Here is a 54,707-nt window from a genome sequence, read left to right as displayed (position 1 = left end):
TGACTTTTGGCACGCTGTTGAGTTCTCAAGGAACGGACGCTTCCTTTGTACTCACCCTCTCGGGCTTTCCTCCGGGCGCTTCCCTTCGGTGTTTCGTGTTTCCAACCTTACCAGATCCGTTTTCCGTTCCGTTCCCGGTTCGGATTCATTTCCAGTGGCCGTTGGAGGGCCTTTGCCTTTCGGCGTGTTCACTACGTTAGCGGATTCCCTCTGCAACTCATAATCGAGTTCCGCGAGTTCGAATTCAGGCATGCGAGCACGCCAAATTCGCCCCCGCTGAGGGGAAGTCGTAGGTAGTGGTTGGCCGCTTCCGGCTGCTGGCAGAACGCCGTACCCGGGTCAAGCGGCTCGGGCCACATTACGGTCCCCCAGGGGCCGCGTCAAGTTCGGCGGCGTCGGGGCGTATGGGCCCGATAAGGGCTCACCGTCGGGTCGTTGGGGATCCAGAAGCGCCAGGGGTGGACGGCTCCGTCACCGCCGACTCCCGTACGCGGACCGTTGCTGACCTGGTCGGGGTGGTGGGGCGTGCCCGCAAGGAGAGTGAGAGGGGCGCCCTGTGCCGCGCAGAGGTCGGCGCCGTTCAGGCTTCGGTCCACGTCAAGGGCCGTGGCCAGGCGGGCCGGGCCTTTGGCCAGTTCCCTGTCGTTGCGGGCCGAGAGCCGACGCTTGCGGGCGATCTCGGCACCGGTGGTGATCTCCCCTGCCCTGAGCAGGACTCCGCTCGCCTTGCCCTCCGGGCCGCACACCACGTTGAGGCAGTGCCACATGCCGTAGGTGAAGTAGACGTACGCGTGTCCGGGCGGACCGAACATCACGCTGTTGCGGGCGGTGGGGCCGCGATAGGCGTGTGATCCGGGGTCGGCATCGCCGGCGTACGCCTCCACCTCTGTCAGGCGCAGCTCGATCGGGCCGTCCGGTGAGCTGCGTACGAGAACGCGACCCAGCAGATCCGGGGCCACATCGAGGACAGGGCGCTCGAAGAAGTCACGTGTGAGGGGCGTACGGTCAGGGGCCTCGATCATGGCGTCCGAGCCTACTGGACACGGTCTGTACAGGCGGGTGGTCACCGGCCGGGCGGATTGCCAGGGTGAGGACGCGGAACCGGACGTGGGTCCACCGCGTTTGTATGGATCAAGGATTCAAGTCGAGTCGAACCACAGGCGGGGCCTGGGGAGGAGAGTCATGGGGTTCAAGAAGCTGCTTGCGAGCCTGGGTGCCGGTGGTGCTTCGGTGGAGACGGTGCTGACCGAGGTCAACGTCGTACCCGGTGGAGTCGTCCAGGGTGAGGTGCAGATCCAGGGCGGGTCCGTGGACCAGGAGATCGAGGGTCTGTCCGTCGGTCTGCAGGCCCGGGTCGAGGTCGAGGGTGCCGACCAGGAGACGAAGCAGGACATCGAGTTCACGAAGCTGCGGCTCGGTGGGGCCTTCACGCTCCAGGCGGGCCAGATGCACACGGTGCCGTTCGGGCTGGAGATCCCCTGGGAGACGCCGATCACCTCCATCGACGGGCAGCAGCTGCGCGGGATGAACATCGGTGTGACCACCGAGCTCGAGATCGCGCGGGCCGTGGACTCCAGTGATCTGGACCCGGTCAACGTGCACCCGCTGCCGGCGCAGCAGGCCATCCTGGATGCCTTCATCCAGCTGGGCTTCCGCTTCAAGAGCGCCGACATGGAGCGCGGTCACATCCGTGGCACGCGCCAGAAGCTGCCGTTCTACCAGGAGATCGAGTTCTTCCCGCCGCAGCAGTACCGCGGTCTGAACCAGGTCGAGTTGAGCTTCGTGGCCGACGACCGCGAGATGGACGTCATCCTGGAGATGGACAAGAAGCCGGGTCTCTTCAGTGAGGGCAGCGACTCGTTCCGGTCGTTCAAGGTCGGTCTGAACGACTTCCAGGGCACGGACTGGGCGGCGTACCTCAACGAGTGGCTGTCCCAGGTCGGCAGCAAGCGCAACTGGTTCTAGGCTCGGAACGGAAGAGCTGTAGAGCTACCGCCGATCAGGAACCAACCAGGAGGTGCCGACGTGACCGAGCTCAAGAGGCCGCCGCTTCCCCATGACTTCCACCCGCCCGTGGCGTCGTTCACGGTCGTGAGCGAGGACTTCGAGCCGGGGGCGGTCCTTAAGGACGCTCAGGTCCAAGCGGCCGGGAACACCTCGCCGCACCTGCGGTGGGAAGGCTTCCCGCCGGAGACCAAGAGTTTCGCCGTGACGTGCTTCGACCCGGACGCGCCCACGGGCAGCGGGTTCTGGCACTGGTCCGTCTTCGACATCCCGGTCTCGGTGACCGAACTGCCCACCGGTGCGGGCAGCGGGAAGTTCGAGGGACTGCCCGAGGGCGCGGTGCAGGTGCGCAACGACTACGGGACGAAGGAATTCGGGGGCGCCGCGCCGCCGCCCGGTGACCCGGCGCACCGCTATGTGTTCACCGTGTACGCGGTGGATCAGGAGAAGCTCGGGCCCGACTCGGACGCCTCGCCTGCCGTCGTCGGATTCAACCTCCGGTTCCACACGCTCGGGCGCGCGCAGGTGCTCGCCGAGTACGCGGCTCCCGCCGGTAGCTGAGCGTTCACTGAACGTTTGCCCGTCCCTGGTCATGGAAGTGATCAGGGACGGGCATTTTTTATTGCGTTGTCCATCTCGGCGTGCCCGGCCAGAGTTGATCCCAGCCCGCCAGGGGGTGGGTCGGTGTGCATACGGGAGGTGGGCGAAATGCGGGACACGCTGGTGCTGAACGCGAGCTTCGAGCCGCTGTCGACGGTGACGCTGAACCGTGCCATCGTGCTGGTCCTTACCGACAAGGCCGTTGTCGAGCAGGCCCACCCCGGACTCCGTGTGCGCGCGGCGGCGGTCGAGATACCGGTCCCCCGGGTGATCAGGCTCTGCAGGTATGTACGGGTGCCGTTCCGAAGACGGGCTCCGTGGTCTCGGCGCGGTGTTCTCGTACGGGACCAGCACAGGTGCGCGTACTGCGGGAAGCGGGCGACGACCGTGGACCACGTGGTGCCGCGGGCGCAGGGCGGTACGGACTCGTGGCTGAACACGGTCGCTTCGTGCGCGATGGACAATCACCGCAAAGCGGACCGTACGCCGGAGGAAGCCGGAATGCCGCTGCTGCGCCAGCCGTTCGAGCCCACGCCCGCCGACGCGATGCTGCTCGCCCTCGGCCGGGACGGCATCGCCTCGCTGCCGAAGTGGCTCGCGCAGTCGGCCGCGTGAACTGACGAAGCGTAAGAGACGTAGGAGAAGGGCCCGTCTCCACCGGTGCGGTGGAGACGGGCCCTTCTCCTGCGTCGTACGCCGCTTGTCAGTCGATCGGCGGCTGTTCGCGGCGCTCGGTGGGCGGGGCGCTCGGGCCGCCGGCCATCGGGCCGAAGTTGCCCATGGCGCCGCTCAGGCCCTTGAGGGCGTCGCCGATCTCGCTGGGCACGATCCAGAGCTTGTTCGCGTCGCCCTCGGCGATCTTCGGGAGCATCTGGAGGTACTGGTAGGCGAGGAGCTTCTGGTCGGCGTCGCCCGCGTGGATGGACTCGAAGACCGTGCGGATCGCCTGGGCCTCGCCCTCGGCGCGCAGGGCCGCGGCCTTGGCCTCACCCTCGGCGCGCAGGATCGCGGACTGCTTCTCACCTTCGGCGCGCAGGATCTCCGACTGCCGTACACCTTCGGCCTGGAGGATCGCGGCGCGCTTGTCGCGGTCGGCGCGCATCTGCTTCTCCATCGAGTCCTGGATGGAGGTCGGCGGCTCGATGGCCTTGAGCTCGACGCGGTTGACGCGGATGCCCCACTTGCCGGTGGCCTCGTCCAGGACACCGCGCAGCGCCGCGTTGATCTCCTCGCGGGAGGTCAGGGTCCGCTCCAGGTCCATGCCACCGATGATGTTGCGCAGCGTGGTGACGGTGAGCTGCTCGATCGCCTGGATGTAGCTGGCGACTTCGTACGTCGCGGCGCGGGCGTCGGTCACCTGGTAGTAGATGACGGTGTCGATGTTCACCACGAGGTTGTCCTGGGTGATCACCGGCTGGGGCGGGAACGGGACGACCTGTTCACGCAGGTCGATGCGGTTGCGGATCGAGTCGATGAACGGGACGACGATGTTCAGACCGGCGTTCAGCGTCCGGGTGTAGCGGCCGAAGCGCTCGACGATCGCCGCACTGGCCTGCGGGATGACTTGGATCGTCTTGATCAGGGCGATGAAGACCAGCACCACCAGAATGATCAGGACGATGATGATTGGTTGCATCGTTGTTCCCCGTACCCCTCTTGCTCGGTGTTCCCGGAAGATCCGCAGAGCCGGAACGCGGGCCTGCGAAGATCTTGCTGGTCGAGTCTGTCAGACCGCCGCACACCCCGTGGTGGATTCACATGACGATGGCCGTCGCTCCGTCGATCTCGACGACATCCACCTCGCGTCCCGCCTCGTAGCTCTGGGCGGTGTCGAGCGAGCGGGCCGACCAGATCTCGCCGGCGAGCTTGATCCGGCCGCCGGAGGCGTCGACCCGTTCCAGGACGACGGCCGTCCTGCCCTTCAACGCCTCTACTCCGGTGGCCAGTTCGGGCCGTTGGGAGCGGTGTCGCGCCGCCACCGGGCGTACGACCGCGATGAGCGCGACCGATACCGCGGCGAAGACGACGACTTGAAGTACGGTGCCGCCGCCGAGGCCGGCGGTCACGGCGCCCGCGACAGCGCCCACGGAGAGCATGCCGAACTCCGGCATCGCGGTCAGTACGAGCGGGATTCCGAGCGCGGCGGCGCCGATCAGCCACCACACCCATGCGTCGATGTCCACGTGGTCATCGTAGGACCGCGGGACCTTTCCGCACAGGGCACGTGATCTATCGGCCGGAGTGGGCCCGGCCGTTCGCGCCGGTGTCAGCCGAGCGGGAGGCCCTGTGCGCTCCAGCGCTCGCCCCGCTCCTCGACCACCAGGGGCAGTCCGAAGCACAGGGAGAGGTTGCGGGAGGTCAGTTCGAGCTCCAGCGGACCGGCGGCCATGATCTTGCCCTGGCGGATCATGAGGACGTGGGTGAAGCCGGGAGCGATCTCCTCGACGTGGTGCGTGACCATGATCATCGAGGGGGCGATCGGGTCGCGGGCCAGGCGGCCGAGGCGGCGTACGAGGTCTTCGCGGCCACCGAGGTCGAGGCCGGCGGCGGGCTCGTCCAGGAGGAGCAGCTCGGGGTCGGTCATCAGGGCGCGCGCGATCAGGGTGCGCTTGCGCTCTCCCTCGGAGAGGGTGCCGAACTTGCGGTCCAGGTAGTCGGTCATGCCGAGGCGGTCGAGGAAGGCGCGGGCGCGCTGCTCGTCGACCTCCTCGTAGTTCTCGTGCCAGCCTGCGGTCATGCCGTACGCGGCCGTGAGCACCGTCTGGAGGACGGTCTGGCCCTTGGGCAGCTTCTCGGCCATCGCGATGCCGGCGACGCCGATGCGCGGGCGCAGCTCGAAGACGTCCGTGCCGGGCCTGCCGAGGGTCTCGCCGAGGATGGTGGCGGTGCCGGTGCTCGGGTAGAGGTAGCTGGACGCGACGTTCAGGAGGGTGGTCTTGCCCGCGCCGTTCGGTCCGAGGATGACCCAGCGCTCACCCTCCTTGACCGACCAGGAGACCTGGTCCACCAGAGCCCGGCCCTCGCGGACCACGGATACGTCCTCCAGCTCCAGTACATCGCTCATGAGCGCGTTGTCTCCCATTGCAGTCTCGGCTGTCGCTTGCGTCTGTGGACGCAGTCCCCTGGGAGAAAACCTACGCCACCGGTCGAGCGCTCCAGCCCCTAGCCCGGTCCTTAGGCTGTACGCATGCTCTCGGAACCACGCTCAGGACGCTTGGCAGCATGGGGAAATGCCCTACTTGCCGGACTTGTCTCGCCGGACGACGCGGTGCTCGCGATAGTCGGTGACGACGCCGTGCACCGGGTCGAAGGTCTTCCCGGCGAGTCGGGGCCGGTCGGCCTCACCCTGGCCCTCGGGCGATTGCGCACGCTCGGGGTGACCGGGCTGCGGGTCGCGCTGCCCGCGCCGGGCCATCCGCTCGGCCTGAGCGGGCCGCCCGACTTCAACGCGCGGGCCCTGGAGGCGCAGGAGGCGGTCGTCGCCTACGGGGCGCCGTACGGCCTGGTGCCCGAGGTCTCGGAGGCGGGGCCCGCCGGTGATGTGCACGTGGAGGTCCTCTGGCGCTGCATGTCCGTACGGGAGGCGCCGCCGGCCGACGTGCCCTCGCTGGGCGAGGCGGAGCGCGAGCTCGCCGAGGCGCTGCGGGACGCGACGGAGGTGCTCTCGCGGCTCGACGTCGCGGGCTCGGGGCCGGTCGCCGAGGCGGCGGTGGACGCGTACCGGGCGCGGGCCGAGCGGGGGCGCGAGGCGCTGGCGCCCGGATACCCGCCGCGTGCGGTGCGGGTGTTGGAGCTGGCCCAGCGGGTCGGCCTGCTGATCTCGGTGGCATTCGAGAACGGCCACGGCGGAGCCGTGAGCGCCTCGGAGATGGCCGCGCGCGGCGAGGCGCTCCGTCCGGTGGAGCGGACGGCTCGGCGGGCGCAGGTGGCCGCGTACAACGCTTATGTGGAGGAGCGGGAGCGGTAGCCGGGGGTGGGCGCCCTGGCAGTCCTCGGGGTGGCCCGGTGACTGCCGCTTCGCGGCGGGGGTGTCTCTTGGCTGCGGGTGCATCGTGGCTTGCCACGCAGTTCCCCGCGCCCCTACGACTGCGGGTGCATCGTGACTTGTCGCGCTCATGTGGCGGAGCCGCAGATCGACACGGCCCCGTGCCCCTCGGGGCGCGGGCAGCCGCACATCGATACGGCCCCGCGGGCGATGCCCGCGGGGCCGTGGCTTCGGGGTGCGTCAGTGGTTGACGCCGAGGTTGCCGAAGGCCGGGTTGAGGGCGCCGATGACCGACACGGTGTTGCCCACGGCGTTCACGGGGATGTGCACCGGCGCCTGGACCAGGTTGCCCGAGCCGACGCCCGGCGACTTCACGGCCTTGCCGTGGGCCTGCGCACCGTCCGTGGCGGAGGCGAGAGAGGCACCGGCGACGACGAGGCCACCCGCCACCATCGTGACAGCAGCGGCCTTCTTCAGGTTCTTCACTTCTGGACCCTCCTAGCGATCGCTGCGACCAGCCGCCGCAGCACGCACTGGAGAACGGCCCGGCGGCGCGGAGGTTGCGCCAAGTGGGGGACATTGACACGACGGTATGAATCTCAGACCGGAACACGACGCTCCGGTCCGCCGGTCGACCAGGTGCGCGCAGACGCCGATCAGCCGGTCACACCATGTCGTACGGCCCACAGGGCGGCCTGGGTGCGGTCGGCGAGGTCCAGCTTCATCAGGATGTTCGAGACGTGGGTCTTGACGGTCTTCTCGGAGAGCACCAGCGCACGCGCGATCTCACGGTTCGAGCGCCCGTCGGCGATGAGCCCCAGGACCTCACGCTCCCGCTCGGTGAGCGAACCGCCCCTCCCCTGCCCCGTGTTGGCCTCCTCCTGGGACAGCAGCGCCCCCGCCACCTCGGGCTGAAGCAGCACGTGCCCCGCGTGCACGGAGCGGATGGCGCCCGCCAGGGCGTCCGGGTCGACGTCCTTGTAGACATACCCGGCGGCGCCCGCGCGCAGGGCCGGGACGACCGTGCGCTGCTCGGTGAAGCTGGTGACGATCAGCACGCGCGCGGGGTTGGCCAGTTCGCGCAGCTTGCGCAGCGCCTCGACGCCGTCCATGCCCGGCATCTTCACGTCCATGAGGACGACGTCCGGTTTCAACTGCTCGGCCTGCTCGACGCCTTCGGCGCCGTCCGAGGCCTCGCCCACCACCTCGATGTCGTCCTGCACCTCGAGGAACGTACGCAGACCGCGGCGGACCACCTGGTGGTCGTCGACCAGCAGCACCCGGATCCCTGTCTTCGGATGGAACACAGCGTCAGCCACCGGGAACCTCCATCTCGATCGTCGTGCCCTTTCCGGGCTCCGATTCCACGGTCAGCTGTCCGCCGACCCCGCCGGCCCGGTCCCGCATGGAGACCAGACCCAAGTGCCGCCCCGCGCGCCGGATCGCGCGCGGGTCGAAACCGCTGCCGTCGTCCGTGACCCGCAGCACGGCTCCCGCGCCGCGCCGCACCAGGGCCACGGAGACGCGCTCGGCTCCGGAGTGGCGCAAGGCATTGTGCAGTGCCTCCTGGGCGACGCGCAGCATCGCCTCCTCCTGGGCCGCGGGCAAAGCGCGAACGGCGCAGCTCTCGAAGGTGACTTCGGCGGAGTGCGCGCGGTCAAGGACCTGCGTGTGCGTGCGCAAGGTGGCCACCAGGCCGTCCTCGTCCAGGGCGGCGGGGCGCAACTCCACGACGGCGGCGCGCAGTTCGTCCGCCGCCTCGGCCGCGAGGGTGGCCACCTGCTGGAGTTCGCCCTTGGCGCGCGAGGGGTCGCGGTCCACCAGGGTGGCCGCGGCCTGGGCCGTCAGGCGCAGCGAGAACAGCTTCTGGCTGACGGCGTCGTGCAGTTCGTGGGCGAGGCGCGAGCGCTCCTCGGCGATGGTCAGCTCGCGGCTGCGTTCGTAGAGACGGGCGTTCGTGAGGGCGATCGCGGCGTGCTGGGCGAGGATCGAAAGGAGCTCCTCGTCCTCGGCGGTGAAGCCGCAACCGCCGTCCGGCTTGGGGCAGTTCTTGTTGGCGAGGAAGAGCGCGCCGAGTGTCTCGTCCCCGTACCGGATCGGCAGGCCGAGGAAGTCGGACATGTCCGGGTGGGCGGGTGGCCAGCCCTCGAAGCGCGGGTCCTTGCGCACGTCGGCGAGGCGCTCGGGCTCGGCCTTGTGCAGCATCGCGGCGAGGATGCCGTGCTGGCGGGGCAGCGGGCCGATGGCACGCCACTGCTCCTCGCTGACGCCGTCGACGACGAACTGGGCGAATCCGCCGTGGTCGTCCGGAACGCCGAGCGCCGCGTACTCCGCGTCGAGCAGCTCGCGGGCGGAGGCGACGATCGTCTTGAGGACGTCGCGCACCTCGAGCTGCCTGCTCATGGCGAGAAGCGCGGAGCTCACCGCGTTCAGGCCGGACCGGTGACCTTGACTCATGGCCTCACCGTACCGGCGGGGTGTGACAGTGCGTATCGGACCTGTGGTGGCCACCGCCTAGGGCCGTGGGCGTAGGCCCAAGGGGCCTGCGGCGTTGCGGCCCGCGCACGAGGCGCCGGGAGCGGGTCCGTTCCTACCGTGGGGGTGATCCGCTGGAGAAGCGGCTGGCCGGGCGACCCGAGGGGACGGATGTCATGCCGGTAGCGATCATCACGGGGGCTTCGAAGGGGCTGGGGCGTGCGCTGGGGGCGGCCTCGCCGAGCGGGGCTGGGATCTGGTGCTCGACGCGAGAACGGCCGCCGTGCTCGCTCGGTCCGCACGCGAGATGGCGGGGCGCGGCGCGCGCGTGGAGGCCGTCGCCGGGGATGTCACGGACGCCGGGCACCGGGCGGATCTGGTGGCCGCGGCGCACGAGCTGGGCGGTCTCGACCTGCTGGTGAACAACGCGAGCGCGCTGGGCGCGGAGCCTCTCGTACGCCTCGAAGAGCTCACGCTCGACGGGCTGCGGCAGGCTCTGGAGACCAATGTGGTGGCGGCTCTGGGGCTGGTCCAGGAGGCGCTGCCCTTGTTGCGGGCCTCGGGTGCGGGGGCGGTGGTCGACGTCAGCTCCGACGCGGCCGTCGAGGCGTACGAGACGTGGGGCGGGTACGGGGCGTCCAAGGCGGCGCTCGATCATCTGTCGGCGGTCCTCGCCGTGGAGGAGCCGGGGATCAGGGTGTGGGCGGTCGACCCCGGTGACATGCGGACCGATCTCTACGAGGCGGCTGTTCCGGAGGACGACACCTCGGGGCGGCCTTCGCCGGAGACGGTGGTGCCCGCCTTCCTGCGGCTGCTCGACGAGCGACCGGCGAGCGGGCGGTACGCCGCACCGGCCTTGCTGAGCGCTCCTTCCTCCCTGGACGCGCGATGACGCTGGCCGTGCGGGTGCCCGATGAGCTGGCGGCCCGCATTCCCGCCGAGCAGCGGGGCCAGGGGCTCGGCAGGGACGCGGTGCGGCTGCTCGTGTCGCGCGGGACGGAGGTCTCGCACCACGCCTTCGCCGACCTGCCCGCGCTGCTGCGGGCCGGGGACCTGCTGATCGTGAACACCTCGCGGACGCTGCCCGCGGCGGTCGACGGGACCGCGGGGCACGCGCGCGTGGTGGTGCATTTCTCGACCCGGGGCGACGACGGACGGTGGGCCGTCGAGTTGCGGGATCCCGACGGCCGGGGCACCACGCGTGCGCGTGCGGGCGGGCCCGCGCATTCAGTCGTGCGGCTCCCCGGGGACGTACGCCTGGTCTTCGAGGAGCCGCTGGCCCCGGGGAGCGGGCGGTTGTGGTGGGCCCGGGTGCCGGCCGACGTGCCCGCGCTGCTGCGGCGGCACGGGCGCCCCATCCGCTACTCCTATACAGAGAGGGACCAGCCCCTCGCCGCCCACCAGACCGTGTTCGCGCTGCCGTCGCCCGACGGGGCGGGCAGTGCGGAGATGCCGAGCGCGGCGCGGCCGTTCACCGCGGAGCTGGTGGCGCGCCTGGTCAGCCGGGGTGTGCAGTTCGCGCCGGTCACCCTGCACACGGGGGTGGCATCGCCCGAGGCGCACGAGCCTCCGTACCCCGAGCTCTTCGAGGTGCCCGGGGCGTCGGCGCGTCTCGTCAATGCCGCGAGGGCGGGCGGCGGACGGGTCATCGCGGTCGGTACGACGGCCGTGCGCGCCGTCGAGTCCGCCGCGGGGCCCGACGGGGTGGTCCGGGCGGCGGCGGGCCGTACGGAGCTCGTGGTGACCCCCGAGCGGGGCGTGCGCGTGGTGGACGGGCTGCTCACGGGGCTGCACGAGCCGCAGGCCTCGCATCTGCTGATGCTGGAGGCGGTCGCGGGCCGGGCCGCCGTCGACCGGGGTTATACGGAGGCCGTACGCCGTCTCTACCTCTGGCACGAGTTCGGCGACGTGCATCTCCTCCTTCCGGAGGAGTTTGCTCACGCAGAGAATTGCGAGGGCAACTGTTGGTGAGGTTGTTACGTGTCCGATGTGAGCCCGCGCATAGGACGCACGTCACGTACGAAGGTCCCTAGTGGATGAACAGGCCCTTTGTGGGCACGGGGTGCGCTGCCATCAGGGCCTACGGCGCGCCCCCTGATCCACTATCCGGCATCGTACGTCACTGCTTTGCCACAGAATTTTGCGCCCGCTAAGAATTGCTCCCGTCGCTCGGCGCCGCGGTCCCGCACCGCGGCGTTTGTGCCGGAGAAGCAAATGTCCCCCGCCGGCCAGAGCGACCTCCGCGATTCGAAGAGGTCCGTCTCCCATGTCCCAGCACAGCACCCCTGGTCATAGTCGCCCCGCGCTGACCAAGACCCAGAAGTTCTCGATCGCCGGTGTCGCCACGCTCGGCGCCGCCGCCCTCGCGTTCTCCCTCGTGCCGGGCAGCGCCGACGCCGGAACGCAGACGCAGAGCCTCGAAGCCGCCCCGGTGGCCTTCAAGCAGAACGTGGACGCCCAGCAGGCGGTCCACGCCGGCGTCATCAAGCAGCGGAACACCGCCGACAAGCAGGCCAAGGACGCCGCTGCCGCCAAGGCGAAGGGCGAGGCCGACGCCGCCGCGAAGAAGCGGGCCGACGAGGAGGCCGCGGCCAAGAAGAAGGCCGAGGACGAGCGCAAGGCCAAGGAAGCCGCGAGCCGTGCAGCCGCGCGCAAGCCGGTCTACGCCAACAACCTCGACGGCTGGATCCGCCAGTCCCTGGACATCATGAAGGCCAAGGGCATCCCCGGTTCCTACGAGGGCCTGCACCGCAACATCATCCGTGAGTCCGCGGGCGACCCGAACGCCAAGAACGGCTGGGACATCAACGCCATCAACGGCACCCCGTCGGTCGGCCTGCTCCAGGTCATCCAGCCCACGTTCAACGCGTACCACGTCGAGGGCACGTCCACGAACATCTACGACCCGGTCGCCAACATCACCGCCGCGGCCAACTACGCGGCCGACCGCTACGGCTCGATGGACAACGTGAACGGCGCCTACTGAGCCTGATCTCCTGATCAACGGACCTCTTCGCCGAGGCTCGTCAGACGCCGAAGGGCGGCACCCCCTGGGGGTGCCGCCCTTCTCGTCCGCCATGAAGCACATGGCACACGGCGTGCTTACTTGCGCATGACCTCGGGCTCGTGGCGGCGCAGCAGGCGCGCCACCGCGAAGCCGCAGGCCACGCCGATCAGGAGCAGGATCGTGATGTTCAGACCCCACTGGCCCGCCGAGTGCTCCCACAGCGGGTCGAGGTCGCCCGGCTTCTTCGGGTCCCACGGCGGCATGAGGTGCGCGAGGTCCAGCGTGGCGCCCGCGCCGGCGATGGCCCAGCGCGACGGCATCAGCCAGGCGAACTGCTCCAGGCCCGGCGAGCCGTAGACCTGGAAGAGCACGCCGGTGAAGACGACCTGGACGATCGCGAACATCACCAGGAGCGGCATGGTCTTCTCGGCGGTCTTCACCAGCGAGGAGATGACCAGGCCGAACATCATCGAGGTGAAGCCCAGGGCGATGATGACCAGGCAGATCTCCACGGCCGGAGGGAAGATCAGGCCCTCTTCCGGGAGGTCGCGCGTCGCGAAGCCGATGCCGCAGATGATGACGCCCTGCAGGGCAGTGATCACGCCGAGGACGATGACCTTGGACATCAGGTACGCCGAGCGGGACAGGCCGGTGGCCCGCTCCCGTTCGTAGATGACCCGTTCCTTGATCAGTTCTCGTACGGAGTTGGCGGCGCCCGAGAAGCACATGCCGACCGCCAGGATCAGCATGATCGTGCCCGCGTCGCCGTTGAACTTGACCGGCGGCTTGGGCGGGCCGAGCCCGAACTCGGCCGGGATCACGACGCTGACGATGCCGAGGACCGCGGGCAGGATCACCATCAGGCCCAGGAAGCCCTTGTCGGAGGCGATCACCGAGGTGTAGCGGCGGATCAGGGTCCACAGCTGCGAGCCCCAGCCCTGCGGCTTGGGCGGCCTGATCGCCTGCGGCGGCGGCATGTGGACCGACTGCGCGGCCACGGCGTCGATGTCGGCGGCGTACATCTGGTAGTGCTGAGAGCCCTTCCAGCGGCCCGCCCAGTCGTAGTCGCGGTAGTTCTCGAACGCCGAGAAGACGTCCGCCCACGTCGAGTAGCCGAAGAAGTTGAGCGCTTCCTCCGGCGGACCGAAGTAGGCGACCGAGCCGCCCGGCGCCATCACCAGGAGCTTGTCGCAGATCGCCAGCTCGGCGACCGAGTGCGTGACGACCAGGACCGTGCGGCCGTCGTCGGCGAGGCCGCGCAGGAGCTGCATGACGTCGCGGTCCATGCCCGGGTCGAGACCCGAGGTCGGCTCGTCCAGGAAGATCAGCGACGGCTTGGTGAGCAGCTCCAGGGCCACCGACACACGCTTGCGCTGGCCACCGGAGAGGGAGGTGACCTTCTTCTCCTTGTGGATGTCCAGCTTGAGCTCGCGCAGGACCTCGTCGATCCGCTGCTCGCGCTCCTGCTCGCTGGTGTCCGAGGGGAAGCGCAGCTTGGCGGCGTACTTGAGGGCCTTCTTGACGGTCAGTTCCTTGTGCAGGATGTCGTCCTGCGGGACAAGACCGATGCGCTGGCGCAGCTCGGCGAACTGCTTGTAGAGGTTCCGGTTGTCGTAGAGGACGTCACCCTTGTTGGCGGGCCGGTAGCCGGTGAGCGCCTTGAGCAGGGTGGACTTTCCGGAGCCCGAGGGGCCGATGACCGCGATGAGCGACTTCTCCGGGACGCCGAAGGAGACATCCTTGAGGATGTCCTTGCCGCCGTCGACCGTCACCGTCAGGTGGCGGGCGGAGAAGGAGATCTCACCGGTGTCGACGAACTCCTCGAGCCGGTCGCCGACGAGCCGGAACGTCGAGTGGCCGACGCTGACGATGTCGTTCGGGCCGATGAGGGCCGTGCCCGACTTCGCGACCGGCTGACCGTTGATGTACGTGCCGTTGTGCGAGCCGAGGTCGTGGATCTCGAAGCGGCCGTCCGGAGTGGCCGTGAACTCGGCGTGGTGGCGCGAGACCTGGAGGTCGGAGACGACCAGTTCGTTCTCCAGGGCGCGGCCGATGCGCATCTTGCGGCCGAGCGCGAGCTGGTGGAACGTCGTCGGGCTGCGATCACCGTAGACCGGCGGGGCCCCCGCGACACCGCCGGAACCGGGGCCCTGCTGCTGCGGGACCTGCGGCTGCTGAGGCTTCTGGTGCTGAGCCTGCTGCTGGGGCTGCGGCCAGCCCTGCTGCTGGGGCATCTGCTGCTGCGCCTGGTACTGCGACGCCTGCTGCTGGGACGCCTGGGCGGCCCAGCCGGGTCCGCCCTGCTGCCCGTGGTGCTGCGGTGCCTGGTGTTGCGGCGCCTGATGGGCCGGTGCCTGCTGAGCGGCCTGGTGCGGTGCGGCCTGCTGCGGTGCGGACACGGCGGCGGCGCCGGACGCGCTGCCGGAAACGTTCAGCCGCGGACCGTCGGTCGCGTTGCCGAGGTTCACTGCCGAGCCGGGGCCGATTTCCATCTGGTGGATCCGCTGGCCCTGCACAAAGGTGCCGTTGGTGCTGCCGTGGTCCTCGATGACCCAACTGCGGCCGCTCCAGCTGATCGTGGCGTGACGCCAGGACACCCTGGCGTCGTCAAGCGCGAGATCCCCCTGCGGATCACGTCCGAGGGTGTACGACCTGGACGGATCGAGCGTCCAGGTCCTTCCATTCAATTCCAGTACGAGTTCCGGCACTCCAGCCCCACTGAGTTGTCCCCCGAGCTAGCCCCCGTCATGGGGAGTCTAGGGATGTCGAACATCGGGAGGAACTATTTCAGGCGGAGGCCTCTGACCGAAAGTCGGGCCTTGTGAAGACTGCGTACGGGCCTGGGCGACCGCCCCGTTGACGGGGCAGAAACCGCCCCGGAGAGTAGTAACCGCCCATGAGTGCGTACGGATCATGCGCATTGCGCACATCTCGTACGGAACAGGGCGAGGCGCTGCGAGTCGGGGGGTCCTGATGGAGACCGGCGGGAAACAGGTCGAAGGCCGGGGTGTGCGGTGGGGCGATGTCCTGCTGTCCGCGATCGCCGCTGTGAGCTGGGCTCTTGTCGGCATGGCCGGCACCGCGGCGCTCGGCCTGCATCTGCTCGGCGCGGACACGGTGGGGTCACTGGGGCCGATGACCGCTGCCGTGGTGGCGCTCGGCGCGGGAGGCTCGGTCACCCCCTCCGGTGACGTCTCCGCCTTCGGACTCGATGGCGCAGAGGCGACCACCGCCATCGACATCGCGCCGCTCGGCGTCGGGCTCGCGGGCGCGCTTCTCCTTGCGTATTTTTTCCTACGCTCCCTGCGCGGGGCGGGAGTTGTGATCACTCCCGCCGAACTGGCCGCGCGCGCGGGCGCCGTGATCGCCCTCTTTCTGGCGATGCTCGGGGGGCTCGCCTGGGCGGGTCACGACATCATCACGATCGACGGTGACCAGCTGGGGATCGACAAGGGCATCGACGAGGGGATCGACCAGCTCCCGGACGACATCACGGACAAACTTCCCGACGGGCTCGGTGACATCGGCGGCCTGCTGCCCGACCGGCTCGGCGATCTCGCGCAGGCGAAGGCGGCGGTCGGCTTCACGGTGGACACGGGTCCGACGCTGCTCGGGGGCGCGATCTGGGTGATCGGCGTCCTGCTGATCGCGCTGCTCGCCTCACGTCGTACGCCGCTGCCGCGCGGGTGGGACGCCGTGCACCGCGTGGTGCGGCCTGCCGCCTCCGCGCTGGTCGCGGTGGTGCTCGTGGCGGTGCTCGCCGGGCTCGCGGCGGCGCTGTACGCGATGATCGGCGACGCGAATCCCAAGCGGATCGCGGGCGCCGCGCTGCTCGGGGCGCCGAACGGGGTGTGGCTCGGGGTGCCGATCGGGCTCCTCGTGCCGTGGGACGGCGAGGCGACGGGCCAGCTGGTGAAGCTGCTGCCGGACCCGCTGGACGACCTCCTCTCCGGGTCGGGCGCCTCGGGGGACGAGGCCGTGACACTGGGGCGGCTCGCGGAGCTCGACAGCCGGGTCTGGCTGCTGGGCGTCGCGGCGGCGCTGATGATCCTTTTCGCGGGGGTGCTCACCGCCGTCCGTACTCCTTACTCACGTGGCGAAACGGGCGCCCTGAGGTTCGCGGGGCAGTGTGCGGTGCGGCTCGGCGTGGTGACGGCGCTCGCGCTGCCGTTGATGGTGTGGCTGACGGGGGTCTCCGCGGATGCCTCGCTGTCGGTGCTCGGCTTCGACGCGTTCGGGGCGGGGATCGAGCTGCACGGTCAGCTGGGGATGGCGTTCCTGCTCGGCGCGGCGTGGGGCGTCGGTGCGGGCGCGGTGGGGGCGTTGCTCGCGGTGGCGAGCGGGGCCGCGGGCGGCAGGGTCTCGCCGTTCGCCGTCGCCGCGGCGGTTCCTGCGATGACGCCGCCGGCCGAGGTGGCCGCCGGTGCGGGGGCGCCGGGTGCGGGAGCGCCGGGTGCGGGAGCGCCGGGTGCGGGAGCGCCGGGTGCGGGAGCGCCGGGTGCGGGAGCGCCGGGTGCGGGAGCGCCGGGTGCGGGAGCACCGGGTGGGGCGGCGGGCGACGCCGCGGGGCCGTACAACCCCAGTGCCCCCTTCCGGCCGGCGAACCCCGACACGAACCCCTACCTCCGGCCGCCGCGTGATGTCTCCGGTGCGCCGACGGTGATCGGCCCGGTCACTCCTCCCCCACCGCGGGGGCAGTCGCGCCCCCGCTCCTCGGGTGGCGGCGACTGGCCCCCGCCACCACCACCGCCGCCTCCGCCACCTCCACCGGACGACCGGGGGCGGTAGACGCCGGGCAGTCGGGCGGTGGGGGGGGAGACCCGCCGCGAAGCGGGCGGGACAGAAGCACCCCGCCGACCGGCAGACGAACAACCGGCCTCCCCCACCCCCACCGGGAGGTGTCCGGCAAGCGGACCGCCCCACCGGGTGACCCGCACCGCCGGATACGGTGGGATCACCATGAGCGCTCCTCATCACCCGCACCCCGCCGATGTCCCCACGCTCCTCGTCAAGATCTTCGGCAAGGACCGTCCCGGAATCACCGCAGGCCTCTTCGACACCCTCGCCGCCTACTCCGTCGACGTCGTCGACATCGAGCAGGTCGTCACGCGTGGCCGCATAGTGCTGTGCGCGCTCGTCACCGCGCCGCCGGCCGGCCTGGAGGGCGACCTGCGCTCCACCGTGCACAGCTGGGCCGATTCCCTGCGGATGCAGGCCGAGATCATCTCGGGCATCGGTGACAACCGTCCCCGTGGCCTCGGCCGTTCCCACGTCACGGTGCTCGGTCACCCCCTCACCGCCGAGTCGACCGCCGCCATCGCAGCACGCATCACCGGGACCGGCGGCAACATCGACCGCATCTTCCGGCTCGCCAAGTACCCGGTCACCGCGGTGGAGTTCGCCGTCTCCGGCACGGAGACCGAGCCGCTGCGCACCGCCCTCGCCCTGGAGGCGGCGAAGCTCGGCGTGGACGTCGCCGTCGTCGCGGCGGGTCTGCACCGCCGCGCCCAGCGGCTCATCGTGATGGACGTCGACTCGACCCTCATCCAGGACGAGGTGATCGAGCTCTTCGCGGCGCACGCCGGCTGCGAGGACAAGGTCGCCGAGGTGACCGCCGCCGCGATGGCCGGAGAGCTGGACTTCGAGCAGTCGCTGCACGCCCGCGTGGAGCTGCTCGCCGGGCTCGACGCCTCGGTCGTCGACAAGGTCCGCTCCGAGGTCCGCCTCACCCCGGGTGCCCGCACCCTCATCCGCACGCTCAAGCGCCTCGGCTACCAAGTGGGCGTCGTATCGGGCGGGTTCACGCAGGTCACCGATGATCTGAAGGAACGTCTCGGCCTCGACTTCGCCCAGGCCAACACCCTGGAGATCGTCGACGGCAAGCTCACCGGCAAGGTGACCGGCGAGATCGTGGACCGCGCGGGCAAGGCCCGGCTGCTGCGCCGCTTCGCCGACGAGGCCGGGGTCCCGCTGGAGCAGACCGTCGCGATCGGCGACGGCGCCAACGACCTCGACATGCTGAACGCGGCCGGTCTCGGTGTCGCCTTCAACGCCAAGCCCGTCGTCCGCGAGGCCGCGCACACGGCGGTGAACGTCCCCTTCCTCGACACCGTCCTCTACCTCCTCGGCGTCACCCGCGAAGAGGTCGAAGCGGCGGACACGCACACCGACTGAGCCGGGCCGACTCCTTCGTCGTCACGCACGTACGCCGATGGGCCCCGATACCGCGGCGGTATCGGGGCCCATCGGCGTACGTGCGTCAGGACCTGTTGTCGGGGACCTACTCGGACGGCGCCCAGTAGTCGGCCAGCGTGCCGACCCCGGGCTCCAGGGCCTTCCACGAGCCGGAGTACGTCAGGACGGCGAAGGCGGAAGTCGGGAAGCCGCGGCGGTCCATCCGAGTACGGGCGTCGCCCTCGGCGTCACCCGCGAGGATGTCGGCGAGCCCCTGCACCCCGGGGTTGTGGCCGATCAGTACGACGTTCTGCACGTCGTCCGGGGTTTCGTTGAGCACGGCGATCAGCTCGCCCGGAGAGGCCTCGTACAGCCGGTCCTCGTAGACGGTCTTGGGCCTGTGCGGCAGCTCATGGACGGCGAGCTTCCATGTCTCGCGGGTCCTGGCGGCGGTCGAGCAGAGGGCCAGGTCGAAGGGGATGCCGCTGTCGGCCAGCTTGCGCCCGGCGACGGGGGCATCCTTGCGGCCCCGCTCCGCGAGCGGGCGCTCGTGGTCGGACACCTGCGGCCAGTCGGCCTTCGCATGCCGGAAAAGGACAATCCTGCGGGGTTCTGCGACGCTCATGCGTCCCAGCTTCGCATGAAAGGCGCCAGCGGGCGCAAGGAGTTGGCGTGCTCCCCCGGCACGGGTGACGGCGTCCACCCGGGGCAGGTCACGGGGTCGTACGGAAGACCGTCTCCTGGATGCGCTCGAGCACGTTTGTCACCACCGGCTCGCCGCTCGCCGCGTGTGCGTCGGCCGGGTTCAGGATCAGCAGGAGCAGGGCCGCGAAGGCGATGGCGGGAAGGGCGATCGCCCACCACGGAAGCTGGATCTCGACGCTCGCAGAGTCCTGGCGGGCTCCCGGGTCGCGCCGAATGTGCGAACGGGCCGACATGCCGCCTCCGTGGTCTTCGAGTCCTCCGTGCCACGTCTTCGCGGCCACATCTCGAAGGTACGGATCAGGCGACCCTCAGCACATCCGGTGATCCACCCACTTGACCCTGACACTGGCCCCCTAGGGGATGGTGGTGCTAACCCCACCATCCGCCCTGCCGGGGTCAGTTCACGGCGACGCGATGGAGGCGATGATGCCGATGACCACGGTGATGGCCAGCATCGCGCCGAGCACGATGAGCAGCTTCTTCTGGCCGTTCTGGGGGTTCGGATCGAGCACTGGCATGGGGAGAGTCTCGCACCCTTTGTCCGAGGGGCCTCCGCCGGGGTCGGCCGACGGAGGCACCGGGGCGGCCGGCGGAGGCCTCCGCCGGCCGACGAGGCCCAGGGGTCAGGCAGCCGCCGCGACCTCGTCCTCGACCGTGCGGTTGCGGCCCGCGAGGATGCCCACCACGATCTGCGGCACCATCAGGCCCGCCATGAGCGCGATCGGCAGCCCCCAGCCGCCGCTGTGCTGGTAGAGCACGCCCACCAGGAGCGGCCCCGGGATCGAGATCAGGTAGCCCGTGCTCTGCGCGAAGGCCGAGAGCTTGGCGACGCCCACGCTGCTCTTGGCCCGCATGCCGACCATGGTGAGGGCCAGCGGGAAGGCGCAGTTGGAGACGCCGAGCAGCAGGGCCCACGCCCAGGCGCCGCTCTCGGGGGCGAGGTAGAGACCCGCGTACCCGGCCAGGCCGCAGGCGCCGAGGACGACCACCACGGGGCCCTGGTTCGGCAGCCGCGTGGCGACGCGCGGGATGACGAAGGCCAGCGGCACGCCCATCGCCATGGTGACGGCGAGCAGCACACCGGCCTCCCCCGCGGGGACCCCGGCGTCACGGAAGATCTGCGGCATCCAGCCCATCGTGATGTACGCGGCGGTGGCCTGCAGCCCGAAGAAGCAGGCCAGCGCCCACGCCGTACGGCTGCGGGTGATGCGCAGGCCCGCGTCCTCCTGACGCACCGTGGGGCTGACGTGCTCCGGGGCGGCGGACGCGGCGGTGCGGTCGCGCACGAGCGGCACCCACGGCACGACGGCGACTACGGCGAGCACCGCCCACACCGCGAGCCCGGACTGCCAACTGCCGCCCAGCGCATCGGTCATGGGCACCGTGACGGCGGCCGCCATCGACGTGCCGAGCGCGAGCGCCATCGAGTAGAGCCCGGTCATCGAGCCGACCCGGTCCGGGAACCAGCGCTTGACGATCACCGGCATCAGGACGTTGCTGACCGCGATGCCCATGAGGGCGAGCGCGCTGGCGGCGAGGAAGCCGACGGTGCCGCCCAGGAAGGGGCGGATGGCCAGGCCCGTGGCGATCGCGGCCATGCCCGCGCAGACGACCGCGCTGGGGCCGAACCGGCGGGCGAGCCGCGGCGCCATCACTCCGAAGACCGCGAAACAGAGCGGCGGGACGGAGGTGAGCAGTCCGGCGAGCGTGCCGCTCATGCCGAGCCCGACACGCACCTCTTCGAGGAGGGAGCCGAGGCTGGTGATGGCCGGGCGGAGGTTGAGGGCGGCCAGGACGATGCCGACGATGACCAGACGCGTCGCCCACGCGCGCGTGGGGGGCTGTTTCTCCGCTGCCCCGCTCGCCGCGTCGGTACGTATCGGTGTCGTCGTCTGTGTCGGTGTCATCGTCCCGGTTTCCTCACTAGCCATGGGGCCATCATAGAATCATGGGATGATTGGCTGTCCAATCCGTTGTCGCTGTTTCCGTCACTCTGTTGCCTCCGTCCCCGTCACATCCTGTTGTCCCTGTCTCCGTCACATCGCGCACGAAGGAACGTCATGCCGCTGACCACCCCTCACCGCTCAGCGCTCTCCGAGCAGGTCATCGCCGAGCTGCGTAACCAGATCTCGTCGGGCGAGTGGCCGGTCGGCTCCCGCATCCCCACCGAGCCCGAGCTGGTCGAGCAGCTGGGCGTGGCGCGCAACACCGTCCGGGAGGCGGTGCGCGCCCTCGCGCACAACGGCCTCCTCGACATCCGCCAGGGCTCGGGCACCTACGTGGTCGCGACGAGCGAGCTGGCCGGCGTGATGCAGCGCAGGTTCGCCGACGCGGAGCCCCGGCACATCGCGGAGCTGCGCAGCACCCTGGAGTCGAGCGCGGCGACGCTGGCCGCGCAGCGGCGCACGGAGCGCGACCTCAAGCAGCTCGACGCCCTTCTGGAGCGCCGTGAGGAGGCATGGGAGTCCGGCGACGCGGAGGCCTTCGTGGCGGCCGACGCGACCTTCCACCTGGCGGTCGTGGCCGCGTCCCACAACGACGTGATGACGGCGATGTACGCGGACCTCGGCGAGGTCCTGCGGGACTGGCTGCGCGAGGACGTCGGCGAGAAGCTGACCCCCGAGAGCCACATGGACCACGCCCGGCTCGTCGACGCGATCCGGGAGAAGGACGCGGAGGCGGCCGCCAAGGAGGCCGCCGCCTACCCGTTCATGTGCCGCCCCGAGCGGTTCACGTCTGACGGCTGACTCGCTGCCTTCGGCTCACTCACTTCTGGTGGCTGACCCAGACGGACCGGATCTCTTTCCAGCACCGCCCGGTGAGCCGCACCGTCTGGGCGGGCCCGGCCTCCACGGAGACTCCGTCGCTGTCGATGTCCCACCACTGCTCGCACTCCACGTGCAGCCGGACCCGGTCGGTCTCGGGGTACGGGTTGTGGCAGTGCGCGACCGCGTCCGAACCCTCGACGCTGACGCGGCACTCCGCGCCGAACGGCCGCGGTTCGACCGCCTCCACGCGTGCGCGTGGCGGCCTCGCCTCTCCGACGGCGTGCGACGCGGCGCCGGGCAGGGCGATCAGCAGGGTGAGAGCGGCGAGCACCGCAGGAGGTGACGGGCGCACACCTCAGGGTGCGCGCTCGTGCCCCGACCGCGCCCGGCCAGTGGGCCGAACGGGCGACGCCCCGCCTCCCGCGCAGGGCGGGGGCGGGGCGTCGGGAACGTACGAAATGCCTGGTCAGGCACCCATCATGTGCACGCCGCCGTCGACGTGGACGATCTCGCCCGTCGTCTTGGGGAAGAAGTCCGAGAGCAGCGCGACGACGCCGCGGCCCGCGGGCTCCGGGTCGGCCATGTTCCACGCCAGCGGGGAACGGGTGTTCCACACGTCGGCCAGCTCCGTGAAGCCCGGGATGGACTTCGCGGCCATCGAGCCGATCGGGCCCGCCGAGATGAGGTTGCAGCGGATGTTGTCCTTGCCCAGGTCACGCCCGAGGTAGCGCGAGGTGGCCTCCAGGGCGGCCTTGGCCGGACCCATCCAGTCGTACTGCGGCCAGGCGAACTGCGCGTCGAAGGTGAGGCCGACGATCGCGGCGCCGTCGCTCATCAGCGGCCGGCAGGCCATGGCGAGCGACTTCAGGGAGAACGCCGAGACGTGCATGGCCGTGGCGACCGACTCGAAGGGCGTGTTGAGGAAGTTGCCGCCGAGCGCGTCCTGCGGGGCGAAGCCGATGGAGTGGACGACGCCGTCCAGGCCGCCGAGCTCCTCGCGGACGAGGCCCTCGAGGCGGTCCAGGTGCTCCTGGTTGGTCACGTCGAGCTCGATGACCTTGGCGGGCTTGGGCAGCTTCTTGGCGATGCGCTCGGTGAGCGTGGGGCGCGGGAAGGCGGTGAGGATGACCTCGGCGCCCTGCTCCTGCGCGACCTTGGCCGCGTGGAACGCGATGGAGGACTCCATCAGCACGCCCGTGATCAAGATCTTCTTGCCGTCGAGAATTCCGCTCATGGTGATCAGTGACCCATGCCCAATCCGCCGTCAACCGGGATGACGGCTCCAGTGATGTACGAAGCGTCGTCCGAGGCGAGGAACTTCACCGCCGCGGCGATCTCCTCGGGCTGCGCGTAACGGCCGAGCGGCACCTGCGCCATGATGTTCGACCGCTGGTCGTCGGTGAGTGCCTTGGTCATGTCGGTGTCGACGAAACCGGGCGCCACGACGTTGAAGGTGAGGTTGCGCGACCCGAGCTCACGGGCGAGCGAGCGCGCGAAGCCGACCAGGCCCGCCTTGGACGCGGCGTAGTTCGCCTGCCCCGGGCCGCCCATCAGGCCGACGACGGAGGAGATCAGCACGACGCGGCCCTTCTTGGCACGCAGCATGCCGCGGTTGGCGCGCTTCACGACACGGAAGGTGCCGGTGAGGTTGGTGTCGAGGACGGACGTGAAGTCCTCCTCGGACATCCGCATGAGGAGCTGGTCCTTGGTGATCCCGGCGTTGGCCACCAGGACTTCCACCGGACCGTGCTTCTCCTCGATCTCCTTGTAGGCCTGCTCCACCTGCTCGGTGTCCGTGATGTCGCACTTGACGGCGAGGACTCCGAGCTCGGTGAGGGCCTGGGGCGGTTCACCCGAGCGGTAGGTGATCGCGACCTTGTCGCCGGCGTCGGCGAAGACGCGGGCGATGGCGAGGCCGATGCCCCGGTTTCCTCCGGTGACGAGAACCGAGCGGCTCAACGGATCACCCTTTCGATAGCGGTCTGGTACCTCGAAAACCTATCGGTACGGTGCTCCATACGGAGAATCGACGACCGACAGTGGCGTACCGGACTCACTGTCGGGTCCCTACAGAAAACTCTGGCCGCCGGGCCTCCACGCGCGACATGATCTGATACCGACCCGTGCCGACAGCAGGGAGACATCCGTGCCTCATTCCATCGATGAAGCCTTCACGGCACTGCCGCTCAGGGCTCTCGCCGACGCCGCGCTCGCCCGCGCGCGTGCGCTGGGCGCGGACCACGCGGACTTCCGCCTCGAGCGGGTGCGCAGCGCCTCCTGGCGGCTGCGGGACGCCAAGCCGTCCGGCACGTCGGACACCACGGACCTCGGCTACGCGGTCCGTGTCGTGCACGGCGGGACCTGGGGGTTCGCCTCGGGTGTGGATCTGACGATGGGCGCGGCGGCGAAGGTCGCGTCCCAGGCCGTGGCGATGGCCAAGCTCTCGGCGAAGGTCATCAAGGCTGCGGGTTCGGACGAGCGCGTGGAGCTGGCCGCCGAGCCGGTGCACGCGGAGAAGACCTGGATCTCCTCGTACGAGATCGACCCGTTCTCCGTGCCGGACGAGGACAAGAGCGGGCTGCTCGCCGAGTGGAGCTCCCGGCTCCTCGCCGCCGACGGCGTCTCGCACGTCGACGCCTCGCTGCTCACCGTGCACGAGAACAAGTTCTACGCGGACACGGCGGGGACGGTGACCACGCAGCAGCGGGTCCGCCTGCACCCGCAGCTCACCGCGGTCGCGGTGGACGAGACGAGCGGCGAGTTCGACTCGATGCGGACCATCGCGCCGCCGGTCGGGCGCGGCTGGGAGTACCTCACCGGGACCGGCTGGGACTGGGACGCCGAGCTGGACCGCATCCCCGAGCACCTCGCCGAGAAGATGCGGGCGCCGAGCGTGGAGGCAGGCACGTACGACCTGGTCGTGGACCCCTCGAACCTCTGGCTGACCATCCACGAGTCCATCGGCCACGCCACCGAGCTCGACCGCGCGCTCGGCTACGAGGCGGCGTACGCGGGGACGTCGTTCGCCACCTTCGACCAGCTCGGCAAGCTCGCGTACGGCTCGTCGATCATGAATGTGACGGGCGACAGGACCGCCGAGCACGGGCTCTCCACCATCGGGTACGACGACGAGGGCGTGGCCGCGCAGTCCTGGGACCTGGTGAAGGACGGCACCCTGGTCGGCTATCAGCTGGACCGGCGCATCGCGAGGCTCACCGGTTTCGAGCGCTCCAACGGCTGCGCGTACGCGGACTCCCCCGGCCATGTGCCGGTGCAGCGCATGGCGAACGTGTCGCTCGCGCCGGACCCCGGCGGGCTCGCCACGGAGGATCTGATCGGGGGCGTCGACCGCGGCATCTACGTGGTGGGCGACCGGTCCTGGTCGATCGACATGCAGCGGTACAACTTCCAGTTCACCGGACAGCGCTTCTACCGCATCGAGAACGGCCGCATCACCGGCCAGCTGCGCGATGTCGCGTACCAGGCGACGACCACCGATTTCTGGGGGTCGATGGCCGCGGTCGGCGGCCCGCAGACGTACGTGCTCGGCGGCGCCTTCAACTGCGGCAAGGCCCAGCCGGGCCAGGTCGCGGCGGTCTCGCACGGCTGCCCCTCGGCCCTGTTCCGAGGCGTCAACATCCTCAACACGACGCAGGAGGCGGGTCGATGAGCTCTCGTACGAACGGTTCGAACCGCACCAACAAGCCGCACGAGATCGTCGAGCGCGCCCTGGAGCTGTCCACCGCCGACGGCTGCGTCGTCATCGCCGACGAGCACTCGACCGCGAACCTGCGCTGGGCGGGCAACGCCCTGACCACGAACGGCGTCACCCGCGGCCGCACCCTCACCGTCGTCGCGACCGTCGACGGCAAGGAGGGCACCGCTTCCGGCGTCGTCTCGCGCTCGGCCGTCACCAAGGACGAGCTGGAGCCCCTGGTCCGCGCCGCCGAGCACGCCGCGCGCGGGGCGGGCCCCGCCGAGGACGCGCAGCCGCTGGTCGCCGGGGGCAAGGAGTCCGCGGACTTCAGGGAGGCGCCCGCCGAGACGTCCTCCGCCGTCTTCGCGGACTTCGCCCCCGCGCTCGGCGAGGCGTTCGCCACGGCCCGCGCGGGCGGGCGTGAGCTGTACGGCTTCGCCAACCACGAGCTGGTGTCGAGCTATCTCGGTACGTCGACGGGGCTGCGCCTGCGGCACGACCAGCCCAACGGCACCCTGGAGCTGAATGCCAAGTCCCCGGACCGTACGAAGTCGGCGTGGGCGGGGCGCGCGACCCGGGACTTCGGGGACGTCGACCCGGCGGCGCTCGACGCTGAGCTGGCCAAGCGTCTGGGCTGGGCGCGGCGGCGCGTCGACCTGCCGGCCGGGCGGTACGAGACGATCCTGCCGCCGACCGCCGTCGCGGACCTGCTGATCTACCAGCTGTGGTCGGCGTCGGCCCGGGACGCGGCCGAGGGCCGGACGGTGTTCTCCAAGCCGGGCGGCGGCACCCGCGTCGGCGACCGGCTCGCCGAGCTGCCCCTGACGCTGCGCAGCGACCCGAACGAGCCGGGCCTGGAGTCCGCGCCGTTCGTGCTCGCGCACGCCTCGGGCGGTGACTCGTCCGTCTTCGACAACGGACTTCCGCTCGCCCCCACCGACTGGGTGCGGGCCGGCGAGCTCGCGCATCTGACCAGCACCCGGCACAGCGCGGCCCTGACCGGCCTGCCGGTGGCCCCGGCCATCGACAACCTCATCCTGGACGGCGGCACCGACCGCTCCCTGGAGGAGATGGTCGCGAGCACGGAGCGCGGGCTGCTGTTGACCTGCCTCTGGTACATCCGCGAGGTGGACCCGGCCACGCTGCTGCTCACCGGGCTCACCCGGGACGGCGTCTACCTCGTGGAGAACGGCGAGGTGGTGGGCGAGGTGAACAACTTCCGTTTCAACGAGTCGCCGGTCGACGTGCTCTCGCGGGCCGCCGAGGCCGGGCGCACGGAGAAGACGCTGCCCCGGGAGTGGGGCGACTGGTTCACCAGGGCCGCGATGCCCGCCCTGCGCATCCCCGACTTCAACATGAGCTCGGTCAGCCAAGGCGTGTGACGCCCATAGACTGGCCGGTACCGGTTGGTACCGGCCAGAGCTTTTCCCAGCAGCCTTTCAAGGAGACACAAGACCGTGACGGACATCGTCGACGAGCTGAAGTGGCGCGGGCTTTTCGCCCTGTCCACGGACGAAGATGCACTGCGCAAGGCGCTCGCGGACGGCCCCGTCACGTTCTATTGCGGCTTCGACCCCACCGCGGCCAGCCTGCACGTCGGCCACTTGGTGCAGGTCCTCACGGTGCGCCGGCTCCAGCAGGCCGGGCACCGGCCGCTCGCCCTGGTGGGCGGCGCCACGGGCCAGATCGGTGACCCGCGGCCGACCGCCGAGCGCACCCTGAACGACCCCGAGACGGTCGCGAACTGGGTGGCCCGGCTGCGCTCGCAGATCGAGCCGTTCCTGTCCTTCGAGGGCGAGAACGCCGCGGTGATGGTCAACAACCTGGACTGGACCGCGGGAATGTCCGCGATCGAGTTCCTGCGGGACATCGGCAAGCACTTCCGCGTGAACAAGATGCTGACCAAGGACTCCGTGGCCCGGCGCCTGGAGTCGCAGGAGGGCATCTCCTACACGGAGTTCAGCTACCAGCTGCTGCAGGGCATGGACTTCCTGGAGCTCTACCGGCGCTACGGCTGCACGCTGCAGTCCGGCGGATCCGACCAGTGGGGCAACCTCACGGCGGGCATCGACCTGATCCACCGCCTGGAGCCGGACGCCGCGGTGCACGCCGTCGGCACGCCGCTGATGGTCAAGGCGGACGGCACCAAGTTCGGCAAGTCCGAGAGCGGCGCCGTCTGGCTCGACCCGGAGATGACCACGCCGTACGCGTTCTACCAGTTCTGGCTGAACGTGGACGACCGGGACGTCTCGACGTACATGCGCATCCTCAGCTTCAAGTCCCGCGAGGAGCTCGAGGAGATCGAGAAGCTCACCGAGGAGCGCCCGCAGGCCCGTGCGGCCCAGCGCGCGCTCGCCGAGGAGCTGACGACGCTGGTGCACGGCGCCGACCAGTGCGCCGCGGTCATCGCCGCGTCCAAGGCGCTGTTCGGCCAGGGCGAGCTCGGCGACCTCGACGAGGCGACGCTGAGCGCGGCCCTCTCCGAGCTGCCGCGCGTCCAGGTCACCGAGCTCGGCCCGGTGGTGGACCTCCTCGCGGAGGTCGGCCTGGTGGCGAGCAAGTCCGCGGCCCGGCGCACGGTCAAGGAGGGCGGGGCCTACGTGAACAACGCGAAGGTCGCGTCCGAGGACGCCGTACCGTCCCGCGACGAGCTGCTGCACGGGCGCTGGCTCGTGCTGCGCCGGGGCAAGAAGAACCTGGCGGCGGTCGAGGTCACCGCGGGCTGACCCGCTTCCCGTACGCGCGCGAGAGGGGCCGGCCCACCAGGACCGGCCCCTCTCGCATGCCGCTTACGCGCAGGTCAGGCCCGCTGTTTGTTGCCCCTGATCATCTTGTACGCCATGTCTCCGACGCCCACGACGACGAGGGCCGCCACCAGCTGAAGCGCGTGTCGACCCCAGTCGATGCCCTTGGTGTCATCGATGCCGAACCCAGAGGCAAGCGAGTTGCCGATGATCGCGCCGATGATGCCGAAGATCGTGGTCAGCCAGAGCGGACTGTGCTGCTTTCCGGGCAGGATCGCCTTGGCGATCAGCCCCAGCACGAATCCCACGACGATGGCCCACAACCAGCTCATAGCTGCCTCCTCATCCGGCTCAACATGAGCATTACGGTCAGTCTCGACCGATCCTCCATACGGCGCATGTCGGGCGCCCCCATACGTGGCATGACGCAGTCAGGACACCGGGAAGGGGGCGGCCCCGGTCTCGAAGGCTGCGCAGCCACGGCGTAACGTGGAGCGGGTCCGGGCCGGGGAGTGCCCGGCTTCTTGTGAGCAGGCGGTGGAATGTGATGCGGAAGCAGAGCGGCGCCCAGGTCTTCCGGATCACAGGGGCCCGGCAGGGCCTCGCGGACGACGTGCGCGGCAGGCAGCGCCGGTACGTGATCTCGATGTCGATCCGTACTCTTTCGGTCATTGCCGCGGCGGTGCTGTGGAACGTCGAGCGGCATGTCGCCCTCGTCGCTCTGGTGCTCGGCATCCTCCTGCCGTACATCTCCGTGGTGATCGCCAACGCGGGCCGGGAGAGCGTCCCTTCGCTGCCGTCGACCTTCGTACCCGCACCATCCCGGCCAATGATCGCGCCACCGACGGCGCACGGCGAGTCCGCGGAACCCTTCCCGGAAGCCGGTACGGGGCCCGCGCCGGACGAGCCCAGCGCCCCCTCCGGCCGCCAGAACTGACCGTCGACGTTGCGCCAAGCTCAAGAAAAGCTCAGATCAATCATGTAGTTCCGGTGCCAGGCAGCGGGTCCCCCATGACATACTTCGTACGCGCTCCGCATCCCCCGTCGGAGCGACAGACCGACGCCGGGCAGCTCCCCCCGTGGCTGCTCGGCGTCGCCTTGTTTTGAACGCACTTGGACGTTACCTGTGAGCGACGAGACACCGATCTGTTCCGCCAAGGGCTGCCGCGCCGCCGCCGTGTGGGTGCTCGCGTGGAACAACCCGAAGATCCACACTCCGGAGCGCCGCAAGACGTGGCTCGCCTGTGATGAACACCGCGAGCACCTCTCTCAATTCCTGGGCGTGCGCGCCATGTTGAAGGACGTCGTGCCGCTGGCCGACTGGGAGGCGCGCGGCGACTAGCCGCCGATCGCCGACATCGGGCGGTCGGGCTGGAGGAACGCCGGGTCGTCGAGGCCCGAGCCCGCCTTCTTGCCCCACATCGCGAGCTTCCAGATGCGCGCGATGGCCTCGTCCGAGCCGTCCTCGCTGTCTTCGCCGTTCGCCCGCAGGGCCGCCCTGAGGTCGGTCTCCTCGGTGGCGAACAGGCAGGTGCGGACCTGGCCGTCGGCCGTCAGGCGGGTGCGGTCGCAGGCCGAGCAGAACGGGCGGGTGACGGAGGCGATGACGCCGACACGATGCGGTCCGCCGTCCACGACCCAGCGCTCGGCCGGCGCGGAGCCGCGCTCGCCGGAGCCCTCTTCGGTGAGCTCGAAGCGCGTACGCAGCGACTGCAGGATGTCACCGGCGGTGATCATGCCGTCGCGCTTCCAGCCGTGCTGGGCGTCCAGCGGCATCTGCTCGATGAACCGCAGTTCGTAGTCGTTCTCGACGGCCCAGGCGAGCAGGTCGGGGGCCTCGTCGTCGTTCAGGCCCGGCATCAGGACCGTGTTCACCTTGACCGGGGTCAGGCCCGCCTCACGGGCCGCTTCAAGGCCCTCCAGGACGTCCTTGTGGCGGTCGCGGCGGGTGAGGGTCTTGAAGACGTCGGGGCGCAGCGTGTCCAGGGAGACGTTGACCCGGTCGAGGCCCGCGGCCTTGAGGGCGGCGGCGGTGCGCTTGAGGCCGATGCCGTTCGTCGTCAGGGACATCCTGGGGCGCGGCTCCAGCTGGGCGCAGCGCTCGACGATGCCGACGAGGCCGGGGCGCAGCAGCGGCTCGCCGCCGGTGAAGCGGACCTCGGTGATGCCCAGCTGGGTCACGGCGATCCGGATGAGGCGGACGATCTCGTCGTCGCTGAGCAGCTCCGACTTGGACAGCCACTGAAGGCCTTCTTCGGGCATGCAGTACGTGCACCGCAGATTGCACTTGTCCGTCAGCGAAACCCGCAGATCGGTGGCCACTCGGCCGTAAGTGTCGATGAGCACGTGGGCCCCCTCCCTGATCCTGATTCAGCCGGTCCGGTTCAGATACCACGAGCCTACGTGACGGGAGTGACATCGAGCGGGGCCCGATCCCACGAGGAGCGGTGCGGCCGCGTCGTAGAGATCTACCAATGATCTACGACGCGGCCGCTGACGTGCGCTTTCAGCCGCTCAGTGAGCGCCGGTGCCCGTGAGGGACCGTACCTCCAGCTCCGCGTACTTGCCCTTGTCCGGCTCCTCCTTCGAGAGCATCGTGCCGAGCCAGCCGAGCAGGAAGCCCAGCGGGATGGAGATCAGACCCGGGTTCTCCAGCGGGAAGAAGTCGAAGTTCGCGCTGGGGAACATCGAGGTGGGCTTGCCGGAGACGACCGGCGAGAACAGCACCAGGCCGACCGCGGCCACCAGTCCGCCGTAGATGGACCAGAGCGCGCCCTGCGTGGTGAACCGCTTCCAGAAGAGGCTGTAGAGGATCGTCGGCAGGTTCGCGGAGGCCGCGACGGCGAAGGCCAGGGCGACCAGGCCCGCCACGTTGAGATCGCGGGCCAGGGCGCCCAGGGCGATGGAGACGAGGCCGATGAAGACGGTCGACCAGCGAGCGGCCTTCATCTCCTCCTTCTCGGTTGCCTTGCCCTTCTTGATGACGTTGGCGTAGATGTCGTGCGCGAACGACGAGGACGAGGCGAGGGTCAGACCGGCGACGACCGCGAGGATCGTGGCGAAGGCGACCGCGGAGATCACGGCGAGCAGGAGCGCGCCGCCGGTGGAGTCGCCACCGCCGCCGATCTCCAGGGCGGCGAGCGGCGCCGCGGTGTTGCCCGCCTTGTTCGAGGCGATGATGTCGCCCGGCTTGAGCAGGGCGGCGGCGCCGAAGCCGAGGACGATCGTCATCAGGTAGAAGGCGCCGATGATGCCGATGGCCCAGTTCACGGACTTACGCGCGGCCTTGGAGGTAGGCACCGTGTAGAAGCGGATCAGGATGTGCGGCAGTCCCGCGGTGCCGAGTACGAGGGCGATGCCGAGCGAGAGGAAGTCCAGCTTCGAGGTGCCGCTCGCGCCGTACTTGAGACCGGGCTCCAGGAAGGCCGAGCCCTTGCCGCTGTTGGAGGCGGCGGTGCCGAGCAGGTCGGAGACGTTGAAGTTGAACTTCAGCAGGATCAGGAAGGTGATCAGCACGGTGCCCGCGATGAGCAGCACCGCCTTGACCATCTGCACCCAGGTGGTGCCCTTCATGCCGCCGATGGTGACGTAGACGATCATCAGGACGCCGACGAGGGCGACGATCAGGATCTTGCCCGCGTCGCTGGTGATGCCGAGCAGCAGCGAGACCAGGACGCCCGCGCCCGCCATCTGCGCGAGCAGGTAGAAGATCGAGACGACGATCGTGGAGGTGCCCGCGGCGGTGCGCACCGGACGCTGGCGCATGCGATAGGCCAGCACGTCGCCCATCGTGTAGCGGCCGGAGTTGCGCAGCGGCTCGGCGACCAGGAGGAGCGCCACCAGCCAGGCGACCAGGAAGCCGATGGAGTAGAGGAAGCCGTCGTACCCGAAGAGCGCGATGGCGCCCGCGATGCCGAGGAAGGACGCGGCGGACATGTAGTCGCCGGAGATCGCCAGACCGTTCTGGAAGCCGGTGAACTGGCGGCCGCCCGCGTAGAAGTCGGCGGCGCTCTTGGTCTGGCGCCCCGCCCAGACGGTGATGAAGAGGGTCGCGACGACGAAGGCCGCGAAGAGGCTGATGATCAGCGCCCGGTGCTCGGAGGCGTCGGATGTCGCTGCCAGGACTGTGGTGCTCAGCGCGGGGCTCATGCGCCGCCCTCCATACGGGACTTGATCGCCTCGGCCTTGGGGTCGAGCTTCGTGTTGGCGTGGCGCGAGTAGAACCAGGCGATGAGGAACGTGGTCAGGAACTGGGCGAGGCCGAGGATCAGGGCGACATTGATGTTGCCGAACAGCTTGGTGCCCATGAAGTCGCCCGCGTAGTTCGAGAGCAGGACGTACGCGAGGTACCAGACGATGAAGGCGACGGTCAGCGGGAAGGCGAACGAGCGGTGCGCCTTGCGGAGTTCACCGAACTCCGGGCTCGCTTGCTCCTGGAGGAATTCTTCCGTGGTCGGCGCATGGGGAGCGGGGGCTACTCCGTCCTTGGACGGTGGGGAGGCATCGGGGGCCACGGAGTCTTCTCCTCGTGGTGCGGGTGCGGTGGGGACGGACAGCTGATCCATTGGCTCTCTCTGGTCCGGCAGTGATGCGGATCACGTGAGCCACGGATGGCGATGCTAAGGCCACGGGACGTGATCCGACAGGGGTCGATGTTGGTTCCGTTACCTGTTCAACGTCATGGCGGCACGTCCGGCGCGGTGCGACGCGGTGCTTTCTTCCGGAATCCATTGCTGGCCTGGGAGTTCGGGGGATAGCTTCACCCTGAACGACCCGTCATGTACCTGCCCGATCACAAGTTGTGTTCGGGCAGTTCACGTATCCGGATGATGTGGAGATCCCATGGCTCATCTGCGTTCCAGACGTCGCATCGCGCTCACCGTGCCGCTCGGCATCGCGCTCGCGGCGTCGGTCGGCTTCGCACCGGGCGTCGCGACAGCGGCCCCCGACGCCCCCGCCACCGCGTCGGCGAAGGCCGAGTCACCGAAGCTCGCGTACGTCGTCAACACCCGCACGGACTCCAAGACGATCGCGTACGTCAAGAGGGCGATCGCCAAGGCTGACGGCACCGTCGTCGTCGCCTACCCGAAGATCGGCGTGATCGTCGCGCACTCGGCCAACCCCGACTTCGGCAAGCAGCTGCGCAAGGTCAAGGGGGTCCACTCCGCGGGCGCGACCCGCACCTCGCCCCTGACGGCGGCGGGCACCACGGAGGAGGGCGCACCGACCCTCCTGTCGAAGGCCGACGCCAAGGCGGCCAAGGCGCAGGCGGGTTCGGCCGCCGAGCCGCTCGAGGCCGACCAGTGGGATCTGCGCGCGATAGGCGCCGACAAGGCGGCCAAGATCAATCCGGGCAGCAAGAAGGTCACCGTCGGCGTCATCGACACCGGAGTCGACGACACGCACCCGGACCTCGCGCCCAACTTCTCGGCCTCGCAGTCGGCGAGCTGTGTCGGCGGCAAGGCGGACACCTCCGCCGGCGCCTGGCGCCCGGAGAAGCCCGACCACTACCACGGCACGCACGTGGCCGGCGAGATAGCCGCCGCCCGCAACGGCGTGGGCGTCGCGGGCGTCGCACCCGGCGTGAAGGTCGCGGGCATCAAGGTCGCCGACCCGGTCAGCGAGCTGTTCTACCCGGAGAGCGTCGTCTGTGCGTTCGTGTTCGCCGCCGACAAGGGCATCGAGATCACGAACAACAGCTACTACGTGGACCCGTGGCTCTACAACTGCATGGACGACCCGGACCAGCGGGCCATCGTCGACGCGGTCAACCGCGCCCAGCTGTACGCCCAGAAGAAGGGCACCCTGAACCTGGCGTCCGCGGGCAACTCCAACCACGACCTCGCCGCCGACGAGATCCTGGACGACTCCAGCCCGGACGACTCGACGCCGGTGCCGCGCACCATCGACCCGTCCGAGTGCTTCGACCTGCCGACGCAGCTGCCGGGCGTGGTCACGGTCAGCGCGACGGGCGTGCAGAACCTCAAGTCGTACTACTCCACGTACGGCAACGGCGTGATCGACATCGCGGCCCCCGGCGGCGACAAGTACCAGATCCCGGCCGACACCCCGTCGAAGAACGGCCGCATCCTCTCCACGATGCCGGGCAACGAGTACGGCTGGCTCCAGGGCACCTCGATGGCGTCGCCGCACGCCTCGGGCGTGGCCGCGCTCCTGAAGTCGACGCACCCCAAGGCGAGCCCCGCCGAGCTCCAGCGGCTGCTCAAGAAGCAGGCCGACAACCCGGGCTGCCCGACGACTCCGTACGACCCGGACGGTGACGGCAAGGTCGACGCCGTCTGCGAGGGCGGCAAGAACAAGAACGGCTTCTACGGCAGCGGGATCGTCGACGCGCTCGACGCCGTGAAGAAGTGAGGGGCTCGCACACCATGACCGCACCCTTCACGCGCTCCCGCCGCGTGCTCGCACTCCCGCTCGGCATGGCGGTGGCCTCGGCCGTCGCCTTCCTGCCGGGCACGGCGTCGGCCCAGCCCGACGCCGCGGCACGTCCCGGCACCCCGGTGTCGTCGGCCGTGTCGGCTCTCGGCGCGTCGCTCTCGGACGGCACGTCGATGAGCTACGTCGTCAACGTCCGCTCCGGGCACGCCGGTTCACCGTCCGCCAAGACGTCGGCGTACGTGAAGAAGGCCATCGCCAGGGCGGGCGGCAAGGTCGTCATCGCGTACGACAGGATCGGCGTGATCGTCGTCCACTCGTCGAACGCGGACTTCGCCAAGGAGATCCGCAAGGCGCGCGGAGTGGCTTCCGCGGGGGCGACCCGCACGGCGCCGCTGTCCGCGCAGTCCGACGACGCCCTTGAGGCCGACCGGCCGCTGACCGCCGCAGAGGCGCAGCAGGCGGCCGGGCAGGCGGGCGCGGGCCAGGACGAGCTCGAGCCGCTCCAGTGGGACCTGCCCGCCATCAAGGCGGACAAGGCCCACAAGGAGTCGCTCGGCAGCTCCAGGGTCACCGTCGGCGTCCTGGACTCCGGCGTGGACGACACGCACCCGGACATCGCGCCGAACTTCGACGCGAAGGCGTCCGCGAGCTGTCTGGGCGGCGTGCCCGTGCAGAAGGACGGCGCGTGGCGTCCGGTGTCCGGGGAGAGCGACCACGGGATGCACGTGGCGGGCACGATCGCCGCCGCGAAGAACGGCACCGGCGTCACCGGTGTCGCTCCGGGCGTGAAGGTGGCGAGCCTGAAGGTGGCCGAGCCGGCGACCGGCATGTACTACACGGAGGCCGTGGTCTGCGGCTTCATGTGGGCGGCCGATCACGGCGTCGACGTCACCAACTCCAGCTACTACACCGACCCGTGGCTGTTCAACTGCAAGACGGACGCCGACCAGAAGGCCTTGGTCGACGCCGTCGGGCGGGCCACCCGGTACGCGGAGCGCAAGGGCGCGGTGAACGTCGCGGCGGCCGGCAACGCCGAGACGGACCTCGCGCAGGACGAGATCGTCGACGACTCGAGCCCGGACGACACGACGCCCACGGAGCGGGTCATCAAGACCGCGGACTGCCTCGACCTTCCGTCGCAGCTTCCGGGTGTCGTGACCGTCTCCGCCACGGGCGCGAAGGGCATCAAGTCCTCGTACTCGAACTACGGCAAGGGCGTCATCGACATCGCGGCGCCGGGCGGCGACTCCACCCGGTTCCAGAAGCCGGACGCACCGGCCACGGACGGCCGCATCCTGTCGACCCTGCCGGGCGGCAAGTTCGGCTACAAGGCGGGTACGTCGATGGCGTCACCGCACGCCGCGGGCGTGGCCGCGCTCATCAAGTCGGCCCACCCGCACGCGTCGTCGGCGAAGGTGAAGGCGCTGCTCTACGGCGAGGCCGACGCCATGAAGTGCACCGATCCGTACGACATCGACGGTGACGGCAAGGTCGACGCGGTCTGCGCGGGCGGCAAGAACAAGAACGGCTTCTACGGCGTGGGCATGATCGACGCGCTCGACGCCGTGCGGAAGTAGCAGGTCACAGGGCGAGCCGGCAGGTTCGTGAAGCGAGTGGGGCCGGGCGGCCGCGTGCCGCCCGGCCCTTCGCGAGAGGATCTCGTTCCATGTATGAGTATCGCGACGCCGCGTTCGTCCCCGCCGGCACGGACGACTGGGTGGCCTGGCCCGTCCGTCCCCGGTGGCAGGTGGTGCTCGGTTTCCTCGCCCTGCTCGCCTACCTGCCGCTGTGGTGCGTGTTCGCCGTGGTGGTCGTGGCCGGGGTCCTGGTCGTCCTGTTCGTGGCGGAGATCGTCGAGGTGATCAGTTCCTCGACCGAGAAGAAGCTGGACGGTCTGTCGGACCGCATGCTGGAGCGCCTGCGGCTGCCCGACTGGTGCGTGACCTGGCCGGAGCTGCGCCATGAAGGAGACGCGGACTACTACCGCGCCCGGGTGGACAAGATCGTCGGCCGCTGGACGGCCCAGGCGTCCGCGCCCCGGGAGCCCAAGAAGCCGAACCCGCCCGTCGAGTGCGAGATCCCGTGGCGCAACTACCGCGGTGTGGGCGGCGGTTACGTCGTCAGGACCGCGACCGCCCAGGGGTGGGAGCCGCGGCCTTCGGAGCCGGAGAAGTCGGTCAGGCTGTGGTGGTCGGCGGCGTCGGGTACCGAGGCGGGCAGGGGCACGCCGCAGTAGCGGAGGCTGCACAGTACATACATGACGGACACACCCATGGCCGGTACGCGGACGGCGTGGGCCGCGCTCGGCGGCGACCCCGCTCTCCTCCCCCGCGTCACGCCCGTCGTCCGGGACGGCGCGCTCCCCGCGAAGCTCCCCGTGCGCGAACTGGCCCGCGGCTGCGTCGGGGCCTGCGCGCTGGCCGCCGCCGAGCTGACCGCGGCCCGTACCGGGCAGGCGGTGCCGGGGGTGCGGGTCGACGACGGGGCGGTGGCCACGGCGTTCACCAGTGAGCGCCACCTCCTCGTGGCCGGGCGTGCGCCCGTCACCTTCGCGCCGCTGTCCCGCTTCTGGCGCACCGCGGACGGCTGGGTGCGGACCCACGCCAATTACCCCCACCACCAAGAAGCGCTGCTGGCCGCCCTTGGCCTCGCGGCGCCCTCCGTGGAGACGGTGGCCGCACGGCTCGCGGAGCGCTCCGCCCTGGACGTCGAAGACGCCGTGTACGCCGTCGGGGGCCTCGCCGTGGCGCTGCGTACGCCCCAGGAGTGGGCCGCGCACCCGCAGGGCGCCGCGGTGGCGCGGCGGCCGCTGCTGAGCCGCGAGCGGATCGGTGACGCGCCCGCACGGGCCCTCCCCGGGCTCACGGGCTCCCCCGCACTGCCCGCCGCGGGACTCCGTGTCCTGGACCTCACCCGGGTCATCGCGGGCCCCGTCGCGACCCGCACGCTCGCGCTGCTCGGCGCGGACGTGCTGCGCGTCGACCCGCCCCGGCCGCCCGAACTCCCCGACCAGCACACCGACACGGGCTTCGGGAAGCGGTCCGCGACGCTCGACCTGGCGGCACGCGCCGACCGGCGTACGTTCGACGAGCTGCTCGCACGGGCCGACGTGGTCGTCACCGGCTACCGGCCCGGCGCCCTCGACCGCTTCGGGCTCGCACCGGAGTCACTGGCCGAGCGCAGGCCCGGGGTCGTGGTGGCGCAGCTGTCGGCGTGGGGCGGGTACGGGCCGTGGGCGGGGCGGCGCGGGTTCGACAGCCTGGTGCAGGTCGCCACCGGGATCGCGGCCGTCGAGGGGTCACGGGAGCGGCCCGGCGCGCTGCCCGCCCAGGCCCTGGACCACGGCACGGGCTACCTGCTGGCGGCGGCCGTCCTGCGCTCGCTCGCCGAGCAGGCGGCGGGCGACGGCGGGGCCCGGTGCGTGCGGCTCGCTCTGGCGCGGACGGCGGGGTGGCTGCTGGAGGGGCGGCTGCCGAAAGGGGACTGTGCGGAGATGGACGGTGCGGAGATGGGCGGTGCGGAGGTGGATGGTGCGGAGGTGGATGGTGCGGAAGGGGACTGTGGGGAAGGGCCGGTCAGCGCGGTCGCCGTCGACGCCTCGTACGACGGTCCCGCCGCCTGGCTGACCGGGATGGACAGCCCGCAGGGGCCGCTGCGGTACGCGCTGCCGGCGGTGAGCTTCGCGGACGGGCCGGTGAACTGGGCGCGTCCGCCCGGCCGTTGGGGCGCCGATACGCCCGAATGGCGCTGAGAGGGACCCGCCGGGCGGAAGGGGATTCCGCCAGTTGTTCGCCAGGACTTGCCCGTCAAGGGGGCACCTGGTGAAGATCTTGTGGTGAGTTCCATACAACCGTCCGCCGACCCCGGCGGCGAGGCCACGGCGGACGCGGGCGCCGCCACGCCCCACGCCGCGCCCCTCGCCGCGCATCGCGCACCGCGCCGCCGCCCCTCGACGGGTCATGCCGTCGCCGTGCTCGTCCTGGTGGCCGTCGCCGCGCTCGTCCCGCTGCTCGGCCCGTCGGCGGCGCTGAGCGGCACCGGGGAGGCCGAGGCGCCGGGCACGGCCGGGATCACGTTCCTGCGGACGGTCATGTTCGCCGCGCTCTGCGTGCAGTTGGGCGAGGTGTACGCGACGCGTCTGGCCCGCCGGGTGCCGGGCGCGCCCCTCGACCGTGCGCCGCGCAGCTGGGCGGCGTACGCGGCGGGCGCGGGCATCGTCGCCGCGCTCGGCCTGGCTTCGGTGGTGGCCACCGGCAACCTCGTGCCCCGGCAGCTCTCCGACATGGACATCGGCGGCCTCTACCAGTCGCGGGACGGCAGGCTCGCCCTCCTGGAGGTCAACGCCTTCATCGTGGCGCTGCTGTGCGCGCGCTCGCGCCGCCCGTCCGGTGCCGCGCTGCCGCTGGCCGCGGTGATCGTGGCCGAGGCGCTGCGCGCGCACCCTCCGGTGGAGGACACCCCGCTCATCGGCACCGGTCTGACACTGGTGCATCTGACCTGCGGGGTGCTGTGGGCGGGCGGCCTGCTCCAGGTCCTGCGCATGCTGCGGCTGTGGCGGACGTCGGCTCCGGAGGCGGGCGCGGCGGTACTGGGGCTCTACGCGCGCGTGGCTGCCGTCCTGTTCGCCGCGATCACGGTGACGGGGGTGTGCAGCACGCTGCGCCGGATGCCGGCGAGCACGGTCGCCGAGCAGCTGACGGAGACGGCGTACGGGCGCACACTGCTGGCCAAGGTGCTCCTGGTGGTGGCCGTGGCCGTCCTCGCGCTGCTGGCACGGCGCCGGCTGCGCAGGGCCGCGGACCGGGTCTCCGCGTACTCCCCCGCGCGGGCGGAGGTCGTCGTGCTCGGGGTCGTCGTGGCGGTGTCGGCGCTGCTGACCGCGTTGCCGCTGCCTATTCGTTGGTGAGCGGGGCGGGCTGGTGGTGTCTTGGGGGCTGCGCTGCCAGTACGCCGCTGACCAGCAGGAACTGTGCGGCGATGTAGGTGAGCATGATCCAGAAGTCGGGACGCGGGGCCTGCGGCCACTCGGCGACACCGGTCGCGATGAGGGTGTCCGACAGGAGGAAGAGCGCGCCGCCGACCGCCGCGGTGAGGCCCAGCCTCGTGGCGGCGAACGCCATCGCGGTGAGCAGGAGGCTGTAGCCCGCCACCGGGCCGCGCATGTCCGCGGGGAGGTCCGGCCAGAGGAGGGCGACCGTGGCGACGAGGGCGACGGCGTACGCGGCCACCAGCCAGGCGCCACGCGCGCGTGCCCTGCCGTAGCGCCTGAAGAGGGCGAGGTAGCAGACGTGCCCCGCGGCGAAGGAGCCCATGCCCGCGAGGAACGCGGGATCGGCGTCGAAGAGGAGCAGGGTGTCGCCTCCCCAGCCGAAGAGGAGCGCGGCGGTCAGGAGGCGCGGGCCTCTGACCGTGAGCACGTACGCCGCCAGGAGCGGCATGAGGAGGGGCTTGAAGACGGTGTGGGCCGCGTCCGATCCCGCCAGCAGGGCCACGAGGTCGCCTGCTGCCGCCAGGGCGAACGCGGCCAGGAGCGCCTTTGCCCTGGGGGACGCCGCTTCTTCGGTGCGCGGCAGCGGAAGCCGCCCGCCCGCGACAGGGGCTGGAGGACTCACGCCGCGCCCTCCGTCACCGGCTCTGGTGCCTTCTGTGGTGCCGCCGGTGGCTGTGGCTGCCAGCCCGGGCCCCGGAACAGCCGTCCGCCCCGCTCGCGCCAGCTGGTCGCCTTCCTGAGGTCCTTGGCTATCGCCGCGTACTCGTGCGTGGCCACCCGCAGCGGGTTGTACGTGGTGATGTTCTTCGTGAGGCCGTAGACCGGGCGGTCCGTCTCCGCGACCCAGGAGCCGAACAGGCGGTCCCAGATGATCAGGATGCCGCCGAAGTTGCGGTCCAGGTAGCCGCCCTGCGACGCGTGGTGGACGCGGTGGTGGGAGGGCGTGTTGAACACGAACTCGAAGGGGCGCGGGAGCTTCCCGATGCGTTCGGTGTGGATCCAGAACTGGTAGACGAGGTTTGCCGACGAGCAGAACGCGAGGGCCGCCGGATGCACGCCGAGGGCGATCAGCGGGACGTAGAACGGCCAGACCGTCAGGCTCGTCCAGGGCTGGCGCAGCGCCGTCGTGAGGTTGAACTTGCGGCTGGAGTGGTGCACCACGTGGCAGGCCCACAGGATGCGGATGACGTGGTGCCCGCGGTGCGACCAGTAGTAGAAGAAGTCCTGCGCGAGCAGCATCAGCGGGATCGTCCACCACAGGACCGGGATGTGCAGCGGCGTCAGCGCGTAGATCGCCGTGTAGATCGCGACGATCGGGATCTTCCACAGGAGGTCGAAGACGAGACTGCCGAGCCCCATGGTGATGGAGGTGGCGGCGTCCTTCGTCTCGTACCCGGCTTCGTCCTCGTCGGGATGGATCCGGTGGCTCACGATCTCCACGACGGTGAGCAGCACGAAGGCGGGGATGGACCACAGCACGACATCGGGCAGGTTCGGCGGCATGCGTGCACCGTAAAGGCCCCTGGTCGGCCCCCGCTAGACGTAGTTACCGACAAGTATTACCAGCGGTAAGAAGGTAGATGTTGGTGATCTCCGCCAAAAGCGGACGCTCAAACAACTAGCGGCGCTCGGACAACTGCCGGCGCTCGGACAACCACCGGCGCCCGGACAGCTGCCGACCCGCGGACAGCTGAGGCCGTTCGGCCAACCGCAGCCCCTCAGACCCCCACCGCCCCGAGCAGCACCCCCGCCCCGTACGTCACCGCCATCGCGAGCGCCCCTCCCCCCATGTTGCGCAGCACGGCGGGCCGCACGGCCGCGGAGCCCAGCCGCGCGCTGCTCCAGCCCGTGAGGGCGAGCGCGCCCAGGACCGAGACGACCGTGACCGCCAGGCGCCAGTCAGAGGGCGGCAGGACGATCGCGAGGAGCGGAAGCAGCGCGCCCACCGTGAAGGCCACGAAGCTGGCCCAGGCGGCGTGCCACGGGTTGGTGAGCTCGTCGGGGTCGATACCGAGCTCCACGCGCGCGTGCGCCCGCAGCGCGTCCCGCTCGGTGAGCTGCTCGGCCGCCTCCCGGGCCACTTCGCGGCTCAGCCCGCGGTCCTGGAGGAGGTCCGTCAGCTCGGCCAGCTCGGCCTCGGGCTGCTCCCGCAGCTCGCGCTTCTCCATGGCGAGTGCCGCCTTCTCGGAGTCGCGCTGGGTGGACACGGAGACGTACTCGCCCGCCGCCATCGACATCGACCCGGCGAGCAGTCCAGCAAAACCGGCCGTGAGCAGCGTGCTGCGGTCGCCCGTGGCGCCCGCCACGCCGACCACGAGACCCGCCGTGGAGACGATGCCGTCGTTGGCCCCCAGCACGGCCGCCCGCAGCCAGTTGAGACGGGAGGCGAGCGCGCCGCCGTGCGCCTCGTCGTGTTCGGCCACCTGATCGCTTGCCTGATCACTCACCCGGGGAGGGTCTCACCCCCGGGTGAGCGACTCCGGCAGGGGCACGCCGTCACCGTCGGCAGGGGCACGCTCTCACCAGACGCGTACCGACCCTCCCGGAGCGAACACCGGGCTCGTCGCGCCGACCGGCGTCTCCTTGAGGGGTTCGTCCAGTTCCTGGACCGTCGGTCCCACGCGCGCGGCGACCGCGTCGAGCCGCTCCAGGTCGAAGCCGTAGACGCGGGCCGCGTTGCCGCCGACCATGGCCGCTATCTCGTCCTTCGGCAGTCCCGCGTAGGCGATGCGCAGGCCTTCGCGCGAGTACGGGTGCGTGCCTTCGTCGTGCGGGTAGTCGCTCCCCCACATGATCTTGTCGAGGCCGATCCGGTCCCGCATCCGCGCCTCGTGCGGGCGCATGAAGCTCGCGCCGACGAAGCAGTTCTCGCGCCACACCTCGGACGGTCCCTTGCCCATCGAATCGGCGAGCCCCGCCCCGAACTTCGACTCGGCGGTGTCCGCCCTCGATGCCGCGGCGACCAGGCGCCCGTGGTAGTAGTCCAGCATGTCGAGCACGCCCGGGATCCAGCCCGATCCCTGCTCGGTGAGCACGAGCCGCAGCTCCGGGTGGCGGCGGAAGGCACCGCCGAACACCAGGTGCCACAGCGCCCGGTGCGAGAACCACGTCGTCTCCACCATGAACACGGCCCGCGCGGCCGGTTCCTCGCCAAGGGGCGGCGACGCCGACCCCGCATGGTGGTTGACCGGCACCCCGCGCTCGGCGCAGGCCGCCCAGATCGGGTCGTACGTCGCCGAGTAGAGCTCCGCCAGCCCGCTGCCCGGCGGTGTGCCGGGCAGCAGCAGGCCGCCCTTGAGGCCCGCGTCGGCCGCCCAGTGGATCTCCTTGACGGCCTCGTCCACGTCGTTCAGGAGGATCTGGAAGACGCCCGCCCTGCGGCCGTCGGCCGCGGCGCAGAAGTCGGCGAGCCAGCGGTTGTGGGCGCGCAGACCGGCCCAGCGCTGCTCGAACTCCTCCCGTGTGGGCGCGGGCGCCATCAGGGAGGCGGTCGGGAAGAAGGGCGGGATGGTGTTCGGGAAGACGACCTCGGCGACGATGCCGTCCTGTTCGAGCTCGGCGAGGCGGCGGTCCGAGTTCCAGTTGCGGTCGGCGGTGTCGGCGAGCAGGTCCTCGTACGGATTGACGTAGGTGGCCGCCCAGGCGTCGAACGCGTCGTGGTGGCGCGACTCCAAGTAGGGCTTGTAGTCCAGGAGATCGGCGCCCGCGTGGCAGTCCGCCGAGATGACGGTGTAGCGCTCTTCGGTCATGCGTCGTGCACTCATGCGTCCGCCCCCAGTACCGGGAAGTCGTGGTCCGTCAGCCAGTGGCGGCCCACCTCGCGCGAGCGCGCCCAGGACGCCTCGACGGCCGACTGGTCGGAGTCCTGGCCGAGTTCGGCCGGTGTCGGGCCGATCCGGCGGGCCAGCGGCGCCAGCTTCTCGGTGTCGAAGCCGAACACCTCCGCCGCCGCAAGGCCCAGCATCCGGCGGGACTCCCCCACCGGGATGTCGTGGAAGGTCTTCTTCAGCCACGCGCGCGTGTCTGGCCAGGTGCCTTCGGGGTGCGGGAAATCGCTGCCCCACAGGATGTTGTCGACGCCGATCTCGTAGCGCTGGGCCAGTTCACGGCGCTTGGTGTTGGTGGCGCAGATGAAGATCTGCCGGTCCAGGTACTCGTGCGGCGGCCGCTTGAGCTCCGCGAACGGGGAGAGCTTCTTGCCGCCGTGCGCACCCAGGTAGAGGCGGTCCATGAACCACAGGAGGTTCGGCAGCCACCAGCAGCCGGACTCCGCGACACCGAACTTCAGCCCCGGATGGCGCTCGAAGACGCCCGACCAGAGCATGAACCACAGCGGGCGCGCGGGCCACCAGGTCACCTCGGAGACATAGATCCCCAAGTGGTCGCCGTACTCGTGGCGGGGCGCCGCCCCGGAGTGGGTCACCACGGGCATCGCGCACTCGGCCGCCGCCGCCCACACGGGGTCGTAACGCCGGTCGTGGTAGGGCGCCTTGTCGACCCACATGGAGGGGATCATCAGCGCGCCGAGCCCGGACTCCTTGGCCCGGTGCACCTCGGCCACGACACGGTCGACCTCCCCGGTGATGGGCAGCAGGGCCACACCGCAGTGCCGTTCGGGATGCTCGGACACGAACTCGGCGAGCCAGCGGTTGTGCGCCTGCGCGCCCGCCATGCCGAGGTCCGGGTCCTGGTCCCCGGAGAGACCGAGGCCCACCCCGAAGGGCGCGGCCGTCTGGCTGTCCACGGCGTCCGCGTCGGGAAAGACGACCTCGGCGGCCACCCCGTCGCCGTCCAGCTCCTTGAGGCGCTGCGAGGTCTCCCAACCGCCGCGCAGCCCCTCCTCGTTGTCCTGGAACCACTTGGCGGCGAACGCGTCGTTGCGGATGCCGAGCCGGGTCGCCTCCGCGCGGCGGGCGTCGCGCTCCCCCAGGAACTGGTCGAAGTCCCGGTGGAAGCGGCTGTCGAGATAGGGCCGGTACTCCTCGGTGGGCAGCCCGGCATGGCAGTCGGAGGAAATGATCAGGTAGGGATCCTGGTCGGTCATCAACGTGCCCTTCAGTCCAGAATGAAGCTCTCCAAGTACGCCGGGTTGGCGCGGTCGAGCATCGACCGCGACCTGGCCTTGATCTGCCGGTCGCTGTGCTCGCTCTCCGGAAGCAGCCAGAACCGGTCGGCCGCGATCCCCTCCGCCACGAAGTCCGCGACCTGCTCGACCGGCGTGAACTCCACCGCGTGACCGGCGTCCTTCATCGCCGACTCCCACTGGTCGAGGCTGCGGTAAGGCGTCTTGCGGGGCCGGGCCTTGGCATACCGGTCGGGCCGGTTGCGGTGCGACTCCCACAGCCCCGTACGCAGCATGTGCGGACCCGGAAAGAGCACGGAAGCGCCCACGCGCGCGTGCTCCGCCTTGAGATGCGCGTACAGCGACTCCGTCATCGTCACGACGGCCGCCTTCGTGACCGCGTACACGGACGCCGTCGGCAGCGGTGCGATGCCGCCGTCACCGGAGGACGTGTTGACGACATGGCCCGGCTCGCCGCCCGCGATCATCCGGGGCACGAAGGCCTGGATGCCGTGGAAGACACCCCACACATTGACCTCGAAGGCCCACTTCCAGTCGTTCGGCTCGTGCTCCCACATGCGCCCCTCGGCGCCCGAGCCGACCCCCGCGTTGTTGCACAGCACATGGACGGCGCCGAACTTCTCGTACGCCGCTTCGGCGAGCGCGAAGACCTGCTCGCGCGAGCCGACGTCGACCACGCGCGCGTGCACGCTCGCCCCGTCCTCGCGCAGCCCGGCCGCCGCCTTCTCCAGGGCGCCCTCCTCGACGTCCGCCAGCACCACCTTCAGGCCGCCCGCCGCGAACCGCCGCGCCATGGCGAGGCCGATGCCGCTCGCCGCGCCCGTGACGACGGCGACCTGCCCCTCCCGCAGCTCCATCTCAGGCGCTCCCCTCGGGCGGGCCGTCGAGGATCTGCTGCGGGTCGTCGTAGCGCTGGTGGATGTAGGGCAGCAGCGCCTGCGCGCTGACCCGCTCGGCCACCCGGCCCTTCTGGTCGGTGGTCTTCTCGCCGATGGTGATCTCGACCACCGCGCGTACGGGGAGGTCCGCGACCGGGTCGTACATCGACTCGCGCAGGACGACGTCCCCGGTGATGCCCTCCAGCTTGCGGACCTTCTCGTTGCGCACGCAGTGCACGAGCACCGGATCGGCGTCGAAGCCCGAACCGTCCACCGCGGGAAGGAACTTGAAGTAGAAGTCCGTCTTCTGGACCGGCTCCGGAAGCGGCAGCGCGCCACTGACCGCGCCGCGCACCTCCACGAACGCGATGCCGTGCCGGGCCAGCCACGCGCGGATCACCAGGCCGTCGCGCTCCACCTCGACCTCGCCCAGCTTCTTCGGCTCGCCGAAGACCTCACGCCCGCCGATCAGCGCCCGCTCATGGGTCATCGGCATGACCAGCGGATACCACCCCCGCACCCCGGCGTGCTCGGCGGCGACGGCCACCGAGCCCGCGCCGAGCGGATAGCCGGGCAGGTCGACCTTGCTGATGTTGGCCCGCACCAGGGGCCGGTCCGTGGGCTTGAGCGGGGGCGGCAGGACGGCCGCCACCGCGTCCGGATCGCTCTCCCAGACGGCCACCACACCGGTGGACCAGATGTCGGGCAGCTTCGAACTCGCGGTGCGCGCCGCGGCGATCTCCGCCTCGGTGCGCGCTCCGTAACGTACGCGTGCCATGTCGTACCACCCTTCGTCAGGACTACAAGAGGTCTTGCGGGCGGTTCTGTAACACAGTTACAACAGGAGGCGTGAAGAGTGAAGAGACGCGTACGCATCTGAACCGGGAGCAGGTGCTCGTCGCCGCCGCCGGGCTCGTGAAGCAGCACGGCCCGCAGGGCCTGACGATGCGCAAGCTGGCCGCCGAGCTCGGCACCGCCGTCACCTCGATCTACTGGCACGTGGGCAACCGCGAGTCGCTCCTGGACGCGCTCGTCGAACGCACCGTCGCCGACCTCCGCGAGATCCGCCCCTCCGGAACGACCCCCGCCCGGCGCATCGTCTCCGTGGCCCGCGCCCTGCGCCGGCAGCTGCGCGACCACCCGCACCTCGTCGCGATGGTGCACGAACGCGGCCTCACCGAGCGGATGTTCCTGCCCGCCCAGCAGGTCCTCGTCCACGAAGTGCACGCGGCGGGCCTGCGCGGCGCCCGCGCCGCCGACGCCGTACGCGCCGTCCAGGTCCATGTCGTGGGTCACGTCCTCGTCGAACGCAACCGCGAGCGCGCGCCGGTGCAACGGCCCGGCGAGGAGGAGCTGTGGGGCGCGCAGACGGCGGAGGAGGACCCGGCACTCGCCCGTGCGCTCGCCCGCCCGGTCGACCCGGAAGCCCTGTTCACCCTGTCGGTGAGGGCGTTGGTGTCCGGACTCCTGCACACGGGATCCGGACCGGGGACCTGACTGTCAGTCGCGGCCCGTATCCTCATGGACCATGCTCGAAGACCAGACGACCGCAGCGTCCGCAGCCACCTGGCCGGCCGCGTACCCAACGGGGTACGCGGTCGTCGACGTCGAGACCACGGGTCTCGCCCGCGACGACCGCATAGTGTCGGCTGCCGTCTACCGGGTGGACGCCCAGGGCGAGGTGGAGGACCACTGGTACACGCTGGTCAACCCCCAGCGCGACCCCGGACCCGTCTGGATCCACGGCCTCACCAGCGACCTCCTCGCCGACGCCCCGCTCTTCAAGGACATCGCCGACGAGTTCGCCGCGCGCCTCGCCGACCGCGTCCTGGTCGCGCACAACGCCGTCTTCGACTGGTCGATGATCGCCAGGGAGTACGCACGCGCGGAACTCACCGCCCCCGTGCGCCAGCGCCTGTGCACCATCGCCCTCTCCAAGGAGCTTCAGCTCCCGCTGCCCAACCACAAGCTGGAGTCGCTCGCCGCGCACTTCGGGGTCGAGCAGCGCCAGGCGCACAACGCCCTCGACGACGCACGCGTGCTCGCCGAGGCCTTCCGGCCCAGCCTCAAGGCCGCCGCGAGCGGCGGGGTGCGCCTGCCGCTCCTGGAGTGCCGCCCGCTCACCGAGTGGTCCGACGGCGCGGCCCGCATCGTCCGCCAGCCCACGGGACCGGGCTCCGCCGCCTCCTCGTACTCGTCGTACGGACCGGGGAGTTGGCGCCCCTCACGCAAGCGGCCCGCCTGCCCGTACCCCAACCCGGGGCGGTACGAAACGGGCAAACCGCTCCAGCAGGGCATGCGCGTCGCGTTCTCCGGAGACACCTCCATCGAGCGCGAGCTGCTCGAGGACCGCGCGGTCGAGGCGGGGCTGCACATCGCGACGAGCGTGTCGCGCCTGACCAGCCTGCTCGTCACGAACGATCCGGACTCGGGCACCTCCAAGACCGTCAAGGCGCGCTCCTTCGGCACGCCCGTCATCGACGAGGCGGCCTTCGGCCAGCTCCTCCAGGACGTCGCTCCGGCGGCGGAGGGCTGAGCCGCCCGGCGGACGGCAGACGGGTGATTGTCGGACCGGCGCCCGCCTGCTTGCTCGCATGCGGGCGCCGCGCGTCCCACCCTGTGGCGCATGGCACGTTGCGAGGTCTGCGGAAACGACTACGGCATGTCGTTCGAGGTGCACGCGCAAGGCGCGGTGCACGTCTTCGACTGCTTCTCCTGCGCCATTCACCGCATGGCGCCCATCTGTGAGCACTGCCGCTGCCGGATCATCGGCCAGGGCGTGGAGGCCGAGGGCAAGTGGTACTGCGGTGCGCACTGCTCCCGGGCGGAGGGGCAGGTGGGCATCGTCGACAGGGTGTGACCCGACACGTGACCGGGCATTCAGGCGATCGTTGTGCGGGGCACCGCGGCCGTCCGTTTTCCCCGCCCGTGCGGGGATGATCCGCGGTACACCCCCCGGCGGTACAAGTCGGCTGTGTGCTCCCCGCCGCACCGGGGCCGGCCCCCGACGGGACCCCTCCCGCCGGGGGCCGATATGCGCCGGGTAACGTCGAAGGCGTGTACCGCTTCCTGTTGTCCCGGCAGTGGGTGATCCTCACCCTCATCGGCCTCGTCCTCATCCCCACGATGATCGAGCTGGGCTTCTGGCAATTGCACCGCCACGAGCACCGCGTCGCGCAGAACGCGGAGATCGCCGAGGCGCTGGACGCCGATCCGGTGCCGGCCGAGCGGCTGACCTCGCCCGGCCACTCCGTGAAGCCCTCCGAGCGCTACCGCCGGGTGAGCGCGCACGGGACGTTCGACACCGAGCACGAGGTCGTCGTGCGGCGCCGCACGAACTCCGACGAGGAGATCGGCTTCCACGTCCTGACCCCGTTCGTCCTCGACGACGGCAAGGTCCTGCTGGTCAACCGGGGCTGGATCCCGGCGAACGGACCGCAGACCGCCTTCCCGAAGATCCCCGCGGCGCCCAAGGGCGAGATCACCGTCACCGGCCGCCTGATGGCCGACGAGACGTCCGCGCAGAGCGGCATCAAGGACGTCCAGGGGCTGCCGGACCGTCAGATCATGCTGATCAGCAGCGGGCAGCAGGCCCACAGCCTCGGCAAGGAGGTGCTCGGCGGCTACGTCGAGCTGACCTCGCCCGAGCCCTCCGGGGACGGGGGCTCCCCCCAGCTGATCGGCGAGCCCGAGCACGGCGACATCGGCCCGCACATGGCGTACGCGGTCCAGTGGTGGCTGTTCTGCACGGGCGTCCCCATCGGCTGGGTGGTCCTGGTGCGCCGGGAGGTGCGGGACCGCAGGGCCGCCGCGCAGGCTCCGGCGCCGGAGGCCACTCCCGCCGGTGTGTAGCGGTACCCCCCTCGCCTAAGACACCGTCGGCGCGAGGCGGCAAAATAGGGCCATGGATCTTGGACTGAAGGACCGCGTCTACGTCATCACCGGCGCCACCCGTGGCCTGGGCAACGCCGCCGCGCGCTCGCTGGTCGCGGACGGCGCGAAGGTACTGATCACCGGCCGGGACGAGAAGACGGTCGCCGAGGCGGCGGCCGAGCTCGGCGACAACGCCCGTGGCCTCGCGGCGGACAACGCCGATCCGGCCGTCGCGGGCCGGCTGATCGCCGCCGCGCGTGAGCACTTCGGCCGCTTCGACGGCGTGCTGATCAGCGTCGGTGGCCCGGCGCCCGGTTTCGTCGCCGACAACACGGACGAGCAGTGGGAGTCGGCCTTCGAGTCCGTCTTCCTCGGTGCGGTGCGGCTCGCGCGCACCGCGGCGGCGGAGCTCGGCGAGGCGGGTGTCATCGGCTTCGTGCTGTCCGCCTCCGTGCACGAGCCGATTCCGGGCCTGACCATCTCCAACGGGCTGCGGCCCGGCCTCGCGGGCTTCGCGAAGTCGCTCTCCGACGAGCTCGGCCCCCGGGGCATCCGCGTGGTGGGGCTGCTTCCGTCCCGTATCGACACCGACCGCGTGCGGCAGCTGGACGGGCTCTCCGCGGACCCCGAGGCGACCCGCGCGGGCCACGAGTCGCGGATTCCGCTGCGGCGGTACGGGACCCCGGAGGAGTTCGGGCGGACGGCGGCCTTCCTGCTCTCGCCCGCGGCTTCGTACCTGACGGGGATCATGCTGCCGGTGGACGGCGGGGCGCGGCACGGGTTCTAGCCGCGGGGTCTCCGACCGGTACGGGGCCTTACGCGGCCCCGTACCGGAGCCCTCAACTGACCCGCTCGGCCCGATGCTTCACGGCCCGCAGCTGCACCACGGCGGGCAGCCGGGCGAGCCCCGCCGAGTCCCGCGCGTGCGCCAGCGCCTCCGCGGAGAGCCGGTGCAGCGCCTCGTCGGGCATCGCGTGGGGCTCCAGGAGCAGGGACACCCGCGCGTCCGGAGCGTTGCGGCGGCCCGTCAGGGCGACCGCGGCCCGCTGTACGCCCTCCAGCGACTCCGCCTCCCCCACGAGCACGCTCTCCAGGGCCCGTCCGCGCAACAGCGCGCCCTCGCCGTCCCCGGTCTCCACGAGCACCTCGGCCAGCCTCCGCCGCCGCAGCTGCGCCACCAGCCACCACAGGGCGAGCAGCAGACAGACCGCGAGCACGGCGATCACGGTGGGCCAGAACCAGCCCTCGTCGCGCCAGCGCGAGCGGTCCGCGTCGCTCAGCAGGACGTCACGCTTCCCGTCGTGGACCCACCACGACGGCGGCGACGCCCCGAGCCCGACCGCGAGGACCGAGCCGCCCCCGAGCACCAGCACCAGGCCGATGAGGCCGAGCACCACACGGTTGACCGTCTTCAGCATCGCCGCTCAGCCCTTCCTGCCAGGCCGTGCCACCCGGACGGAGAGCCCGGGGCCGCGGGCCAGGCCCAGGTCCCTGATGCCGTCGGCCAGCGTGGCGTCCAAGTCGCTTCGTACGTCGTCGAGTTCACGGAAGTGCGAGACCGCGTGGACGTCCACCTTGGAGCGCGTCATGCGGACCCGCACCGACTGCACGCCGGACACGTCCATCGCCCGGTCCCGCAGCACCATCGCGGCGGCGCCCCGGTGCAGCCCCGCCCGTACGTCCGCGTCCCCGCGGCGCATCGCGAGGATCGCCCGGAGGCCGGGCGTCACGGCGAGCACGAGCAGCCAGATCCCGGCGGCCGCCGCCACCCCGGCGCCGACGAGGACCGCCGTGTCGTCCAGGGGCCGCTCGGCGAGTTCGCGGGCGAGGTCGCGCCGCCAGCCCATGGCCGAGTGCCCGGCCCGCACGGCGGCGATGTCGTACAGAAGAAGCCCCGCGCCGCCGAGGAGCAGCAGCGAGAGGACGGCGGCGGGCACGCGCCGCGCCGACCAGAAGCGGGTCGCTTTGGTCTCGTCGGCCAGCGTGGGCGGCGGGTCGTAGGCCGCCGCGGAGGCCGACTGGTCGAGTTCGCTCCCGGTGCGTTCGACGACGGGCAGCGGCTGTGTGCCGCCACCGCCTCCCGCGCCCGGGGGCCCTTGAGCCTCGCTCATCGCGTCCTCCCCTGCGCCGCGGCGTGCCTGTGTGCCGAGTGCAGCCGCTCCACCTGGACGGCGACCTCGGGCACTTCCATCCCCGCCAACGCCTTTACCCGCTGGGCGACTTGGCGACGCACCGCACCGCACTGCGCGCCGATGTCCGAGGGGTAGTCCAGCTCGACGCTGATCCGCACGCGGGCGACGTCGTGGCGCACGGTGACGGTCGCGTGCGGCGGCGAGCCGTCCGCGGGCACCGCCGTCAGCGCCTCACGTGCCGCCTGGGCCGCGATCTTCGCGACGACCCGATCGGCGATCCGGGTCGCACCGCGCTCCCCGGGTGCGACCTCTGCCGCCACGGCTCACCGCCGCCGGTCGTCGCCACGGGTACGGAAGAAGTCGCCGAGCTCCAGGTCCCCCTCGAGGAACCGGCCCGCGACAAACCCTATGGCGCCGAGGGCTGCCACCAGCAGAAACGCTCCGAACCCGCCGAAGTACCCGGCGAAGCCGAGTGCCATTCCGGCCACCATGCCGATCACGGCCATGCTCATCGTGCGCTCCTTGAGTTCGCGCTCCCAGCGACAGGGTTACTGCAGGCGGCCTTGCGGCTCATCGTCTTCCTCGTCCGGGAGCTTCACATCGCTGACCGCGATGTTGACCTCGACGACTTCGAGCCCGGTCATGCGCTCGACCGCACCGATGACGTTCTCGCGCACGTCGCGCGTGACGTCGGCGATCGAGACGCCGTACTCGACGACGATCTCCAGGTCGAGTGCCGTCTGCACCTCGCCGACCTCGGCCTTCACGCCGCGCGACACGGACTTGGAGCCGGATCCGCCCGGCACCCGGTCGCGTACGGCCCCGAAGGTCCTGGCGAGCCCGCCGCCCATCGCGTGCACGCCGTCGACGTCGCGGGCCGCGAGCCCCGCGATCTTCTCGACCACGCCGTCCGCGATGGTGGTGCGCCCCCGGGTGGCGGGGTCGCCGCCGCCCCTCTTGGTCGTACTGCTCTTCCCCAGCGCCTCGTCCGGGGACTCCTTCGCGAGGGTCTCCTGAGGCCGGTTCCGCTGTCCGGTGTCGGTCATCGCCGTGTGTCCCTTTCGAAAGGGGATCTACTCCTTCGCCCACACTAAGTGCGGTTCCGTCCGCGCGCGCCAGGGATGCGGCAGGCTGGGGCAATGACCGGTGACGGATGGACTGAGGCGGTACGGCGACAGCTCGGCCTGGGCCGGGTTCTCCCCCTGGGAGGCCCGGGTGACGGCTCCTGGCTGACGGAGGCGTGTGCGAACGAAGTACTGCGCCATGCGGCGGAACGGGTGAGCGGCGTACGGCTCGGCGGCCTGCGGGTGGCGCTGGCCGATCCGTCGAAGGCGTACGCGTCCTCCGTGCCGTCACCGCCGAGCGCGCTGCCGCCGGGCCCGCTGCGGATCACGGCGGAGTTCGCCGCCGAGCCCACCGAGCCGCTTCCCGCGGCGGCGGCCCGGCTCCGGGCGGCGCTGTTCGCGGCGGCCGGCGAGCGGCTCGGCCTGGTGGTCGAGGAGGTGGATCTCAGCGTGACGACGCTGCTGGACGCGGGGCAGCCTCCCGGCGAGGTGCCCGTGGACCCGGTGGACAAGGAGGCGCTGCAGGACGGGGCGCAGGCGGCGCCGGGCAGCGGGGACGAGGCCCGCGCGGCGAGCGCCGCCCTGGAGGTGCCGGGCGTACGGCGGCTGACGGGCGCCCTTGGCGGCTTCGGCCGGGCCGTTCACCTCGACGAGCTGCCGACGACGGGCACCGCCCTGCCGCGGCGCCACGCGCGCGTGGAGCTGGCGACGGACCGCGAGCACCGCGCCCTGGACGTGGCGCTCGCGGTCCGCACGGCGGTCGGTGACGCTCTGGCGGACCACCCAACGGTTGCCGTCCTGGTCACCGGGGTGGAGTGAGGGCGTCAGTCGCCGAGCCCCGCCAGGTCCCGCAGGCGTCGCCCCTGCGCGGCGCGCTCGGCGGTGCGCTGCTCCTCGTACGTACGGCCGACGACGCCCTGGAGCAGTGCCTTGGTCTCGATGACCGCGTCGCGCGGCGCGGCCAGGAGCGCGGCGGTCAGGTCGTTCACGGACGCGTCGAGCTGGTCCGCGGGCACGACGAGGTTGGCCAGGCCCACCCGCTCGGCCTCGGGCGCGTGGACGAACCGCCCGGTGGCGCAGATCTCCAGCGCGCGGGCGTAGCCGACAAGTCCCACGAGGGGGTGCGTGCCGGTGAGATCGGGTACGAGGCCCAGGCTGGTCTCGCGCATGGCGAACTGCACGTCGTCGGCGACGATCCGCAGGTCACAGGCGAGCGCGAGCTGGAAGCCCGCACCGATGGCATGCCCCTGCACGGCGGCGACGGACACGATGTCGCTGCGCCGCCACCAGGTGAAAGCCTCCTGGTACTCGGCGATCGTCGCGTCGAGGACGCCGTCGTCACCGCGCGCCAGATCGATGAATGACGGCTCACCGTCGAAGCCCTCGGGCGTGAACGCCTGGCGGTCGAGGCCCGCGGAGAAGGACTTACCCTCACCGCGGAGCACGACGACACGGACACTGCCCGGCAACATCTGGCCTGCCTCGGCCAACGCCCTCCACAGCGCGGGAGATTGGGCGTTGCGCTTGGCCGGGTTGGCCAGCGTCACCGTGGCGACGGCCTCGTCGACAGTCAGGCGTACGCCGTCCTTGTCGAGTACCGGTGCGGATCCGCCGAGTTCACTGCCGGGCGAAACCATGGGGGCCTCCGATGGTGGTGTGCGGTCGGTCCGGACGCACGTTCGCGTCCGTAAGTGACTGCACAGTAACCACCCGGTCGATCAGTCGATCGACCGGGTGGCCACCGTCGGAGCCGGTGAACCGCCCGCAGCCGTCAGCCGGCTGCGGCCTTCTTGCCTCGCGTCGCCCCGCCGCGTCCCCGCAGCGTGACTCCGGACTCACTGAGCATCCGGTGCACAAAGCCGTACGAACGGCCGGTCTCCTCGGCCAACGCCCGGATGCTCGCACCGCCGTCGTACTTCTTCTTCAGGTCTGCCGCGAGCTTGTCGCGCGCGGCGCCGGTTACCCGGCTGCCCTTCTTCAGAGTCTCGGCCACCCGTGCCTCCTCATGGGAAGTGCGCTCTGGACTTCTCATGATCACCCCTCCCGGGCTTCCTGGCCACCCATTCGGCAAGGTCGGTACGACGAGCTTTCCCGTCGGGGACGGCGGAACCACGAGCGGAATTAACGAT

At 70.9% G+C, this 54,707-nt stretch carries 58 protein-coding genes and 1 pseudogene; 26 read left to right on the top strand and 33 right to left on the bottom strand.

What is annotated here, in order from left to right; genetic code table 11:
• Positions 1-380: 380 nt before the first annotated feature.
• Positions 381-1,022, bottom strand: a complete 642-nt coding sequence (locus ACIGXX_RS23055) for a DNA-3-methyladenine glycosylase (RefSeq protein WP_399978190.1) — start codon at positions 1,020-1,022, stop codon at positions 381-383.
• A gap of 160 nt (positions 1,023-1,182) precedes the next feature.
• On the opposite strand from ACIGXX_RS23055, the gene ACIGXX_RS23050 reads away from it, so the two are divergent.
• The 3 genes from ACIGXX_RS23050 (at position 1,183) to ACIGXX_RS23040 (ending at position 3,219) form a co-directional block, all read left to right on the top strand.
• Positions 1,183-1,965 carry a sporulation protein gene (locus tag ACIGXX_RS23050; RefSeq protein ID WP_351161743.1) on the top strand — a complete coding sequence of 261 codons (783 nt, stop codon included), beginning with the start codon at positions 1,183-1,185 and terminating at the stop codon, positions 1,963-1,965.
• A gap of 60 nt (positions 1,966-2,025) precedes the next feature.
• The gene (locus ACIGXX_RS23045; RefSeq protein ID WP_351161745.1) at positions 2,026-2,565 is read left to right on the top strand and encodes a YbhB/YbcL family Raf kinase inhibitor-like protein; all 540 of its coding nucleotides are present in this window, start codon (positions 2,026-2,028) and stop codon (positions 2,563-2,565) included.
• Positions 2,566-2,712: 147 nt separating this feature from the next.
• Positions 2,713-3,219, top strand: a complete 507-nt coding sequence (locus tag ACIGXX_RS23040; protein WP_351161747.1) for an HNH endonuclease — start codon at positions 2,713-2,715, stop codon at positions 3,217-3,219.
• Positions 3,220-3,307: 88 nt separating this feature from the next.
• Here the strand turns inward: ACIGXX_RS23040 and ACIGXX_RS23035 are convergent, their stop codons facing one another.
• The 3 genes from ACIGXX_RS23035 to ACIGXX_RS23025 all read right to left on the bottom strand — a co-directional run bounded on the left by ACIGXX_RS23035 (position 3,308) and on the right by ACIGXX_RS23025 (position 5,668).
• The gene (locus tag ACIGXX_RS23035; RefSeq protein ID WP_351161749.1) at positions 3,308-4,240 is read right to left on the bottom strand and encodes an SPFH domain-containing protein; all 933 of its coding nucleotides are present in this window, start codon (positions 4,238-4,240) and stop codon (positions 3,308-3,310) included.
• A 118-nt stretch (positions 4,241-4,358) separates the two neighbouring features.
• Positions 4,359-4,787 (bottom strand): NfeD family protein, encoded by a 429-nt coding sequence (locus ACIGXX_RS23030; RefSeq protein ID WP_351161751.1) that lies wholly within the window; start codon positions 4,785-4,787, stop codon positions 4,359-4,361.
• 83 nt (positions 4,788-4,870) lie between these two features.
• Positions 4,871-5,668 carry an ABC transporter ATP-binding protein gene (locus ACIGXX_RS23025; RefSeq protein WP_351161753.1) on the bottom strand — a complete coding sequence of 266 codons (798 nt, stop codon included), beginning with the start codon at positions 5,666-5,668 and terminating at the stop codon, positions 4,871-4,873.
• Positions 5,669-5,791: 123 nt separating this feature from the next.
• Here ACIGXX_RS23025 and ACIGXX_RS23020 point away from each other — a divergent pair, with 123 nt between their 5' ends.
• Entirely contained in the window at positions 5,792-6,571 is a 780-nt protein-coding gene (locus ACIGXX_RS23020) for a hypothetical protein (RefSeq protein WP_351161755.1), read from the top strand.
• Between the two features lie 258 nt (positions 6,572-6,829).
• On the opposite strand, the gene chpE is transcribed toward ACIGXX_RS23020, so the two are convergent.
• The 3 genes from chpE to ACIGXX_RS23005 form a co-directional block, all read right to left on the bottom strand.
• Positions 6,830-7,075: a chaplin ChpE gene (chpE, locus tag ACIGXX_RS23015; RefSeq protein ID WP_351161757.1), complete on the bottom strand. Its 246-nt coding sequence runs from the start codon at positions 7,073-7,075 to the stop codon at positions 6,830-6,832.
• 170 nt (positions 7,076-7,245) lie between these two features.
• Positions 7,246-7,908, bottom strand: coding sequence for a response regulator transcription factor (locus tag ACIGXX_RS23010; protein ID WP_351161759.1), 663 nt, complete (start codon positions 7,906-7,908; stop codon positions 7,246-7,248).
• Positions 7,901-9,046: a GAF domain-containing sensor histidine kinase gene (locus tag ACIGXX_RS23005; RefSeq protein WP_351161761.1), complete on the bottom strand. Its 1,146-nt coding sequence runs from the start codon at positions 9,044-9,046 to the stop codon at positions 7,901-7,903. The genes ACIGXX_RS23010 and ACIGXX_RS23005 overlap by 8 nt, the downstream gene beginning before the upstream one ends.
• A gap of 194 nt (positions 9,047-9,240) precedes the next feature.
• Between ACIGXX_RS23005 and ACIGXX_RS23000 the strand changes: the two are divergent.
• The 3 genes and pseudogenes from ACIGXX_RS23000 to ACIGXX_RS22990 all read left to right on the top strand — a co-directional run bounded on the left by ACIGXX_RS23000 (position 9,241) and on the right by ACIGXX_RS22990 (position 12,050).
• Positions 9,241-9,956: pseudogene (locus ACIGXX_RS23000) on the top strand (SDR family NAD(P)-dependent oxidoreductase).
• The gene (locus tag ACIGXX_RS22995) at positions 9,953-11,035 is read left to right on the top strand and encodes an S-adenosylmethionine:tRNA ribosyltransferase-isomerase (protein ID WP_351161765.1); all 1,083 of its coding nucleotides are present in this window, start codon (positions 9,953-9,955) and stop codon (positions 11,033-11,035) included. The pseudogene ACIGXX_RS23000 and the gene ACIGXX_RS22995 overlap by 4 nt, the downstream one beginning before the upstream one ends.
• A gap of 295 nt (positions 11,036-11,330) precedes the next feature.
• Positions 11,331-12,050 carry a transglycosylase SLT domain-containing protein gene (locus ACIGXX_RS22990; protein ID WP_399978180.1) on the top strand — a complete coding sequence of 240 codons (720 nt, stop codon included), beginning with the start codon at positions 11,331-11,333 and terminating at the stop codon, positions 12,048-12,050.
• Positions 12,051-12,166: 116 nt separating this feature from the next.
• Here the strand turns inward: ACIGXX_RS22990 and ACIGXX_RS22985 are convergent, their stop codons facing one another.
• Positions 12,167-14,779, bottom strand: a complete 2,613-nt coding sequence (locus tag ACIGXX_RS22985; RefSeq protein WP_399978177.1) for an FHA domain-containing protein — start codon at positions 14,777-14,779, stop codon at positions 12,167-12,169.
• Positions 14,780-15,044: 265 nt separating this feature from the next.
• Between ACIGXX_RS22985 and ACIGXX_RS22980 the strand changes: the two genes are divergently transcribed.
• Positions 15,045-16,859: a streptophobe family protein gene (locus tag ACIGXX_RS22980; protein ID WP_399978174.1), complete on the top strand. Its 1,815-nt coding sequence runs from the start codon at positions 15,045-15,047 to the stop codon at positions 16,857-16,859.
• 171 nt (positions 16,860-17,030) lie between these two features.
• Entirely contained in the window at positions 17,031-18,245 is a 1,215-nt protein-coding gene (gene serB, locus ACIGXX_RS22975; RefSeq protein ID WP_351161773.1) for a phosphoserine phosphatase SerB, read from the top strand.
• A gap of 106 nt (positions 18,246-18,351) precedes the next feature.
• Here serB and ACIGXX_RS22970 read toward each other — a convergent pair whose 3' ends face one another.
• The 4 genes from ACIGXX_RS22970 to ACIGXX_RS22955 form a co-directional block, all read right to left on the bottom strand.
• Positions 18,352-18,870 carry a histidine phosphatase family protein gene (locus ACIGXX_RS22970; RefSeq protein WP_351161775.1) on the bottom strand — a complete coding sequence of 173 codons (519 nt, stop codon included), beginning with the start codon at positions 18,868-18,870 and terminating at the stop codon, positions 18,352-18,354.
• Between the two features lie 88 nt (positions 18,871-18,958).
• The gene (locus tag ACIGXX_RS22965; RefSeq protein ID WP_399978170.1) at positions 18,959-19,231 is read right to left on the bottom strand and encodes a hypothetical protein; all 273 of its coding nucleotides are present in this window, start codon (positions 19,229-19,231) and stop codon (positions 18,959-18,961) included.
• 120 nt (positions 19,232-19,351) lie between these two features.
• Complete coding sequence (locus ACIGXX_RS22960; RefSeq protein WP_351161777.1) at positions 19,352-19,468, bottom strand: SGM_5486 family transporter-associated protein; 117 nt, start codon at positions 19,466-19,468, stop codon at positions 19,352-19,354.
• Between the two features lie 105 nt (positions 19,469-19,573).
• Positions 19,574-20,881 carry a CynX/NimT family MFS transporter gene (locus ACIGXX_RS22955; protein WP_351161779.1) on the bottom strand — a complete coding sequence of 436 codons (1,308 nt, stop codon included), beginning with the start codon at positions 20,879-20,881 and terminating at the stop codon, positions 19,574-19,576.
• 129 nt (positions 20,882-21,010) lie between these two features.
• On the opposite strand from ACIGXX_RS22955, the gene ACIGXX_RS22950 reads away from it, so the two are divergent.
• Positions 21,011-21,697 carry a FadR/GntR family transcriptional regulator gene (locus ACIGXX_RS22950; RefSeq protein ID WP_351161780.1) on the top strand — a complete coding sequence of 229 codons (687 nt, stop codon included), beginning with the start codon at positions 21,011-21,013 and terminating at the stop codon, positions 21,695-21,697.
• 19 nt (positions 21,698-21,716) lie between these two features.
• Here ACIGXX_RS22950 and ACIGXX_RS22945 read toward each other — a convergent pair whose 3' ends face one another.
• The 3 genes from ACIGXX_RS22945 to fabG form a co-directional block, all read right to left on the bottom strand.
• Positions 21,717-22,049: a hypothetical protein gene (locus ACIGXX_RS22945; protein ID WP_351161782.1), complete on the bottom strand. Its 333-nt coding sequence runs from the start codon at positions 22,047-22,049 to the stop codon at positions 21,717-21,719.
• 135 nt (positions 22,050-22,184) lie between these two features.
• Positions 22,185-22,952, bottom strand: coding sequence for an enoyl-ACP reductase FabI (gene fabI, locus ACIGXX_RS22940; RefSeq protein ID WP_351161784.1), 768 nt, complete (start codon positions 22,950-22,952; stop codon positions 22,185-22,187).
• 5 nt (positions 22,953-22,957) lie between these two features.
• Positions 22,958-23,677, bottom strand: coding sequence for a 3-oxoacyl-[acyl-carrier-protein] reductase (fabG, locus tag ACIGXX_RS22935; protein ID WP_351161786.1), 720 nt, complete (start codon positions 23,675-23,677; stop codon positions 22,958-22,960).
• A gap of 187 nt (positions 23,678-23,864) precedes the next feature.
• Here fabG and ACIGXX_RS22930 point away from each other — a divergent pair, with 187 nt between their 5' ends.
• The 3 genes from ACIGXX_RS22930 to tyrS all read left to right on the top strand — a co-directional run bounded on the left by ACIGXX_RS22930 (position 23,865) and on the right by tyrS (position 28,141).
• Positions 23,865-25,388, top strand: a complete 1,524-nt coding sequence (locus tag ACIGXX_RS22930) for a TldD/PmbA family protein (RefSeq protein ID WP_351161788.1) — start codon at positions 23,865-23,867, stop codon at positions 25,386-25,388.
• Entirely contained in the window at positions 25,385-26,797 is a 1,413-nt protein-coding gene (locus ACIGXX_RS22925) for a metallopeptidase TldD-related protein (protein ID WP_351161790.1), read from the top strand. The genes ACIGXX_RS22930 and ACIGXX_RS22925 overlap by 4 nt, the downstream gene beginning before the upstream one ends.
• 75 nt (positions 26,798-26,872) lie before the next feature.
• Entirely contained in the window at positions 26,873-28,141 is a 1,269-nt protein-coding gene (gene tyrS / locus ACIGXX_RS22920; protein WP_361463442.1) for a tyrosine--tRNA ligase, read from the top strand.
• 74 nt (positions 28,142-28,215) lie between these two features.
• Here tyrS and ACIGXX_RS22915 read toward each other — a convergent pair whose 3' ends face one another.
• Complete coding sequence (locus ACIGXX_RS22915) at positions 28,216-28,491, bottom strand: GlsB/YeaQ/YmgE family stress response membrane protein (protein ID WP_351161794.1); 276 nt, start codon at positions 28,489-28,491, stop codon at positions 28,216-28,218.
• Between the two features lie 215 nt (positions 28,492-28,706).
• Between ACIGXX_RS22915 and ACIGXX_RS22910 the strand changes: the two genes are divergently transcribed.
• A complete protein-coding gene (locus tag ACIGXX_RS22910) occupies positions 28,707-29,096 on the top strand; it encodes a DUF3099 domain-containing protein (protein WP_351161796.1) in 390 nt (129 codons plus the stop codon).
• Between the two features lie 189 nt (positions 29,097-29,285).
• The gene (locus tag ACIGXX_RS22905; protein ID WP_351161798.1) at positions 29,286-29,501 is read left to right on the top strand and encodes a hypothetical protein; all 216 of its coding nucleotides are present in this window, start codon (positions 29,286-29,288) and stop codon (positions 29,499-29,501) included.
• Here the strand turns inward: ACIGXX_RS22905 and moaA are convergent.
• The 3 genes from moaA to ACIGXX_RS22890 form a co-directional block, all read right to left on the bottom strand.
• On the bottom strand, positions 29,498-30,505 hold the full coding sequence (gene moaA / locus ACIGXX_RS22900; protein WP_399978158.1) for a GTP 3',8-cyclase MoaA: 1,008 nt from the start codon (positions 30,503-30,505) through the stop codon (positions 29,498-29,500). The two genes, ACIGXX_RS22905 and moaA, sit on opposite strands and share 4 nt — an antisense overlap.
• 168 nt (positions 30,506-30,673) lie before the next feature.
• A complete protein-coding gene (locus ACIGXX_RS22895; RefSeq protein ID WP_351161802.1) occupies positions 30,674-32,308 on the bottom strand; it encodes a cation acetate symporter in 1,635 nt (544 codons plus the stop codon).
• Positions 32,305-32,673, bottom strand: a complete 369-nt coding sequence (locus ACIGXX_RS22890) for a DUF485 domain-containing protein (protein WP_383819898.1) — start codon at positions 32,671-32,673, stop codon at positions 32,305-32,307. Before ACIGXX_RS22890 ends, ACIGXX_RS22895 begins: the two co-directional genes overlap by 4 nt.
• A 328-nt stretch (positions 32,674-33,001) precedes the next feature.
• On the opposite strand from ACIGXX_RS22890, the gene ACIGXX_RS22885 reads away from it, so the two are divergent.
• The 5 genes from ACIGXX_RS22885 (at position 33,002) to ACIGXX_RS22865 (ending at position 39,464) form a co-directional block, all read left to right on the top strand.
• Entirely contained in the window at positions 33,002-34,534 is a 1,533-nt protein-coding gene (locus tag ACIGXX_RS22885) for a S8 family serine peptidase (protein WP_366463355.1), read from the top strand.
• Between the two features lie 14 nt (positions 34,535-34,548).
• Positions 34,549-36,135, top strand: a complete 1,587-nt coding sequence (locus ACIGXX_RS22880) for a S8 family serine peptidase (RefSeq protein ID WP_351161808.1) — start codon at positions 34,549-34,551, stop codon at positions 36,133-36,135.
• A gap of 89 nt (positions 36,136-36,224) precedes the next feature.
• Positions 36,225-36,794, top strand: coding sequence for a hypothetical protein (locus tag ACIGXX_RS22875; protein WP_351161810.1), 570 nt, complete (start codon positions 36,225-36,227; stop codon positions 36,792-36,794).
• A gap of 21 nt (positions 36,795-36,815) precedes the next feature.
• Positions 36,816-38,309, top strand: a complete 1,494-nt coding sequence (locus ACIGXX_RS22870; RefSeq protein WP_383819892.1) for a CoA transferase — start codon at positions 36,816-36,818, stop codon at positions 38,307-38,309.
• Between the two features lie 84 nt (positions 38,310-38,393).
• Positions 38,394-39,464: a CopD family protein gene (locus tag ACIGXX_RS22865; protein WP_351161814.1), complete on the top strand. Its 1,071-nt coding sequence runs from the start codon at positions 38,394-38,396 to the stop codon at positions 39,462-39,464.
• Here the strand turns inward: ACIGXX_RS22865 and ACIGXX_RS22860 are convergent.
• The 7 genes from ACIGXX_RS22860 to ACIGXX_RS22830 all read right to left on the bottom strand — a co-directional run bounded on the left by ACIGXX_RS22860 (position 39,451) and on the right by ACIGXX_RS22830 (position 46,287).
• Entirely contained in the window at positions 39,451-40,131 is a 681-nt protein-coding gene (locus tag ACIGXX_RS22860) for a lysoplasmalogenase (RefSeq protein WP_361463795.1), read from the bottom strand. The genes ACIGXX_RS22865 and ACIGXX_RS22860 overlap by 14 nt on opposite strands.
• Positions 40,132-40,166: 35 nt before the next feature.
• A complete protein-coding gene (locus tag ACIGXX_RS22855) occupies positions 40,167-41,051 on the bottom strand; it encodes a sterol desaturase family protein (protein WP_399978151.1) in 885 nt (294 codons plus the stop codon).
• A 215-nt stretch (positions 41,052-41,266) separates the two neighbouring features.
• The gene (locus ACIGXX_RS22850) at positions 41,267-41,995 is read right to left on the bottom strand and encodes a VIT family protein (RefSeq protein WP_361463453.1); all 729 of its coding nucleotides are present in this window, start codon (positions 41,993-41,995) and stop codon (positions 41,267-41,269) included.
• A gap of 72 nt (positions 41,996-42,067) precedes the next feature.
• A complete protein-coding gene (locus ACIGXX_RS22845; RefSeq protein WP_351162494.1) occupies positions 42,068-43,297 on the bottom strand; it encodes an amidohydrolase family protein in 1,230 nt (409 codons plus the stop codon).
• Positions 43,298-43,308: 11 nt separating this feature from the next.
• Positions 43,309-44,592 (bottom strand): amidohydrolase family protein, encoded by a 1,284-nt coding sequence (locus tag ACIGXX_RS22840; RefSeq protein WP_366463351.1) that lies wholly within the window; start codon positions 44,590-44,592, stop codon positions 43,309-43,311.
• 11 nt (positions 44,593-44,603) lie between these two features.
• Positions 44,604-45,488, bottom strand: coding sequence for an SDR family NAD(P)-dependent oxidoreductase (locus tag ACIGXX_RS22835; RefSeq protein WP_366463350.1), 885 nt, complete (start codon positions 45,486-45,488; stop codon positions 44,604-44,606).
• 1 nt (position 45,489) lies between these two features.
• Positions 45,490-46,287 (bottom strand): acetoacetate decarboxylase family protein, encoded by a 798-nt coding sequence (locus ACIGXX_RS22830; protein WP_383819881.1) that lies wholly within the window; start codon positions 46,285-46,287, stop codon positions 45,490-45,492.
• Positions 46,288-46,358: 71 nt separating this feature from the next.
• Between ACIGXX_RS22830 and ACIGXX_RS22825 the strand changes: the two genes are divergently transcribed.
• The 5 genes from ACIGXX_RS22825 (at position 46,359) to ACIGXX_RS22805 (ending at position 50,169) form a co-directional block, all read left to right on the top strand.
• The gene (locus ACIGXX_RS22825) at positions 46,359-47,006 is read left to right on the top strand and encodes a TetR family transcriptional regulator (RefSeq protein ID WP_351161826.1); all 648 of its coding nucleotides are present in this window, start codon (positions 46,359-46,361) and stop codon (positions 47,004-47,006) included.
• Between the two features lie 31 nt (positions 47,007-47,037).
• Entirely contained in the window at positions 47,038-48,045 is a 1,008-nt protein-coding gene (locus ACIGXX_RS22820; protein ID WP_351161828.1) for a DEDDh family exonuclease, read from the top strand.
• A 90-nt stretch (positions 48,046-48,135) separates the two neighbouring features.
• Positions 48,136-48,369, top strand: a complete 234-nt coding sequence (locus tag ACIGXX_RS22815) for a hypothetical protein (protein WP_351161830.1) — start codon at positions 48,136-48,138, stop codon at positions 48,367-48,369.
• Between the two features lie 197 nt (positions 48,370-48,566).
• Complete coding sequence (locus ACIGXX_RS22810; protein ID WP_361463461.1) at positions 48,567-49,361, top strand: SURF1 family protein; 795 nt, start codon at positions 48,567-48,569, stop codon at positions 49,359-49,361.
• Between the two features lie 52 nt (positions 49,362-49,413).
• Positions 49,414-50,169 carry an SDR family oxidoreductase gene (locus ACIGXX_RS22805; RefSeq protein ID WP_351161834.1) on the top strand — a complete coding sequence of 252 codons (756 nt, stop codon included), beginning with the start codon at positions 49,414-49,416 and terminating at the stop codon, positions 50,167-50,169.
• A 52-nt stretch (positions 50,170-50,221) separates the two neighbouring features.
• On the opposite strand, the gene amaP is transcribed toward ACIGXX_RS22805, so the two are convergent.
• Genes amaP through ACIGXX_RS22780 form a run of 5 tightly spaced genes read right to left on the bottom strand, consistent with a single transcriptional unit; the run spans position 50,222 to position 52,560 of the window.
• Positions 50,222-50,800, bottom strand: a complete 579-nt coding sequence (gene amaP, locus ACIGXX_RS22800) for an alkaline shock response membrane anchor protein AmaP (protein WP_351161836.1) — start codon at positions 50,798-50,800, stop codon at positions 50,222-50,224.
• Between the two features lie 6 nt (positions 50,801-50,806).
• Positions 50,807-51,493 (bottom strand): DUF6286 domain-containing protein, encoded by a 687-nt coding sequence (locus tag ACIGXX_RS22795; protein ID WP_351161838.1) that lies wholly within the window; start codon positions 51,491-51,493, stop codon positions 50,807-50,809.
• Positions 51,490-51,834 carry a hypothetical protein gene (locus ACIGXX_RS22790; RefSeq protein ID WP_351161840.1) on the bottom strand — a complete coding sequence of 115 codons (345 nt, stop codon included), beginning with the start codon at positions 51,832-51,834 and terminating at the stop codon, positions 51,490-51,492. The genes ACIGXX_RS22795 and ACIGXX_RS22790 overlap by 4 nt, the downstream gene beginning before the upstream one ends.
• A gap of 3 nt (positions 51,835-51,837) precedes the next feature.
• On the bottom strand, positions 51,838-52,026 hold the full coding sequence (locus ACIGXX_RS22785) for a hypothetical protein (protein WP_249590721.1): 189 nt from the start codon (positions 52,024-52,026) through the stop codon (positions 51,838-51,840).
• A 36-nt stretch (positions 52,027-52,062) separates the two neighbouring features.
• On the bottom strand, positions 52,063-52,560 hold the full coding sequence (locus ACIGXX_RS22780; RefSeq protein ID WP_351161842.1) for an Asp23/Gls24 family envelope stress response protein: 498 nt from the start codon (positions 52,558-52,560) through the stop codon (positions 52,063-52,065).
• Between the two features lie 93 nt (positions 52,561-52,653).
• Here ACIGXX_RS22780 and ACIGXX_RS22775 point away from each other — a divergent pair, with 93 nt between their 5' ends.
• Positions 52,654-53,397 (top strand): nucleopolyhedrovirus P10 family protein, encoded by a 744-nt coding sequence (locus tag ACIGXX_RS22775; protein ID WP_361463465.1) that lies wholly within the window; start codon positions 52,654-52,656, stop codon positions 53,395-53,397.
• Positions 53,398-53,402: 5 nt separating this feature from the next.
• Here ACIGXX_RS22775 and ACIGXX_RS22770 read toward each other — a convergent pair whose 3' ends face one another.
• Together ACIGXX_RS22770 and ACIGXX_RS22765 are read right to left on the bottom strand one after the other, a co-directional pair.
• The gene (locus ACIGXX_RS22770) at positions 53,403-54,215 is read right to left on the bottom strand and encodes an enoyl-CoA hydratase/isomerase family protein (protein ID WP_351161846.1); all 813 of its coding nucleotides are present in this window, start codon (positions 54,213-54,215) and stop codon (positions 53,403-53,405) included.
• A 134-nt stretch (positions 54,216-54,349) separates the two neighbouring features.
• Entirely contained in the window at positions 54,350-54,571 is a 222-nt protein-coding gene (locus ACIGXX_RS22765; protein ID WP_055550175.1) for a helix-turn-helix domain-containing protein, read from the bottom strand.
• Between the last annotated feature and the right edge of the window lie 136 nt (positions 54,572-54,707).

This window comes from Streptomyces sp. NPDC055243, from assembly GCF_044544025.1.
Classification (GTDB): domain Bacteria; phylum Actinomycetota; class Actinomycetes; order Streptomycetales; family Streptomycetaceae; genus Streptomyces.
Note: the sequence above shows the minus strand (reverse complement) of the source record. Positions and strands in the feature narration are given on the sequence as shown.

What these genes read in the sequence shown, in the direction of transcription:
- ACIGXX_RS23055 (WP_399978190.1), bottom strand. Translation starts at nt 1,022, where the DNA reads ATGATCGAGGCCCCTGACCGTACGCCCCTCACACGTGACTTCTTCGAG.
- ACIGXX_RS23050 (WP_351161743.1), top strand. Translation starts at nt 1,183, where the DNA reads ATGGGGTTCAAGAAGCTGCTTGCGAGCCTGGGTGCCGGTGGTGCTTCG.
- ACIGXX_RS23040 (WP_351161747.1), top strand. Translation starts at nt 2,713, where the DNA reads ATGCGGGACACGCTGGTGCTGAACGCGAGCTTCGAGCCGCTGTCGACG.
- ACIGXX_RS23035 (WP_351161749.1), bottom strand. Translation starts at nt 4,240, where the DNA reads ATGCAACCAATCATCATCGTCCTGATCATTCTGGTGGTGCTGGTCTTC.
- ACIGXX_RS23025 (WP_351161753.1), bottom strand. Translation starts at nt 5,668, where the DNA reads ATGAGCGATGTACTGGAGCTGGAGGACGTATCCGTGGTCCGCGAGGGC.
- ACIGXX_RS23020 (WP_351161755.1), top strand. Translation starts at nt 5,792, where the DNA reads ATGCTCTCGGAACCACGCTCAGGACGCTTGGCAGCATGGGGAAATGCC.
- ACIGXX_RS23005 (WP_351161761.1), bottom strand. Translation starts at nt 9,046, where the DNA reads ATGAGTCAAGGTCACCGGTCCGGCCTGAACGCGGTGAGCTCCGCGCTT.
- ACIGXX_RS22995 (WP_351161765.1), top strand. Translation starts at nt 9,953, where the DNA reads ATGACGCTGGCCGTGCGGGTGCCCGATGAGCTGGCGGCCCGCATTCCC.
- ACIGXX_RS22990 (WP_399978180.1), top strand. Translation starts at nt 11,331, where the DNA reads ATGTCCCAGCACAGCACCCCTGGTCATAGTCGCCCCGCGCTGACCAAG.
- ACIGXX_RS22980 (WP_399978174.1), top strand. Translation starts at nt 15,045, where the DNA reads ATGGAGACCGGCGGGAAACAGGTCGAAGGCCGGGGTGTGCGGTGGGGC.
- serB (WP_351161773.1), top strand. Translation starts at nt 17,031, where the DNA reads ATGAGCGCTCCTCATCACCCGCACCCCGCCGATGTCCCCACGCTCCTC.
- ACIGXX_RS22970 (WP_351161775.1), bottom strand. Translation starts at nt 18,870, where the DNA reads ATGAGCGTCGCAGAACCCCGCAGGATTGTCCTTTTCCGGCATGCGAAG.
- ACIGXX_RS22960 (WP_351161777.1), bottom strand. Translation starts at nt 19,468, where the DNA reads ATGCCAGTGCTCGATCCGAACCCCCAGAACGGCCAGAAGAAGCTGCTC.
- ACIGXX_RS22955 (WP_351161779.1), bottom strand. Translation starts at nt 20,881, where the DNA reads ATGGCTAGTGAGGAAACCGGGACGATGACACCGACACAGACGACGACA.
- ACIGXX_RS22950 (WP_351161780.1), top strand. Translation starts at nt 21,011, where the DNA reads ATGCCGCTGACCACCCCTCACCGCTCAGCGCTCTCCGAGCAGGTCATC.
- fabI (WP_351161784.1), bottom strand. Translation starts at nt 22,952, where the DNA reads ATGAGCGGAATTCTCGACGGCAAGAAGATCTTGATCACGGGCGTGCTG.
- ACIGXX_RS22925 (WP_351161790.1), top strand. Translation starts at nt 25,385, where the DNA reads ATGAGCTCTCGTACGAACGGTTCGAACCGCACCAACAAGCCGCACGAG.
- ACIGXX_RS22915 (WP_351161794.1), bottom strand. Translation starts at nt 28,491, where the DNA reads ATGAGCTGGTTGTGGGCCATCGTCGTGGGATTCGTGCTGGGGCTGATC.
- ACIGXX_RS22910 (WP_351161796.1), top strand. Translation starts at nt 28,707, where the DNA reads ATGCGGAAGCAGAGCGGCGCCCAGGTCTTCCGGATCACAGGGGCCCGG.
- ACIGXX_RS22895 (WP_351161802.1), bottom strand. Translation starts at nt 32,308, where the DNA reads ATGAGCCCCGCGCTGAGCACCACAGTCCTGGCAGCGACATCCGACGCC.
- ACIGXX_RS22885 (WP_366463355.1), top strand. Translation starts at nt 33,002, where the DNA reads ATGGCTCATCTGCGTTCCAGACGTCGCATCGCGCTCACCGTGCCGCTC.
- ACIGXX_RS22880 (WP_351161808.1), top strand. Translation starts at nt 34,549, where the DNA reads ATGACCGCACCCTTCACGCGCTCCCGCCGCGTGCTCGCACTCCCGCTC.
- ACIGXX_RS22875 (WP_351161810.1), top strand. Translation starts at nt 36,225, where the DNA reads ATGTATGAGTATCGCGACGCCGCGTTCGTCCCCGCCGGCACGGACGAC.
- ACIGXX_RS22870 (WP_383819892.1), top strand. Translation starts at nt 36,816, where the DNA reads ATGACGGACACACCCATGGCCGGTACGCGGACGGCGTGGGCCGCGCTC.
- ACIGXX_RS22855 (WP_399978151.1), bottom strand. Translation starts at nt 41,051, where the DNA reads ATGCCGCCGAACCTGCCCGATGTCGTGCTGTGGTCCATCCCCGCCTTC.
- ACIGXX_RS22845 (WP_351162494.1), bottom strand. Translation starts at nt 43,297, where the DNA reads ATGACCGAAGAGCGCTACACCGTCATCTCGGCGGACTGCCACGCGGGC.
- ACIGXX_RS22840 (WP_366463351.1), bottom strand. Translation starts at nt 44,592, where the DNA reads ATGACCGACCAGGATCCCTACCTGATCATTTCCTCCGACTGCCATGCC.
- ACIGXX_RS22835 (WP_366463350.1), bottom strand. Translation starts at nt 45,488, where the DNA reads ATGGAGCTGCGGGAGGGGCAGGTCGCCGTCGTCACGGGCGCGGCGAGC.
- ACIGXX_RS22830 (WP_383819881.1), bottom strand. Translation starts at nt 46,287, where the DNA reads ATGGCACGCGTACGTTACGGAGCGCGCACCGAGGCGGAGATCGCCGCG.
- ACIGXX_RS22820 (WP_351161828.1), top strand. Translation starts at nt 47,038, where the DNA reads ATGCTCGAAGACCAGACGACCGCAGCGTCCGCAGCCACCTGGCCGGCC.
- ACIGXX_RS22815 (WP_351161830.1), top strand. Translation starts at nt 48,136, where the DNA reads ATGGCACGTTGCGAGGTCTGCGGAAACGACTACGGCATGTCGTTCGAG.
- ACIGXX_RS22805 (WP_351161834.1), top strand. Translation starts at nt 49,414, where the DNA reads ATGGATCTTGGACTGAAGGACCGCGTCTACGTCATCACCGGCGCCACC.
- amaP (WP_351161836.1), bottom strand. Translation starts at nt 50,800, where the DNA reads ATGCTGAAGACGGTCAACCGTGTGGTGCTCGGCCTCATCGGCCTGGTG.
- ACIGXX_RS22795 (WP_351161838.1), bottom strand. Translation starts at nt 51,493, where the DNA reads ATGAGCGAGGCTCAAGGGCCCCCGGGCGCGGGAGGCGGTGGCGGCACA.
- ACIGXX_RS22785 (WP_249590721.1), bottom strand. Translation starts at nt 52,026, where the DNA reads ATGAGCATGGCCGTGATCGGCATGGTGGCCGGAATGGCACTCGGCTTC.
- ACIGXX_RS22780 (WP_351161842.1), bottom strand. Translation starts at nt 52,560, where the DNA reads ATGACCGACACCGGACAGCGGAACCGGCCTCAGGAGACCCTCGCGAAG.
- ACIGXX_RS22775 (WP_361463465.1), top strand. Translation starts at nt 52,654, where the DNA reads ATGACCGGTGACGGATGGACTGAGGCGGTACGGCGACAGCTCGGCCTG.
- ACIGXX_RS22770 (WP_351161846.1), bottom strand. Translation starts at nt 54,215, where the DNA reads ATGGTTTCGCCCGGCAGTGAACTCGGCGGATCCGCACCGGTACTCGAC.